The following is a 57047-nucleotide window of genomic DNA, read 5'->3' on the forward strand; positions in this document are numbered from 1 at the left end:
CAGCGCCGGCGTCGACAGGTATTTGTCGTAGACCGGCTTCATCGCGTCGATCAGCGGCTGCTTGTCGATCTCGCTGACCTTGACGCCTGCCTTTTCGACGATGTCGCGGGATTTCTTCTCCTGCGCGTCCCACAGTTCTCGCATCTTGACGACGCTGTCCTTGGCCGCCTGGCGCACGATCGCCTGGTCTTCCGGCGAGAGCTTGTCCCAGCTCGCCTTCGCCATCACCAGCACCTCCGGAACGATCTGGTGCTGGTCGAGCGTGTAGTGCTTGGCGACCTCATAGTGCTTGGCGGATTCGAAGCTCGGCCAGTTGTTTTCCGCGCCGTCGATGACGCCGGTCTCAAGTGCCGAATAGACTTCGCCATAAGCCATTGGCGTGGCGTTGGCGCCCAGTGCGTTGACCATGTCGACGAACACGTCCGACTGGATGACGCGGAATTTCATGCCCTTCAGATCGGCGATCGAGGCGATGTCCTTCTTGGTGTTGTAGAAGGAGCGCGCGCCGGAATCGTAGAAGGCCAGACCGACCAGGTCATGTGCCTCGAAGGCTTTCAGTATGTCGTCGCCGATCGGCCCGTCCATGACATGGCGCATATGTTCGACCGAGCGGAATATGTAGGGCAGCGACGGCACCGCGGTTTCCGGCACGATGCCGTTGAACGGCCCCATCGAGACACGGTTGAGGTCGATGACGCCGGTCTGGGTCTGCTCGATCGTGTCCTTCTCCTCGCCGAGCTGCGCCGAATGATAGACCTCGACCGAATAGCGGCCATCGGTGCGCTGCTTGATCAACTCGCCCATGTATTTCACCGCCTCGACCGTCGGATAGCCGTCGGGGTGCGTGTCGGCCGACCGCAGCACGGTTTGCGCGTTGGCGATGCCAATCAGCAGCGAGCCGAACGCGAATGTAGCCGCCGTCAATTTCGAAAAATGCAACATGACTTTCCTCCCTTTTTCAAAAATCAAGGCGCCGGCTCAGAGCCGGCGCATCACCAGCCCGTCATCCCTGCTCAATCTTGGCCATTTCGGTCAGCATCCGGTGCGGGCGAGCGAGCGTGGACGCGCGTCGGTGCTAAGCAGCAAATCCGCATCTGTCAGTGCCACGGTGATCCTCCCATGAGGCGTTATCGGTAGGGTCGCAAGGAAATAATGTCAACATACAAAAAATGGATTGTTGTATGATGACTTTGACCCGGGAACCGGCCATTGTGTGGGACGGCAGCGGATGTTACGCCGCTGCCGTTTTCCTTCGCCGACCCTACGGGGCGGCTCCCAAAGGCCAATCGGGGACTTCGCACAGCAATGAACAGGCGTCTTTCGAAGGATACGATCGCGACGTTGCCGGCCAGGATCGCCGTGCCGCGTTTTGATCGCGCATCGGTCACGCAAGGCATCGTGCATCTGGGGGTCGGCGCCTTTCATCGCGCCCACCAGGCAGCCTATGTCGACGATTGCCTGGCTGCCGGAGAAACGGATTGGGGCATCGTCGGCGTGTCGCTGCGCAGTGCCGAGACGCGCGATGCGCTTGCGCCGCAGGACGGGCTCTACACGCTGGCGATCCGCAGCGGGGGCGAGGAAAGTCTTCATGTCATCGGCTCCATCGGCGCGATGCTGGTGGCGCCGGAAGATCCCGCCGCCGTGCTGGCCGCGCTGACCGATCCGCGCACCCGCATCGTGACGCTGACCATCACCGAGAAAGCCTATCTGCGGGCCGCCGGCGGCGGGCTCGACGCAGCCCACCCTGATATCGCCCACGATCTGGCGAACCCGCATCTGCCGAAGACCGCGCACGGTTTTCTGGCCGAGGCGCTTGCACGCCGTCGCGCGGCCGGCGTGCAGCCCTTCACCGTGCTCTGCTGCGACAACCTGCCTGCCAACGGGGCGACCTTGCACAGGCTGCTGGTGGAATTCGCCACGCTGCGCGATGCCAGCCTCGGTGAGAAGGGCGCTACCAGGCTTGCCGGCCATATCGCCGACGAGGTCGCGTTTCCCTCGAGCATGGTCGATCGCATCGTGCCGGCCACGACCGATGCCGACCGGGCGCGGATCGCTCTCGAGCTCGGCGTCGACGACGCCTGGCCGGTCATGACCGAGCCGTTCCGCCAGTGGGTGGTCGAGGACAATTTTCCGGCAGGCCGCCCGGCCTGGGAAAAGTTCGGCGTCACCATGGTCGGGGATGTCAGGCCCTTCGAGGACATGAAGCTGAGACTGCTCAACGGTGCGCATTCGGCCATTGCCTATCTCGGCCTGCTCAGCGGACACGCCACCGTCGACCGCGCCTTCGCCGATCCGGCGATCAGGCGCTTTGTCGATGCGCTGTGGGCCGAGGCAATCCCGACGCTGCCCACCGATGCCGGGCTGGATACCGCGAGCTATACGGCAGAGCTTGCCCAGCGTTTCTCCAACACAGCACTTGCCCACCGCACCGCGCAGATCGCCAATGACGGCAGCCAGAAACTGCCGCAGCGCATCATGGCCTCCGCGATCGAGCGCCTCCATTCAGGCGCCGCGCCCGGACATCTCATGCTGGCGGTTGCCGCCTGGATCGCCGCCTGCGAAGCGCGCGGCAAATCCTTGCCCGACGGCCATTTTACCGATCCGCTCGACATGCCGATGACGGCGATCATTGACCGGAATCTGCCCGCTGCCGAAACCGTCGCGGCAGTGTTCGATCTCGCCGGCTTCGCGACCGGGGCGCCTGAGCGGCCAGGATTGATGGACCTTGCGGCCGTCCATCTCGAGCAGTTGCGCCGTGGCGGACCGGCTCAGGCCTTCGCGGCATTGGGCATTTAAAAACAAAAAAGCGAGGCAAGGCCCCGCTTTTCAGTCGACTACTGGTGCCAGCCTCAAGCCGGCAGGATGGCGCCTTCCAGCGTGGTGAGCTGGCTGAGGAATTGTTCGGCCTTCGTGCGCGACCGGTCGTCCTTGGCGTCGGCGGCGTCTTCCCTGGCTTCCTGGATGCGGCGCGCGAGATCGGCGCGGTCGACATCCTTCACCGCGACAGCCGATTCCGCCAGCAGCGTGCAGCCGGCCGGAACGATGTCGGCGAAACCGCCGAAGACGACGTAACGCTCTTCACCGCCCGATGCAGCCTTCACCGTGACGACGCCCGGCTTGATGGTTGTCATGACCGGTGCGTGATGCGCCATCACGGTCATCTCGCCTTCCGCACCCGGAATGACGACTGCCTCGACCTCTGCGGAAACCAGCAGGCGCTCCGGCGAGACCAGTTCGAACTTGAAAGCTTCTGCCATGTCGATTTAGCGAGTAGGGAATAGTGAGTAGGGAAGTAGGGGAAAGGGCAATTGCGCCCGGTCACCTGCCTGCCATTCACTACCGACTACTGACTACTCCCTATTCCCTTGATTAAGCCGCTTCAGCCGCGAGACGCTGTGCCTTCTCGACCGCTTCCTCGATGCCGCCGACCATGTAGAAGGCGGCTTCCGGCAGGTGGTCGTAGTCACCGTTGCAGAGGCCCTTGAAGCCCTTGATGGTGTCGGCGAGGTCGACCAGCTTGCCCGGCGCGCCGGTGAACACTTCGGCGACGAAGAAGGGCTGCGACAGGAAGCGCTCGATCTTGCGGGCGCGGGCCACCGTCTGCTTGTCCTCTTCCGACAGCTCGTCCATGCCCAGGATGGCGATGATGTCCTGCAGCGACTTGTAGCGTTGGAGGATCGACTGCACCTGGCGCGCGACGGCATAATGCTCTTCGCCGACCACCAGCGGGTCGAGCATGCGCGAGGTCGAGTCCAGCGGATCGACGGCCGGATAGATGCCCTTTTCGGCGATCGAGCGGTTGAGCGTCGTCGTCGCGTCGAGGTGGGCGAACGAGGTCGCCGGCGCCGGGTCGGTCAAGTCGTCGGCCGGCACGTAGATGGCCTGCACCGAGGTGATCGAGCCCTTGGTGGTGGTGGTGATGCGTTCCTGCAGGGCGCCCATGTCCGTGGCGAGCGTGGGCTGGTAGCCCACGGCCGACGGGATACGGCCGAGCAGCGCCGACACTTCCGAACCGGCCTGCGTGAAGCGGAAGATGTTGTCGACGAAGAACAGCACGTCCTGGCCCTGGTCGCGGAAATATTCGGCGACCGTCAGGCCGGTCAGGCCGACGCGGGCACGCGCGCCCGGCGGCTCGTTCATCTGGCCATAGACCAACGCCGCCTTGGAGCCTTCGCCGCCGCCCTTCTTGTTGACGCCGGATTCGATGAACTCGTGATAGAGGTCATTGCCCTCGCGGGTGCGCTCGCCGACGCCGGCGAACACCGAATAGCCGCCATGCGCCTTGGCGATGTTGTTGATCAGTTCCTGGATCAGCACCGTCTTGCCGACGCCGGCGCCGCCGAACAGGCCGATCTTGCCGCCCTTGGCGTAGGGCGCGAGCAGGTCGAGCACCTTGATGCCGGTGATTAGGATCTGTGCTTCCGTCGACTGTTCGATATAGGCCGGGGCCGGCTGGTGGATCGAGCGCAACTCGACCGCGTCGACCGGGCCTGCTTCGTCGACCGGCTCGCCGATGACGTTGATGATGCGGCCGAGCATGCCCGGACCGACCGGCACGGCGATCGGGCCGCCGGTGTCGCGTACTTCCTGGCCGCGCACCAGGCCTTCGGTGGAATCCATGGCGATGCAGCGCACGGTGTTTTCACCCAGATGCTGGGCAACTTCGAGAACCAGGCGGTTGCCGACATTGGTGGTCTCGAGCGCATTCAGGATCGGCGGCAGGTGATCGCCGAACTGCACGTCGACCACGGCGCCGATGACCTGCCGGACCTTGCCGACGATGCCGGTGGCCTTGCTGGCCACGGCCGGGGTTTTTACCGCGGCGGCCCTGGTCGGCGCTGCCGCTTTCTTGGCCGGAGCCGCCTTCGCTGCTGCGGCCGGAGCCTTTGCCGGTGCCGCCTTGGCCGGGGCTGCCGCCTTGGGAGCCGCCGTCTTGGGGGTCGCTGCTTTCGCCATCGTCTTTACCCTTTTCGTCCTTTGTTTCTCGCGCGGTCGGATCGAGGCCGTTGACCCCGGGAAACCGCGCCTAGAGCGCCTCGGCGCCCGAAATGATTTCGATCAGTTCCTTGGTGATCTGCGCCTGGCGCTGGCGGTTGTAGGTGATCGACAGCTTGTTGATCATCTCGCCGGCGTTGCGCGTGGCGTTGTCCATCGCACTCATCTTGGCGCCCATTTCGCCAGCCGCGTTTTCGAGCAGCGCGCGGAAAATCTGCACCGCGATGTTGCGCGGAATGAGCTCGGACAGGATTTCACCCGGCTCGGGTTCGTATTCGTAGACGGCGCTGGCGCCGTCAGCAGCCTCGGCCGGAGCTGACGAAGCAGCGGCCGGAATGATCTGCTGCGCGGTCGGAACCTGGCTGATCACCGACTTGAACTGCGAATAGAACAGCGTGCAGATGTCGAAGCCGCCCTCGTTGAACAGGTGGATGACCTTGCGGGCGATCGTGTCGGCATTGACGAAGCCGAGCGTCTTGACCTCGCGCAGGTCGATCCGGTCGAGGATCATCGAGGCATAGTCGCGGCGCAGGATATCGAAACCCTTCTTGCCGACGCAGATGATCTTGACCTGCTTGCCGTCGGCGAGGAGCCTGCGGATGTGGTCACGGGCAAGACGGGCGATCTGCGAATTGAAGCCGCCGCACAGGCCGCGCTCGGCCGTGCAGACAACGAGCAGGTGCACGTCGTCCTTGCCGGTGCCGGTCATCAGCGCCGGGGCATCGCCGCCGCCGCCGATCGCCTGGGTGATGTTGGCCAGCACGGAACCCATGCGCTCCGAATAGGGGCGCGCCGCTTCCGCGGCCTCCTGTGCACGGCGCAGCTTCGCCGCGGCGACCATCTGCATCGCTTTGGTGATCTTCTGCGTCGCCTTGACCGAGGCGATACGGTTACGAAGGTCTTTTAATGAAGGCATGCTTCAAACCTGATCCCGTCTTGTCTCATCCGGACTGGCGCTTCGCTCAGGCGAAGGTCTTGGCGAAAGCGTCGATCTCGGCCTTCAGCTTGCCGCGCAGATCGTCCGACAGCGCCTTTTCCTTGCGGATGGCGTCGAGGACGTCCTTGCCGGCCGAACGCATGTGGCTGAGCAGGCCATGCTCGAACTTGCCGACCTGGTTGACCGGCAGCTTGTCAAGATAGCCGTTGACGCCGGCGAAGATCACCGCGACCTGCTCTTCCGTCTTCAGCGGCGAGAACTGCGGCTGCTTCAGGAGCTCGGTCAGGCGCGAACCGCGGTTGAGCAGGCGCTGCGTGGCGGCATCGAGATCCGAGCCGAACTGCGCGAAGGCCGCCATTTCGCGGTACTGCGCGAGCTCGCCCTTGATCGAGCCGGCAACCTGCTTCATCGCCTTGATCTGCGCCGAGGAGCCGACGCGCGACACCGACAGGCCAACATTGACGGCCGGACGGATGCCCTGGAAGAACAGGTTGGTTTCGAGGAAGATCTGGCCGTCGGTGATCGAGATCACGTTGGTCGGGATATAGGCCGACACGTCGTTGGCTTGGGTTTCGATGACCGGCAACGCCGTCAGCGAACCGTTGCCCATGTCGTCATTGAGCTTGGCGGCGCGCTCGAGCAGGCGCGAGTGCAGGTAGAAGACGTCGCCCGGATAGGCTTCGCGGCCCGGCGGGCGGCGCAACAGCAGCGACATCTGGCGATAGGCGACGGCCTGCTTCGACAGATCGTCGTAGCTGATCAGCGCATGCATGCCGTTGTCGCGGAAATACTCGCCCATGGTGCAGCCGGCGAACGGCGCCAGGAACTGCATCGGCGCCGGATCGGAAGCGGTGGCGGCGACGATGATCGAATATTCGAGCGCGCCGCGCTCTTCCAGCACCTTGACGAACTGCGCCACGGTCGAGCGCTTCTGGCCGACGGCGACATAAACGCAGTAGAGCTTTTCCTTCTCGGGGCCGTTGTCGTGCACCGACTTCTGGTTGAGCATCGTGTCGAGGATGATGGCGGTCTTGCCGGTCTGGCGATCGCCGATGACCAGCTCGCGCTGGCCGCGGCCGACCGGGATCAGCGCGTCGATGGCCTTGAGGCCCGTCGACATCGGCTCATGCACCGACTTGCGCGGAATGATGCCGGGCGCCTTGACGTCGACGCGCTTGCGTTCGGTCGCCTTGATCGGGCCCTTGCCGTCGATCGGGTTGCCGAGCGCGTCGACGACGCGGCCGAGCAGGCCCGGACCGACCGGAACGTCGACGATCGCGCCGGTGCGCTTGACGGTGTCGCCTTCCTTGATGTCGCGGTCGGCGCCGAAGATGACGACGCCGACATTGTCGGCTTCGAGATTGAGCGCCATGCCGCGGATGCCGCCGGGGAATTCGACCATCTCGCCGGCCTGGACATTGTCGAGGCCGTAGACGCGGGCGATACCGTCACCGACGGACAGCACCTGTCCAACTTCGGAGACCTCGGCCTCCTTGCCGAAATTCTTGATCTGGTCTTTCAGAATTGCGGAAATTTCCGCGGCGCGGATGTCCATCAGCCGACCTCTTTCAGTGCAAGCTTGAGCGAATTGAGTTTGGTTTTGAGCGACGTATCGATCTGGCGCGAGCCCATCCTGACCACCAGCCCGCCGAGCAGCGACGGATCGACGGTGACGGAGATGGAAACGTCCTTGCCGGCAACGCTCTTCAGCGCCGCCTTGAGTTCAGTCTGCTGGGCAGCGCTCAATTGGTGAGCCGACGTTACCTCGGCGGTCGTCTCGCCACGATGTTCGGCGGCGATCTGGCGGAATGCCCTGATCATGCCGGGCACGGCGAACAGCCGGCGGTTCTTGGCGACGACGCGCAGGAAATTGCCGGTCAGGCCGGTGATCCCGGCCTTGTCGGCGATCGCCGCGATGGCCTTGGCCTGGTCCTCGCTGGAGAACACCGGGCTGTTGATCAGCCGGGTCAAGTCGGCGCTGCCCGCGAGCATCGCCTCGAAACTGTTGAGGTCGGCTTCGACCTTGGCGACGGAATTCGCCTGCGATGCCAGTTCGAACAGCGAACCCGCATAGCGTTCTGCGACACCTGAGATTGGCGATGACGATTGGGCCACGGACCGTCTTTTCTCTTGTCTGACAGGCCGCAGATTGTTGGCGCGAGCGAAAACTCTGGCTAAATCTTTGACCTTACTGCATTTTTTCAAGCACGGAGGCGCGGCTTCCGCTATCCCCGGCCGAAAGTCGATTGCCGTCTAGCACAGGCCTTTTAAGACCGCAATGCGTCGTTCCGCATGGTTTTCAGGCACTATTGTCGCATCCGGGGACGAAGTCCCTGGATTGCCTGCGGATTCAGGGCAGGAAGCCGAAGGCAAAGGCAAGCGGCAACGCCGCCAGCGCCAGTTCCACGACGATGGAAACCCAGTTGAAGGGCGTGTTGGCGCCATCCGACATCATCGACAGCAACCGGCCGAAGGCGGTGAACAGCCAGGAGAAGCCGAGCGCCATGTAGATCAGCGGCTGCGCCAGCAGGATGCAGCACAGGCCGACGCCGAGATAGAAGCCCGACATGCGGCCGCGCCCTTCGGCGATCGCCGCCGCCTTCTCCGGCTTGACCTGCAAGCGCAGAATGCGGAAGGCAAGCCCCGGCGCCAGGAAAAGCACCAGGCCGAGCAGCACCGTGACGACGGCGCTCGACCAGGCCAGCCATTCGCCCTGGCTCACCGGCCATGGAAACGCAAAATCCATAATGTCCCCTCGTAAATGCCGCTCTGAAATCGCGGGCATTCTAGCGGAGGAAAAGCCGCGCGCCAGATGGCGGCCGGCACTTTAGGCCAAACCCATCAGGAGAGCGCGAAGGCGACCGCCGCTTCAGCATGGATGCGCGTCGTGTCGAAGACCGGAATGTCGAAATCCTGCTGGCCGATCAACATCGTGATTTCGGTGCAGCCCATGATCACGCTGTCGGCATTTTCATCGCGCCGCAGGCGGTTGATCTCGGCGATATAGGCGGTTTTCGATGGCTCGGTGACGATGCCCTGGCAGAGCTCGTCATAGATGATGCGATGGACCATGTCGCGTCCTGCCTGGTCCGGCACGATCGGCTGCAATCCATATGTGTCGGCAAGCCGGCGCTTGTAGAAATCCTGCTCCATGGTGAACCGTGTTGCCAGCAGCGCCGGGCGCCGCATGCCGGCCGCTTTGACCGCGGCTGCGGTGGCGTCGGCGATGTGGGTCAGCGGGACCGATACCGAGGCCTGCACCTGGTCGGCGAGCTTGTGCATGGTGTTGGTACACAAAAGCAGGCCTTCCGCGCCAGCTGACTCGAGCTTGCGCGCGGCATCGACCAGAAGCGCGCCGGCGCCGTCCCAGTCCCCATTGTGCTGGCGCTCGGCGATCTCGGCGAAGTCGAAGGACCACAGCAGCAATTTCGCCGAATGCAGCCCGCCGAGACGCTGCCTCACGAGATCGTTGAGCAGGCGATAATAGATCGCCGTCGATTCCCAGCTCATGCCGCCCAGAAGGCCAAGGGTTTTCAAAACGGTTTCCTTTCCTTGCAGCGACTTATGATACAGTCCAAGGCGATGTTGAGGGCTACTCGATGAAAACAAAATCCAGCAGCAAAGCACGCAGCGAACTGTGCGCCGTGGTCGCTGAAGCCAGCAAAGGCAGCCCGACAACAATCACCAAGCGGGGACGCCCCGTGGCCATAGTGATATCGATCGAGGACGCCCGTCGACTCTATCCTGAAGAGTTTAGGCAACGTCCCGAACTGAAGGACACGACCAGCAATCCGCGCGAACGCTGAGCGACCTTACAAAAAGCTCTGCGGATCGATGTCGACCTGCACCCGGACCGAGCCGCGCTGCTTCGGCCCGTTGGCGAGCATGGTCCGGATAAACCTTTGCATGTCGGCGCGGCGCTCGCCTTGGATCAGCAGGCGGAAACGGTGACGGCCGCCGAGCAGCGACAGCGGCGCTTCGGCCGGCCCGAGCACGAACAGGTCGGATGCCTCGGGCGCGGCACGGCGCAGGCCGCGTGCATGGCCCTCGGCTTCCGCCCGCGTCACCGCGCTGACGATGACGCCGGCCAGCCGGCCGAAGGGTGGCAGAGCCGCCCGCTCGCGCTCGGAAATCTCGCGCTCGTAGAACGCGTCGGCATCGCCGGAGACGATCGCCCGCATCACCGGATGGTCGGGCTGGAAGGTCTGCAACAGGCCGAGGCTCTTCTTGCCGGTGCGCCCGGCGCGGCCGGTCACCTGGCTAAGCAGCTGGAAGGTGCGCTCGGCGGCGCGCGGATCGCCATTGGCAAGGCCGAGATCGGCATCGACGACACCAACCAAGGTCATGTTCGGGAAATTGTGGCCCTTGGCGACGAGTTGCGTGCCGATGACGATATCGGCCTCGCCATTGGCGATGGCTTCCAGCTCCAGCCGCAGCCGCCGCACGCCGCCCATCAGATCCGACGACAAAACGATGGTGCGCGCATCCGGGAAATGTGTGACGACTTCCTCGGCGATGCGCTCGACGCCCGGCCCGCAGGCGACCAGATGATCGAGCGTGCCGCATTCCGGACAGGCTTCCGGACGGCGCTCATTGTGCCCGCAATGGTGGCAGACCAGTTGGCCGCGAAAGCGGTGCTCGACGAGCCAGGCCGAGCAGACCGGGCAACCAAAGCGATGGCCGCAGACGCGGCACAGCGTCAGCGGCGCATAACCGCGCCGGTTGAGGAACAAAAGCGATTGTTCCTGCCTCTCAAGCGTCCGGCGCATGTGGTCGATCAGCACCGGCGACAGGAAGCCGCCGCGTGCCGGCGGCGCGCGCCGCATGTCGATCGCTTTCAGGTCGGGAAGTGCCGCCTCGGCGAAGCGGGCGGACAGCACCGCCCTGGCGTAGCGGCCCTGGCTGGCATTGACGCGGCTCTCGACCGATGGCGTTGCCGATGCCAGCACCACGGGGAAGCCGCCTATATGGCCGCGAACGACAGCCATGTCGCGGGCATTGTAGAAGACGCGGTCTTCCTGCTTGTAGGCGGGGTCGTGCTCCTCGTCGACGACGATCAGGCCAAGCTCCTTGAACGGCAGGAACAGCGCCGAGCGTGCGCCGGCCACGACCCGCACGCCGCCTTCCGCCACCTGCCGCCAGACGCGTTCGCGCATCCTCGGCGGCAGGTCGGAGTGCCATTCGGCGGGCTTGGCGCCAAAACGCTGCTGGAACCTTTCGAGGAAAGCATGGGTCAATGCGATTTCGGGCAGCAGGATCAGCACCTGCTTGCCCCGGTCCAGTGCCGCCGCCACCGCCTCGAAATAAACCTCCGTCTTGCCCGAACCGGTGACGCCGTCGAGCAGTGCGACGTTGAAGCCGCCGCCCGCGACATTGGCGCGCAGCAGCCTTGCGGCTTCGTTCTGGTCGGGCATCAATTCCGGCGCGGCGTAGGCTGGATCAGGCTCCGCCACCACGGGCCGCGGCGGGATCATCACCGTTTCGAACACGCCTTGCGCCTTCAGCCCCTCGATTACCGTCGACGACACGCCGGCCGCATGGGCAAGGCCGGATCGCGTCCAGGCCAGTCCGCCCTCGGCCGTCTCCAGCACGCGGGCCCGCGCATCCGTCATCCGGTCCGGAACGGCCGCGGTTCGCTGCAATCCCTCGATCCACGGTTCCGGATCGAAGGCCTCCGGCGCCCTCAGCAGCATGCGCGCCACCATGCCCGGCGCCGACAGCGTATACTGCGCCACCCAGTCGACGAAACGGCGCATCGCCCGATCGATCGGCGGGCAATCGAAGACCTGTTCGATCGGGCGCAGCTTTTTCGCGTCTACCGTCTCGACCGCGCCGTCCCAGACGATGCCGGCGACCTGGCGAGGCCCGAGCGGCACGCGCACGATCGAGCCCGGCACCACCCGCATGCCGGCGGGCACGGCATAGGTGTAGGGGCGTTCGGCCGGCATCGGCACCAGCACCGGTGCGGCTGCGACAAAGGGCGAATCTTCGATCATGAGGCGTGACCTTGCCCCGACTTTGCTCTAGATCAAAGGGCAACGCTGAACGTGCCTTCCCAAGCACGACGAAATCGTCAGGAGACCGCCATGAAATTTTTTGCCGACACAGCCGACATCAAGGAAATCCGCGAACTGATCGATCTGGGGCTGCTCGATGGCGTCACCACCAATCCTTCTCTGATTCTCAAATCGGGCGGCAAGATCTCCGAGGTTACCAAGCAGATCTGCGACATCGTCGAAGGCCCGGTCTCCGCGGAGGTCGTGGCGACCGAATACAAGCAGATGATGGCGGAGGCCGAGGTGCTGGCCAAGATCGCGCCGAATGTCGCCATCAAGGTGCCGTTGACGCTGGACGGACTGAAGGCCTGCAAGACGATCCGCACCGAGATGAACCGCATGGTCAATGTCACGCTGTGCTTCTCGGCCAACCAGGCGCTGCTCGCCGCCAAGGCAGGCGCCTCCTTCATCTCGCCCTTCGTCGGCCGCATCGACGATACCGGCTCCGACGGCATGGAAGTGATCCAGGAGATCCGTCAGATCTACGACAATTACGATTTCCAGACCGAGATCCTGACCGCTTCCGTGCGCACCGTGAACCACGTCAAGCAGGCGGCGCTCATCGGCGCCGATATCGTCACCGCGCCGCCCGCGACACTGAAGGCGCTGGTCAACCACCCGCTGACCGACAAGGGTCTTGCCGCCTTCCTCGCCGACTGGGCCAAGACCGGCCAGAAAATCGGCTGAGCGAGCTTTTATCCGACACGAAAAAAGGCCGGGCAACCGGCCTTTTTTCGTGCGCTGCGGATCAAGAGGCCGGTCAGTCCGTGCCGTCATCCTCAGCTGCGGTTACCGGCGGGCGCCGGCCCATGATGATCTCGCGCTTGCCGACATGGTTTGGTGCACCGACCAGACCCTCCTTCTCCATGCGCTCGACCAGGGACGCGGCGCGGTTATAGCCGATGCCGAGGCGGCGCTGAATGTAGGACGTCGAGCACTTCTTGTCGCGCAACACCACCTTGACCGCCTCGTCATAGCTGGTATCGCCGTCCTCCGCCGCAACGGCGCCCTTGTCGAAGACCGCGCCCTCATCGCCTTCGTCTTCTTCTTCATCCGCGTCGGCCGTCACGGTTTCCAGGTATTCGGGGCGACCCTGCGCCTTCAGATGCGCCACGACATGCTCGACCTCCACGTCGGAGACGAAGGGGCCGTGCACGCGGGCGATGCGCCCGCCGCCCATCATATGCAGCATGTCGCCCTGACCCAGCAGCTGCTCGGCGCCCTGCTCGCCAAGGATGGTGCGGCTGTCGATCTTGGAAGTGACCTGGAAGGAAATCCGGGTCGGAAAATTGGCCTTGATCGTGCCCGTGATGACATCGACCGAGGGGCGCTGCGTCGCCATGATCAGGTGAATGCCGGCCGCGCGCGCCATCTGCGCCAGGCGCTGGATGGCGCCTTCGATCTCCTTGCCGGCGACCATCATCAGGTCGGCCATCTCGTCGACGATGACGACGATGTAAGGCATTGGCGCGAGGTCGATTTCCTGCTGCTCGAAGAGCGGCTCGCCGGTGCCTTTTTCGAAGCCCGCCTGCACGGTCATGACGACCGTCTCGCCGCTTTCGCGGGCTTGGGCGGCGCGTTGATTGTAGCCGTCGATATTGCGCACGCCGAGCCTCGCCATCTTGCGATAGCGGTCCTCCATCTCCCGCACCGCCCATTTGAGCGCGGTAACGGCCTTTTTTGGATCGGTGACGACCGGGGTCAGAAGATGCGGGATGCCGTCATAGACGGAGAGTTCGAGCATCTTGGGATCGACCATGATCAGCCGGCATTCCTCCGGCTTCAGCCGGTAGAGCAGCGACAGGATCATCGTGTTGATGGCAACCGACTTGCCGGAACCGGTGGTGCCGGCAACGAGCAAGTGGGGCATCTTTGCCAGTTCGGCGATGACAGGCTCACCGCCGATCGTCTTGCCGAGGCAGAGCGCCAGCTTGCAGCCGGTCTTGCGGAAGCCCTCCGATTCGATCAGCTCGCGGAAATAGACGGTTTCGCGCGCCTCGTTCGGAAGCTCGATGCCGATGACGTTGCGGCCCGGCACGACGGCGACGCGCGCCGAGATCGCCGACATGGAGCGGGCGATGTCGTCGGCGAGACCGATGACGCGGGAGGATTTGACGCCCGGCGCCGGCTCGAATTCATAGAGAGTGACGACCGGACCGGGGCGAACATGGATGATCTCGCCGCGCACGCCGAAATCCTCGAGCACGCTTTCCAGAAGATCGGCATTCTGCTCGAGCCGCTCCTGCGACATGTAGAAGCCTTGTCCCTCCGGCGGCTGCTGCAACAATTCTTCTGAGGGGAGTTCGTACGTCTCGCCCGTCGCGGTCGGCACGATCCTGCCGACCAGTGGCGCTCGCGACGATGCGCGCGCAGCCGGAGCCGGTACGGCTTGCTCCAAACTTTGCGTGACCAGTGCCGGAACGGCATTGCTTGCGACGGCGGGAATTGCGGCCGGAGCCCGGGCTTGCTGCGGCACGCGGTTCGCCGCCGGCTGAACCGCGGCCTGGTTGGAGTTGGCCGGACGGACATCCGGCACGGCGGACGGAGCTGGCGACCCGGGAAGGCATTCGATGACACGGAACAACGCGGTCGGATCGGCCGTTGGCGCGGGGCGGTTGTCGATCCGCTCGGTGACCACAGGCGCGGTCGTGCGTGCAACCGAAACGGCCCGAGGCGCGGGTGACGGGCCTTCGACCAAATAGGGCGCCATGACCTCGAAAAAGACGTGATCCGACAGATAGGGCCAGCGCACATTTTCGCGCGCCGTCGTCTTGACCGGGGCTGTCGCTGCTTGGGCGGACGCTGCCGGTGCGGACGCCCGCGCCGCCGCAGTCATCCTGTGGCCCGCAGGCGTAGCGGCGGCCCGCGCCTTTTCGCCGGCATGCCCTGACGGAATGGGGGCCGGGGCCGGTTGCACCACCGCTCTGTTGCCGACGGGCGGCCTGGCGGCGCCCGAAGAAAGGTTTCGGCTTGGTATCGGCGCCGATGAAGACGTCCCAGCCGCGGTGGATTGGCCAGGTGCCTGCGGTGCTGGTGATTCGCTTTGCTCGACGGCAATCGCCTCGTCCCGCGGACGGCGCGTGCTGGCTTCATAGTCCGGCGTGCGCGTAAACCGCACATTGGGCGCCAGGAAGAAATAGTCTTGCCAGGCAGGGCTTTCGTTGCCGCCGAGATCGACAGGGGATGGGGAAGGGCCGGCTCCTGCTGCTCTTGCCCGCTGGCTGTCCGCCTTGTTGTCCACACCCGTGAAACGCTTCACCCCGGGGTCATCGGGCGACGCTGCCTTCAATGAACTGACCCGAGGAAAACGCTTGGATTCCATGCTCAAGACTCACGCTGAAATGTCTGCTGAGCAATAGAGAGCGAGTGGTTAACAGTTGCTTCCCGTCGGCCCCCCAAGAGCGGCGAAGCGTGACTTTCACAGCGGTGTCGGACGATCGGACCCGTGCGGCCGATCGTCATCCCACGATCGTCAACACACCCGCGTGCTTCGGCTAAAGGCGAACGGAGAACCGGCTCCGGAGCCGTGGCAAAGGCGGCCTTCAGGCACCAGATTGTTATGCCACCTGAAACGGAGAGCGGCGCTAACCGGCCGTCTTGCCGTGCCGTGCGAGATCCTGGGCGATGGACAGTTGCAGCGCGTTGGCAAGCTCGCGCGCGGCGCGGTTCTCGGCATCGATCTGTGCCCGGTACGCGGCGAATTCCTGGCGCGGCCTGTCGAAAGACGAAGTGATCGCCCGCCTGCCGGTCGCGATCACCGCCCCGGTTTTGGCATCGGTCAGCCTGTAGCCGGCGGTCAGCGTCACCGAACCGGCGGTCGGCTCGTCCTGGTCGGTTCCGACCTGCACGAGCGCCGAGGATTCAACGGCTTCGGTCACGCCGAGGTCGAGCGAGTAGGCCGGCGATGCCGGTTCGCCGGCGCCGCGCCCAAATCCGAAGATCAAATTGTTGCGCACCTGCTGGCCGTAACGCGTCCTGACCGGTTTGATGGCGATCGACGCCAGTTCGGCATTGGCGCTCGAGCCGGTCGACAGCGGCGCGCTCGAGTAGAGCGGCCGCACCTGGCAGGCCGAAACGAGCGCAAGCGAGCCGACAAGGCCGGCAAGCGCGGCACGGCGCAGCAAACGGCTCAGCTCTGTCTTTTCCCGATCAGGCAACGACATTGACGATCCTCTGCGGCACGATGATCACCTTGCGCGGAGCCTTGCCTTCGAGCGCCTTCTGCACGAAGTCGAGAGCGAGCACGGCTTTTTCGACCGCACCTTGGTCCGTGTCGCGGGCAATTGTCAAATCCCCGCGCTTCTTGCCGTTGACCTGGACCGGGTAGGTGACCTCATTGTCGACGACCAGCGCCGGGTCGAAGATCGGCCACGGCCGTTCTGCGACCAGATCGGCACCGCCGAGCGCCTCCCAGCATTCCTCGGCCAGATGCGGCATGATCGGCGCGATCAGGTGCACGAGCACCTCCACGGCCTCCCGGCAGGCGCCTTTGAGCGCGGCATCGGCCTTGCCTTCGGCCACCTCATTGAGCGGCGTGGTCAGCGCGTTGGCGAGTTCGTAGATGCGGGCGATGGCGCGGTTGAATGCGAGTTTCTCGATGTCCTCGCCGACCGCTTTCAGGATCTTGTGCGTGGCCTTGGAAACCGCCCCGGCTTCACCGCCACCGCCCGCTATGGGTGCGATGCCGGCCAGCGATTCGGCCGCGGTCGAGACCAGGCGCCAGATGCGCTGCATGAAGCGATGCGCGCCGGCGGCGCCATCGTCGGTCCATTCGACGTCGCGTTCGGGCGGCGAATCCGACAGCATGAACCAGCGCGCGGTGTCGGCGCCGTAGCCGTCGGTGATGTCTTCCGGGCTGACCGTGTTCTTCTTCGACTTCGACATCTTTTCCAGGGAGCCGATCTCCGCCGTCTCGCCCGTGGCGATCTCGACGGCGCGGCGCTTGCCGCCGACGTCCTCCAGCCGCACCTCGGTCGGCGCCAGCCAGCGCCCGTTCGATGCCGATCCCACGCGATAGGTCTCGTGCACCACCATGCCTTGCGTGAACAGGCCCTTGAACGGCTCGGCCAGGTCGAGATGGCCGGTCTCGCGCATGGCCCGGGTGAAGAAGCGCGAATAGAGCAGATGCAGGATCGCGTGCTCGATGCCGCCGATATACTGGTCGACGGCCAGCCACTCGTTCGCCGCCTTCGGGTCGGTCGGCTCGTTCGCCCAGGGCGCGGTGAAGCGGGCGAAATACCAGGACGAATCGACGAACGTGTCCATCGTGTCGGTTTCGCGCCGCGCATCCTTGCCGCATTGCGGGCATTTGACATGCCGCCAGGTCGGGTGGCGGTCCAGCGGGTTGCCTGGGCGGTCGAACTCGACATCGTCGGGCAGCTTCACCGGCAGGTCTGCCTTCGGCACCGGCACCACGCCGCAATCCTCGCAATGGATCATCGGGATCGGGCAGCCCCAGTAGCGCTGGCGCGAAATGCCCCAGTCGCGCAGGCGGAAGTTGACCTTGCGCTCGGCCATCGGCCGGTTGCCGATCGTCTTCTGCTCCAGCAGCTTCGCCACCTCGTCGAACGCCCGCTCTGGCTTCATGCCATCGAGGAAGCGCGAATTGATCATCACGCCGTCGTCGACATAGGCTTCGTCGATGACCTGGAAGGTCTTGGGATCAGCACCTTCCGGCATCACCACCGGGATCACCGGCAGGCCGTATTTGTTGGCGAAATCGAGGTCGCGCTGGTCGCCGGACGGGCAGCCGAAGATGGCGCCGGTGCCGTAGTCCATCAGCACGAAATTGGCGACATAGACCGGCAGCGTCCAGTTCTCGTCGAACGGATGCACGACGCGGATGCCGGTGTCGAAGCCCTTCTTCTCGGCCGTCTCCAGCGCCGCCACCGAAGTGCCCATATGGCGGACTTCGTCAATAAAGCTCGCCAGCGCCGGATTGGTCTCGGCGGCCTTCCGGGCCAGCGGATGGTCGGCGGCGACCGCCATGAAGGAGGCGCCGAAGATGGTGTCGGGCCTCGTCGTATAGACTTCCAGCTCTTGCTCGCCGGCGACGGGAGCCGCCAGCGGCCAGCGGATCAGCAGGCCTTCCGAACGGCCGATCCAATTGTGCTGCATCAGCTTGACCTTCTCGGGCCATTCGTCGAGGCGATCGAGCGAATCCAGGAGATCCTGCGCAAAGTCGGTTATCCTGAAGAACCATTGCGTCAGCTCGCGCTGTTCGACCAGCGCGCCCGAGCGCCAGCCGCGCCCGTCGATGACCTGCTCGTTGGCGAGCACCGTCATGTCCTCCGGATCCCAATTGACCTTCGAGGATTTGCGCGTCACCAGGCCCTTCTCGACAAAGTCGAGGAACAGCATCTGCTGGCGGTGGTAGTAGTCGACATCGCAAGTCGCGAATTCGCGCGCCCAGTCCAGCGACAGGCCCATGACCTTGAGCTGTTCGCGCATGGTGGCGATGTTCTGGTAGGTCCATTCCTTGGGATGGACCTTGTTCTGCATCGCCGCGTTCTCGGCCGGCATGCCGAAGGCGTCCCAGCCCATCGGATGCAGCACGTTGAAACCCTTGGCCCGCTTGTAGCGCGCCACCACATCGCCCATCGTATAGTTGCGCGTATGCCCGATATGGATGCGTCCCGATGGATAGGGGAACATCTCCAGCACGTAGTATTTCGGGCGCGGATCATCGTTGTGCGCCTCGAACAGCTTCCTGTCGGCCCAGGCCTTCTGCCATTTGGGCTCTGACGCGCGCGGATTGTATCGTTCGGTTGCCATGGGACGTTTTTCACTTAAAAAGCATGCGGACTGCGGGCGACAGCTCGGCAGTCCATTGGATGTGGTCCGGGTGTTCACCATGGTTTGGCAAACCCGTCAACCATATGGGTATCGCGTCTGGAAAAAACGCGGTCAAAACAGCGGGATTTGGACATGGGCGACGCCGTTCAGCAGGTTTTAGCGGTCAAGGCGAAGATCGCCGCCGCCGAGCGCGAAGCCCGGCGCGACGCTGGCGCAGTGACGCTGGTCGCGGTTTCCAAGACCTTTGACGCCGCCGACATCAGGCCCGTCATCGAGGCAGGCCAGCGCGTCTTCGGCGAGAACCGGGTGCAGGAAGCGCAGGGCAAGTGGCCGGCGCTGAAAGAGGCTTTCCCCGATGTCGAACTGCATCTGATCGGACCGCTGCAATCGAACAAGGCCAGGGAAGCCGTGGCGCTGTTCGACGTCATCGAGACGGTCGATCGCGAGAAGATCGCCGCCGAACTCGCCAAGGAGATCGCCCGGCAAGGCCGGGCGCCAAAGCTCTACGTCCAGGTCAACACCGGCTCCGAGCCGCAGAAGGCCGGCATCGAGCCGCGCGACGCCGTGACCTTCGTCGCCCGCTGCCGCGATGTCCACGGCCTCGCCATCGAAGGCCTGATGTGCATTCCGCCGGCGGACGAGAACCCCGGCCCGCATTTCGCCCTGCTGGAAAAATTGGCGCGGGAGGCAGGCGTCGCCAAACTGTCGATGGGCATGTCCGGCGATTACGAGACGGCCATCGCCTTCGGCGCCACCAGTGTCAGGGTCGGTTCGGCGATCTTCGGCAGTCGATAAAACCTTCCGCCCTGGGTTGGCCCTGTCGTCTGTGAGTTCTAAGCCTGTGATACACAGACGGACTGAACACATCTTGCGAGTTAAGCGAGGAGTAGTCTTCTTGAGCTGGCAGCTGCGGGACGCAAGAAACAACCTCTCGAAGCTGGTAAGACAGTCGCGCGAAAAAGGGCCGCAAACCATTACGGTGCGAGGGCAGCCATCTGCCGTGGTGCTAGCGGTTGAGGACTACGAACGGTGGGTTGGCGCAAAGCCCTCCCTTGCGCAATATCTTCTCTCCGTCCTCGTCTGGGATGACGAATTTGTCGAGGAGGTCAATCGCCGCCCGAACACAATGATCCGAGCGGTCCATCTCTGACAAGTTTCTGTCACCGGCAAGATGGTCCAGTTCTACCGGCTGATTACGCCAGCGCTGGAAACGAAACGTACCGTTCCTATTTGATCTGTGTCATCACAAATCTCTGGAGCTTTCGCCATGCATTACAACCAGCTTGGAAATACGGGGATGTTCGTCTCCGAACTCTGCCTCGGCACCATGACCTTCGGTGCAGCCGGCCAGAATGCCCAATGGGGCCTGATCGCCAGTCTCGACCAGAAAGGCGTCAACGAGATCGTCGGCCGCTCGCTCGCCGCCGGGGTCAATTTCTTCGACACGGCCGATGTCTATTCCTTCGGCGAATCCGAGCGCCTGCTCGGCCAGTCGCTCAGGGATCTCGGCGTTGACAGGTCGAGCGTCGTCGTCGCCACCAAGGTTCACGGCGCCATGGGCGAAGGCCCGAACCAGCGCGGCTCCTCGCGCGGCCACATCATGGACTCGGTCGATGCCAGCCTGGAACGGCTGCAGCTCGATCATATCGATCTCTATCAGTTGCACGGAACCGACGCGGTGACGCCGATCGATGAGACGCTCAGGGCACTGGACGATCTCGTCGCCAGCGGCAAGGTCCGCTATCTCGGCGTATCCAACTGGCAGGCCTGGCGCATCGCCAAGGCGCTTGGCATAGCCGACCGCAAGGGCTTTGCCCGCTTCGAGACCATCCAGTCCTATTACTCGATCGCCGGTCGTGATCTCGAGCGCGAGATCGTGCCGCTGATCAACGAGGAGAAGCTCGGTCTTATGGTCTGGTCGCCGATGGCCGGCGGACTGCTGTCCGGCAAATACGGCCCTGGTGCGCCCGGCAATGGCGAGGGCCGCCGCGCCTCCTTCAACTTCCCACCGGTCAACGAGGACCGCGCCTGGGCGGCGGTCGCGGTCATGCGCGAGATCGCCAAAAAGCATGACGTCAGCGTCGCTACCGTGGCACTAGGCTATGTCCTGGCCAAGCCCTTCGTGATGAGCGTGATCATCGGCGCCAGCCGCATGGATCAGCTCGAACAGAACCTTGCCGCCACGAACCTCAAACTTGATACCGATGATCTCGCCAGACTGGACGAGGTGAGCGCGCTGCCGGCCGAATATCCCGGCTGGATGCTGGAGCGGCAGGCGGCAGGCCGGCGGCCGGCGCCGTTCGTGCCGAAGGCCTGATCGCTTTTCGAGCTTGCTTCGAAGCCGCGTGCCTTAGGTACGCGGCTTCTCAGTTAGAGCAATTCCAAGAAAAGTGTGTGCGGTTTTCTGTCCAGAATTGCGTCAAAACAAAGAGTTAGAGCGGTTCGCCGTTTCCACGAAACGGTGAACTGCTCTAGAGGCGAACGGCCTCCGAGAGAAAATCGAGAAAAGCCCGCACCCGCGCAGGCAGATGCTTGCCCTGGCCGACATAGACGGCATGGGTGGCCTCCTCGTCGCCTGGGTTGAATTCCTCCAGCAACGGGACGAATGCCCCCGCGTCGATGTCCGGCTGGACATGCCAGCGCGCCAGCCGAGCGATTCCGCCTCCCGCCAGCGCGATCCGCCGCATCGCCTCGCCGTCGGTCAGCGTTGCGTTTCCGACAACCGGGACGATGACCGGCGCACCTGCCGCATCGACAAAAGGCCAGCCGTCTATATGCCGCGCAAAGCCGAAGGCCAGCATATTGTGACGCCCGAGATCGGCCAGCGTGCGCGGCGTCCCACGCGCTTCGACATAGGAGGGTGCCGCGACCAGCACCATCCGGCTCTGCCCCAGTTTGCGCGCTACCAGCCGTGACTCGCGCAAGGGCCCGGCGCGTATCGCCACATCGGCGCGCTCCTCCAGAAGGTCGATCACGCTGTCTGTCAGCACGGCGTCGACGGAAATCTCGGGATAACGCTCCAGAAACCGAGGCAGCAGCGACATCAGCCGGTGGTGGCCGAACGGCACGTAGCTGTTGACCCTCAACCGGCCGCGCGGCGCCGCCCCGGCGGCCGCCTCGCGCTCGGCCGCGTCCATGTCGGCGAGGATGCGCATGCCGCTGTCGTAGAAAGCAGTGCCTTCCGGCGTCAGTTGCAGCTTGCGCGTCGAGCGGGTGACCAGCCGCGCGCCGAGCCTGGCCTCCAGCCGCGCGATCAATTTGCTCACCGCGGACGGGGTCATGCGCAAGGCACGTGCCGCCGCCGAAAAGCTGCCCGCCTCGACGACGCGTACAAACACTTCGATCTCGCCGGAACGGTTGATGTCGGATCTCGCCATCTGTGAATCTATTTCACAGAAAGTATGCCTGAAGCAAGTCTGGTTCACATCGCATGGCCACACGATCTTCCCGTTCGGGGCGCGGCCTGGACAGGGCGCCCGTCACCGCCGAAGTGGAAACATCATGCCTCTCGCTCTCTATGCTCTCGCCGCCGGCGCCTTCGGCATCGGCGTCACCGAATTCGTCATCATGGGCCTGCTCATCGACGTCAGCAAAGATCTCGGCGTCTCGATCTCGGCCGCCGGCCAACTGATTTCCGGCTATGCGCTGGGCGTCGTCATCGGAGCACCTCTGCTGACGGTCGCCACCGGCAACTGGCCGCGCAAGACGGTGCTTCTGGCGCTGATGGCGATCTTCACCATTGGCAATCTGGCCTGTGCGCTGGCGCCTGATTATTGGACGTTGATGGGCGCGCGCGTCATCACCGCCTTTGCCCATGGCACCTTCTTCGGCGTCGGCTCGGTGGTCGCCACCGGATTGGTCGCGCCCAACAAGAAGGCGTCGGCGATCGCGCTCATGTTCACCGGCCTGACCATCGCCAACATTCTCGGCGTTCCCTTCGGCACCTGGCTGGGCCAGGCTTTTGGCTGGCGCGCCACCTTCTGGGCGGTGACCGCGGTCGGTCTCGCGGCCTTTGCCGTCATCCTGGCACTGGTGCCGCGCAATCGGACAGCTCCCGAGAAGAGCGACCTGCGCGCCGATCTCGCCGTGCTGCGCCGTACGCCCGTCCTGCTCGGCTTCGCCACCACCGTTCTCGGCTATGCCGGCGTCTTCGCCGTCTTCACCTATATCGCCCCGTTGCTGACCGAGATCAGCGGCTTCAAGGAAGCGGCCGTTTCGCCGATCCTGCTCGTCTTCGGCGGCGGCCTCATCGCCGGCAATATCGCCGGCGGCAAGATCGCCGACCGCTGGCTGGTGCCGGCGGTGCTCGGCAGCCTCGTGGTGCTCGCCCTGGTTCTGGCGACCATGAGCTTTGCTATCCACAGCCAGGTGTTGGCCGTGATCTATGTCGGCCTGCTGGGCGCCGCCGCCTTCGCCACCGTGGCGCCTTTGCAGATGTGGGTGCTGGAAAAGGCCCAAGGTGCTGGCCAGAGCCTCGCCTCGTCCTTCAACATCGCCGCCTTCAACCTCGGCAACGCCGCCGGCGCCTGGCTCGGCGGCGCGGTCATTGCCCAAGGTCTTGGCTTGGGTTCGCTCACCTGGATCGCCGCCCTGCTGCCGGTCGCGGCACTCGCCGTGGCGGGACTGGCCCTGCGTCTCGACCGCGGCACCGCGCTCGGCGCGCCCGTCTGCGTCCGGTCGTGAAGCTCGCCGGCAAAGCCGGATCGATTCGACTTCTTTCAAAATCACAAGGAGCAAGAAAATGGACTATCGAAATCTTGGCGCATCGGGCCTGAAGGTGCCGGTGCTCTCGTTCGGAGCGGGAACCTTCGGCGGTTCCGGCCCGCTGTTCGGCGCATGGGGCAACAGCGACGCCAGGGAAGCGCGGAGCCTGATCGACATCTGCCTCGAGGCCGGCGTCAATCTGTTCGACACCGCCGATGTCTATTCGAACGGCGCCTCGGAAGAGGTGCTCGGCGAGGCGATCAAGGGCCGGCGCGATGCCGTGCTGATCTCGACCAAGACCTCGCTGCCGATGGGCGACGGGCCGGCCGACTATGGTTCCTCGCGTTCGCGGCTGATCAAGGCCGTCGACGCCGCGCTGAAGCGGCTCGGCACCGATTACATCGACCTGTTGCAACTGCACGCCTTCGATGCCGGCACGCCGATCGAGGAAGTGCTATCGACGCTGGACGGCCTCGTGCGCGCCGGCAAATTGCGCTATGTCGGGGTCTCCAATTTCTCCGGCTGGCAGGTGATGAAATCGCTCGGGCTGGCCGACAGGCACGGCTATCCGCGCTATGTCGCGCATCAGGTCTACTATTCGCTGGTCGGCCGCGACTATGAATGGGAGCTGATGCCGCTCGGCCTCGACCAGGGCGTCGGCGCGCTGGTCTGGAGCCCGCTCGGCTGGGGCCGCCTGACCGGCAAGATCCGTCGCGGCCAGCCATTGCCCGACAAAAGCCGGCTGCACGACACCGCGAGCTTCGGACCGCCGGTCGAGGACGAGCATCTCTACCGGGTCATGGAGGCCCTCGATGCGGTGGCGCAGGAGACAGGCAGGACCGTGCCGCAGATCGCCATCAACTGGCTGTTGCAGCGCCCGACCGTGTCGTCCGTCATCATCGGCGCCCGCAACGAGGAGCAGTTGCGCCAGAACCTCGGCGCCGTCGGCTGGACGTTGACGCCGGAGCAGATCGGGAAGCTCGATGCGGCAAGCGAGGTCACCGCGCCCTACCCTTATTTTCCCTACCGCCGCCAGGAGGCCTTCGCCCGGCTGAGCCCGCCGGCGGTTTGAGCGTGTCCGACCGCTAGAGCCGAAGATTAGCGGGGCGGCGCCCGCCTCTGTCCTGCCGGACATCTCCCCCACGGGGGGAGATTGGATGTCACCTCGGCTTTCGCCAATTTCCAACGTGAAGGGATGGCGCTGTTAGCAAAGCTGCCGATCTCCCCCCACGTGGGGGAGATGTCCGGCAGGACAGAGGGGGCGCCGTAGAGTGCCGACCTTACGGCCTCGGACAGCGGCCCCTAATGCAGCACGAACTCGCCGTCGACCTTGCGCCACTCGTTGGGCGCGATGAGCTTCTGGTGCGTGTAGCTGACCGAATGCAGCGGCCCCTCGAGCTTGGTCTTCCAGAACTCGATGAAGCGGATCAGCACCGGAAACTTCGGCGCGATGTCGTAGTCCTGCCATATGAAGCTCTGCAACAGATGCGGATGGTCTGGGAAATGATAAAGGATATTGGCCGTAGTCAGGCCATAGCCCCGCAGCATCAGGTCCATTTCAATCTGGTCGCGCATTTTTGCTCCCCGGGTTGATTCTCCTTCCTCCCAACAATGGATTGTGCGCGCGGTTGCTTAACCGTCTATTGATTTTTTCTTGATCGAAACCGGCTTTAGCACGCGAAAACATGAAGTTAGCAGCGGTCCGGTGCAAGTGCTGACAGCAGCCGCGGACCCATGTGCGGCATCCCGCCGCGCAAACCCAACGTCTAATGTTGCCGTCATCGCGGAACTGTTAATAATGCGCGCGAATTCGCGGCCGCGTCGCCGCGATCCCGCTGGCGGTTCAAGCCGGCGTTAGTTTCGGGAGGAAAAGCAGGAAATGTCCGAGGTTCATGTCCACCGCGTTCAGCCGGCCTGGAAGAAGAATGCGCTGATCGACAACGACACCTATCTCAAATGGTACGCCGACAGCGTGAAGAATCCGGACAGGTTCTGGGGCAAGCACGGCAAGCGCATCGACTGGTTCAAACCCTTCTCCAAGGTCAGCAACGCCTCCTTCGACGGCAAGGTCTCCATCAAATGGTTCGAGGACGGCCAGACCAATGTTTCCTACAACTGCATCGACCGCCACCTGAAGAAGCGCGGCAACCAGACCGCCATCATCTGGGAAGGCGACAACCCCTACGACGACCGCAAGATCACCTACAATGAGCTCTATGCGCATGTCTGCCGCTTCGCCAACGTGCTGAAGAAGCACGGCGTCAAGAAGGGCGACCGCGTCACCCTCTATATGCCCATGATCCCGGAAGCGGCCTATGCGATGCTCGCCTGCACGCGTATCGGCGCCATCCACTCGGTCGTCTTCGGCGGCTTTTCGCCCGACGCGCTCGCCGGCCGCATCGACGATTGCAAGTCGACCATCGTCATCACCGCTGACGAGGGCCTGCGCGGCGGCAAGCCGATCCCGTTGAAGGAGAACACCGACAAGGCAATCGAGATCGCGGCAAAAGCCGGTACCAGGGTCGAAAAGGTGGTGGTGGTCCGCCGCACCGGCGGCAAGATCGGCTGGGCGCCGGGCCGCGACGTCTGGTACCACGAAGAGGCCGCGACCGTTAAGGCTGAGTGCAAGCCGGAGAAGATGAAGGCGGAGGATCCGCTGTTCATCCTCTATACATCGGGTTCGACCGGCAAGCCGAAAGGCGTGCTGCACACCACGGCGGGTTATCTCGTATACGTCTCGATGACGCACCAATATGTCTTCGACTATCATGATGGCGACATCTACTGGTGCACCGCCGATGTCGGCTGGGTCACCGGCCACAGCTACATCGTCTACGGGCCGCTCGCCAACGGCGCCACCACGCTGATGTTCGAGGGCGTACCCAACTACCCCTCGCAGTCGCGCTTCTGGGAAGTCATCGACAAGCACCAGGTCAACATCTTCTACACCGCGCCGACGGCGCTGCGCGCCCTGATGGGCGCCGGCGACAACCACGTGAAAAAGGCGTCGCGCAAATCGCTGCGCGTGCTGGGCTCGGTCGGCGAACCGATCAATCCGGAGGCATGGGAGTGGTATTTCAACGTCGTCGGCAACGCCAAGGTGCCGATCGTCGACACCTGGTGGCAGACCGAGACCGGCGGCATCATGATCACGCCGCTGCCGGGCGCCACCGACCTCAAGGCTGGCTCGGCCACGCGGCCCTTCTTCGGTGTCAAGCCGCAACTGGTCGACGGCGAGGGCAAGGTGCTTGAAGGAGCCGCCGACGGCAATCTGTGCATCACCGAGTCATGGCCCGGCCAGATGCGCACCGTCTATGGCGATCACGACCGCTTCGTGCAGACCTATTTTTCGACCTACAAGGGCAAGTACTTCACCGGCGACGGCTGCCGCCGCGATGCCGACGGCTATTACTGGATCACCGGCCGCGTCGACGACGTCATCAACGTCTCCGGCCACCGCATGGGCACGGCCGAGGTCGAATCCGCATTGGTCAGCCATGACAAGGTTTCGGAAGCCGCCGTCGTCGGTTATCCCCACGACATCAAGGGCCAGGGCATCTACTGCTACGTCACGCTGATGGCCGGCGAGACGCCGAGCGAGGACTTGCGCAAGGAGCTCCTCGCCCATGTCCGCAAGGAGATCGGCGCCATTGCCACGCCCGACAAGATCCAGTTCGCACCCGGCCTGCCCAAGACCCGCTCGGGCAAGATCATGCGGCGCATCCTGCGCAAGATTGCCGAGGACGATTTCGGCGCCCTTGGCGATACCTCGACGCTCGCCGATCCGGCCGTCGTCGACGACCTCGTCGCCAACCGCCAGAACAAGAAAGGCTGACACCGGCCATGGCAGCGATAGGCAGCGTTGCCGAACTCTGGCGCTATCCGGCGAGTTCGCTCGCCGGCGAACGCCTGGAGACGATCGCGGTCGGCACCGAGAGCATCGAGGGCGACCGCATGTTCGGCCTGGTCGATGCCTCCGACAATGAGATCGCCCGGCCCGATCGCGAGCCGAAGTGGCACAAGGTGCCGCGCATCCGCACCCGGCTGACGGGCGACCGCGAGCTCGAGATCGCGATTCCCGGCGCGGATTGGCTGGCAGCGCCCGGCGCCGAAAGCGATCGTGCCGTTTCCGACTATCTAGGCTTTCCGGCCTCGATCCGTCCGTTCGGCCTGGAGAACGCCCCGCCGGCCTATACCGGCCCGTTGACCGAGGCGCGCTACCGCAAGGCGCCGATCCATCTGTTGACCACCGCCTCCCTGGCGCGCCTGAAGGCGCTGCATCCGCAAGGCACTCCCGACCCACGCCGCTTCCGTCCCAACATCGTCATCGACATGGCGGCGATCGAAGGCTCTTTCCCCGAAACCGAATGGATCGGCAGGAAGCTCGCCGTCGGCGACCTGCTGTTGACCATCTCCGAGCCGTGCCGCCGCTGCGGCTTCACCATCATCGCCCAGGACGGTTTCGACGACGATCCGGCGATCCTGCGCAATCTGGTGCGTCATAACGCGCACAATCTCGGCGTCTACTGCACCGTCGACCGCGCCGCCAGCATCAAGGTCGGCGACGGGATGCGATTCGCCTGAATTACCGGTAGAGGTCCGCCCGCGTCGGCGGCAGGCCGCTCGGGCCCCGCGTCCGCTTGGTGGCGACCGTCTGGAAAATCTGCGCCGAGGCGCGATCGAAAGCGATCGAACAGCTGGCCAGGTAAAGCAGCCACAGCCGCGCCTTGGCTTCTCCCACTTCGGCGATGGCCTCGTCGAAGCGCGCATGCAGGCGCTCTGCCCACAGCCGGCAGGTGCGGGCGTAGTGCTCGCGTAGATTCTCGACGTCGTGGACGAGGAAGCCGTGTGCTTCCAGATTGCCGCACGTCATGCCGATCGTGTCGATCTCGCCACCCGGGAAGATGTATTTGATCAGCGCCTTGTATTCCGAGCCCTTGCGCAAGGTCTTCTTCATGCTGCCCTTACTGCGCCTGGTGATGGCATGATGCAGATAGATGCCGCCCGGCTTGAGCAGGCGATGGACGGTCGAGAAGTAGGCGGCGTGGTTGGCCAGCCCCAGATGCTCGAACATGCCGATCGAGGATATCTTGTCGAAACTTCCGGTGAGCTCGGCATAGGATTTTATCTCGATTGTGATCCGGTCCTCCAGCCCCTCGGCCCGAATGCGTTCGCGGGCGAGTCCGGTCTGGGCCTCCGACAACGAGACGCCATGGCCGACGACGCCATGATGCTTCGCCGCATGGATCAGCATCGCGCCCCAGCCGCAGCCGATATCGAGCAGGCGGTCGCCGGGCTTCAGCCGGAGCTTGCGGCAGATATGCTCGAGCTTGTCGGCCTGGGCCTGGTCGATGTCATTGGCGAAATCCTTGAAATACCCGCAGCTGTAGACCATGCGCTCGTCGAGGAAGAGCCGGTAGAAGACGTTCGATATGTCGTAATGATGCTGGATCGCCTGCTTGTTGGAGCCGCTGACAAAGGGATTTTGCCCGGCGAGGTCGGCGCGTTGCGTCATCTGCCTTCGCGAGAACAGCACGGCCGGCAGGTCGCGCATGATCGCGAGCTTCGGCAGCGCCTTGAACCGCAGCTTGCCTTGTGAAGGCAGCGCATAGAGGTCAAACAGCGACCCCTCCTCCACATCGACCGCCTTGGAAATCCACATCTCGACCAGCGTCGAGAAATTTGGCCGGCGGGCCAGTTGCCAGACGATGTCCTGGTCGTTGATGGCAAGCACCGGGCCGCCGGCCGGACCGATGCGCTCGCCGGTCCAAAGCCTGACGGCAAAGCCCGGCTTCAACGCCTGGACGACCGTGCGAACGATGCGTGCTGCTCTTTCGGTAGCGTCCATGCCGTCCCCCACTACATTCGGTAGGCCGATCTTGTCCGCTTGAACCCCTGGCCGCAACCCGATTGCACGAAAGGACGCGGCCAAGCCGGAAAAACGACTTTTTCCATCCGGCGTCTTGTCTTTTGCTGCAACGCACCCCATCATCAGTGCGTGTTCAACAAACTGAAAGGAGGTGATCCGATGTCGAGTGATTTCGTTTTCCAGAACGTGGCCTCAGCGGATTGCACTTTCGGGAAGCAGTCTTCCCGTTAAGGCGCGAGATGCGCGGCGGGCGACCCCTCGGGTTGCCGCCAGGAGCCGCGCCATGGACGGAAACACGGAAGGCCGCCGGCTTCGAAAGAAGCGGCGGCCTTTTCCTTGTGCGGCCTACTGCGTCAGCGCGACCTTTTCGGTGTTGCGGATGATTTCCTGAAAGGCGGCGTCGAGTTCCACCCCGGTCGACACCTCGAAATAATGTTTTTGAGCGGCGGAGGCATCTTTCGACGAACAGTCCTTCAGCACCGCCTTTGCCTGATCCCGCTCGGTTGCCGACATGTCCTTGTTGTTTAGGTCGAAGCCGATGGTGAAAATCTCGATGCCGTCATTTTTCATGTTGCCGCACAGCGTTTCGGCGTTGCCGCGCGCAAGATTGCCCTGGCTGTTGTAGCGGCCCCCGGCACCGGCGAAGGCGGTATTGAACTGGCCATCGGTCATCAGGATCGCGACCTTGGCGATCTTCTTCGCGTTGACGTCCGAGGCGCCGTTGCCGAGGCCGGCATTCTTGATCGCAGCGCGCCATTGCGGCGACAGCATATAGTAGGTCCACTGAATGGCGATCGCGCCGGCGGTATAACCGTCAGCCTGGAAGTCGTCGATCGAATCAAGCAATGCGCCGGAATCGGCGGTCAGCGGGATCACTTCCGCATCGGGGCACTTGTTCATTCCGCCGCCATCGAGATGATCATCCCGGTTGACCAGGGCGTAGTACTTCTTGCCGTTCTTGTCCGTGCGAACCGTATCTGGGCCGTCGGCAGTCAAATCCGCATCGCCGTTTTTGTCCTTGCGCTCCGTGGCGCAATTATCGGGGCGTGGCATCGCCGCGCCAACAATGGAAATGTAGTCGCTGAAGGACGGCAGAAGAGTTTTGCCCGTCTTGGCGACGAGAAGCGAACTGCCGGCCACGGGTGGCAGCTCAGAGCTCGCCGGCTTCTCGGCATAGACGTTTTCGGCCAGCTTGCCGGCGTTCACGCCGGAGGCGTAAGGCACAATCGCGACGCGGATGCGGGGGTTCTTCGGATCCTGGTTCTGAAGCATCGTCCGAACGGCGTTTTTCGCTGCTGCTTTCAGATCGCCGATCTTGTCGACCTTGCCCCGCTTCGCCATCGAGCCTGTTATGTCGAGCATCATGGCCACCTCGATCTGCTTGTCCGAATAGAGCGCTGTCGTCGAGGCGGGAACGCGCTGCATGTCGCGCGTGCCGAACAGCGGGAAATAGAAGGCGACGTCGACATGGGCCTCCGCCTGCACCGTCCTGGCGGTCCTGTCGACCGTCAGCCTGTCGAGCACGATCTGGTTGGCCTGCAGGATGCCGGCCGTACTGTTGGCGTCGAGGAAGGCCTGCACCGATTTGTTGGCGTCGGCCTCCTTGATCACGCCGGTCGTCAGATCCCGCGCCGTCGACGTCACCGCGGCGTCGACCACGCTCTGCAGGCTCGATTTGGCGTTGTAGAGCTGGGTGATGTTGACGGCGAAGCCGACGCCCAGCACCAAGACCGAGGCGGCGAATCCGAACAGGATGGCGAAATTCCCGCCGCGATGCCTGGCAAAGTCGCCGGCCGCGTCCACAAGACCCCCGAAAATCCGCATCGTTCTCTCTCCGCTCGCCCCGGCCTCGTCGCCGGGCGGATCGATGCAGGATTCCGGCCGGGCGCGGCCAGCGGCCGCGCACCAGGGACTAGACTCTTGTTTTTACTTCGCTTTCAAGGATGGAAAGGTGAATGGCCGGTAAACGCCAATGCTGCGTTCGCGCGGCATTTACGAAGCGCTTACCAAGATCCTGCATGTCGCGGCACAGGGCGCGCGGCCGTGTCCCGCCGCGGCACAGCGGCACCTGTGCCAGAGCGAGGCAGTATGGGGATGCATGGAAACCCGGCTCAGGCCAGCATCTGCGCGGTGACCGTCCTGTCGATGGCGTGGTAGGGCGGGTTGAACAGATTGTTCTCCTGTTCGTAGGTCCATACCTTGAACAGGCTGAGCCGGTGCGGGCCGAAACTGTGCAGCAACGGCACGTCGGTGGCATCGCGTCCGCGCGCGATGACGATGCGGCCGATCCTCGGAACATTGTGGCGGGGGTCGAACGTGTACCACTTGCCGTCGAGAAACACTTCCATCCAGGCCGAGAAATCCATCGGCGCCGGATCGGCCGGCACGCCGATGTCGCCGAGATAGCCATTCACATAGCGTGCCGGAATGTTCATGCAGCGGCAGAGCGTGATCGCCAGATGGGCGAAGTCTCGGCAGACGCCGACCTGCTCCTCATGCGCCTGCGCCGCGGTGCGGGTCGAGCGGGCATAGCCATAGCCGAAGGACAGCCGGTTGTGGACGTAATCGACGATCGCCTGCACCCTCGCCCAGCCGGACGGCAAACGGCCGAAAAGCTCCCAGGCGAGCTGGCTCAGGTGATCGGTCTCGCAATAGCGGCTGCCCAGCAGATAAAACAGCACCTCGTCGGGCAGCTCTGCCACCGGCACCTCGCGTGCCAGCGTGTTGACCTCGTCCGCCTCGCCGCTGTCCTCGACCACGGCATCGTAGAGGATGCGAAAGGTGCCGGCGGGTGCGGTAAAGCGGCGGCACGAATTGCCATGCAGATCGCTGTAGAGCCTGGTCGGAACCGCGGGCGACGTCAACATGCGCGTCTGCCGCTTGATGTCGGCCTGCCTGTCCCTGTGGATCTCGAGCAACGAAATCACCGGCGTGGCGCCAGCGCATTCAATGGCCAGTTCGTAGCCGAGCCGAATCAGCATCGCGTCCCCTTCGATGGTCGTGGAAAAGCAGCGAAGGTGAAACGCCGGAGGCGGACCGCGGTTCCCTGATCTGCCGAAAAGGAGGCCGCGCGGCTTCCAATGCCGGCGCCGGGACGTTACCATCGGCGCTCCCTCGAAAGACCTCCCCGAAATCAAGGAAAATCATGTACGCAGGCAGAAAATTCGCCGCCTTCCTCTTCGACATGGACGGCACGCTCATCAATTCCATTGCCTCGGCCGAACGGGTGTGGAGCGACTGGGCGCGGCGGCAAGGGCTCGACGTCGCCGCCTTCCTGCCGACGATCCATGGCGTGCGGGCGATCGAGACGATCGCCGGTCTGGCGCTCCCGGGCGTCGATCCGGCGCATGAGGCCGACCTCTTGCTCAAGGCCGAAGCCGCCGATCTGGAGGGCATTGTTCAGATCGCCAGCGCCGCCGCGTTTCTCAACGCGCTCCCGCCGGGGCGCTGGGCGATCGTAACCTCGGCACCGCGCGAACTGGCGCTCTTGCGCATGAAGGCCGCCGGCATCCCCGTCCCTGCCGTGCTGATCGCGGCGGAAGATGTTTCACGCGGCAAGCCGGCGCCCGACTGCTTTCAGCTCGGCGCGACGCGGCTCGGTGTCGATGCGCGCGATTGCCTCGTGTTCGAGGATGCCCCGGCGGGCATCACGGCGGCCGAGGCGGCGGGCGCAGCGGTCATGGTCATAAACGCCACCCACCGGCATCCCCTGGCGACGCGGCATGCCGCGATCGCTGGCTACGACGCCATCGGCGTCACCGTCGACGAGCGCGGCTGGATCGCGCTCCAGCCGCAGCCAGCGGCGGCAGCGGCCTTCTAGGCTCTGGCGACAATCAAACACCCGATTGCCAGCAAATTAGCTGTTTGCTGGGCCGGCATATTAGAAATCGCTGGTCAGGCCCTTGATCTCCCAGTCGCCGTAGCGGCCGGGCTCCTTGCCGCCGCGGCCGCCGACTTCCTTCGGCACCGCGGCTTCCTTGCGGCGGTAGTCCTCGCGCCGCGCCGCGGCCTCTTCAAGCGCGCGGTGGGCGGCGGGCGTCAGCGTCTTCAGCCGCGCTTCGTCATCAGTGGCAAGTGTTTTACTGGTCTCGTCGTTCATGCGATATTCCGGCGGATTGAAACAGGCCGATTGAAACGGGTACCGGCGTTTCCCATCATATAGCGATGAGCCCACGAGGATCGACCCCCTTACATCACGACCAGGACGGGAGCAGACGATGAACACACTTCGCACCGCCATGCTTCTTGCCGCGATGACCGCGCTGTTCATGGGCGTCGGCTTCCTGATCGGCGGCACGGGCGGCATGATGATCGCCTTCCTGATCGCCGCCGCCACCAATCTGTTCAGCTATTGGAACGCCGACAAGATGGTGCTGTCGATGAACCGCGCCGTCGAGGTCGACGAGAAGAACGCGCCCGAATATTACGCCATCGTGCAGGCACTGGCCGAGCAGGCAGGCCTGCCGATGCCCAGGACCTACCTGATCGACAATCCGCAGCCCAACGCCTTCGCCACCGGCCGCAACCCGCAGAACGCGGCTGTCGCCGCTTCCACCGGCCTTTTGCAACGGCTGACGCATGAGGAAGTGGCCGCGGTGATGGCGCACGAGCTCGCCCACGTCCAGCACCGCGACACCTTGACGATGACGATCGTCGCGACCTTCGCCGGCGCCATCTCGATGCTTGGCAATTTCGCCTTCTTCCTCGGAGGCAACCGCGACAACAACAGCCCGTTCGGTTTTGTCGGCGTGCTGGCGGCGATGATCGTGGCGCCCTTTGCCGCGATGATCGTGCAGATGGCGGTCAGCCGCACCCGCGAATACGAGGCCGACCGGCGCGGCGCCGAAATCTGTGGACACCCGCTATGGCTGGCCTCGGCGCTTGACAAGATCGCCCGCGGCGCCGAACGCATACCCAACCCGGACGCCGAGCGCAATCCGGCGATGGCTCATCTCTTCATCATCAACCCGCTGCACGGCGAGCGCATGGACAGTCTGTTCTCCACCCATCCGAGCACCGAGAACCGCATCGCCGCGCTGCAAGCGATGGCGCAGCGCATGGACGGGGGCGTATCGCGGTCCCCGCAGCGCCAGGCGCCAGTGCCGCCGCAGGCCGACGAGCCGCAATCGGCAGGACCGTGGGGCAAGCCGGCCGCGCCGGAACCCTCGGCAGAGCCCAAATCCAATCCATGGGGTCGCAATCCGACCGGGCCCAAGGGCCCGTGGTCGTGAGCGCGGCGGGCAGAGCACCTCGACGCACAGGTGGTCAGGAACACAAAAAGGACGGCGAGTTCGTTGCCGGCCTTGCCGCCCGCAAGGCGGCTGCGCGGCTGCTGGCCGCCGTCATCGATGCCAGGACGCCGCTCGACGGCCTGACCGACCATGAAAACGGCCATCCGCAGTACAAGGCGCTGGACCTGCGCGATCGCGGTCTCGTGCGCGCCATTCTGGTCACCGCGCTGCGCTATCGCATGACCATTGCCGGGCTGCTGGCGCGGCGTCTGGAAAAACCGCTGCCGGCCAATGCCACCGCGCTGTCGCATATTTTGCATGTGGCGGCCGCGCAGATCCTGTTCCTCGACATTCCCGACAGCGCCGCGGTCGACCTCGCCGTCACCCATGCCAAGTCCGATCCCCGCACATTGCGCTTTGCCGGCCTGGTCAACGGTGTGCTGCGCACGCTCGCGCGGATCAAGGAGGCTGAACTTCCAGAGGCCCTTGCTACCACCGACGAAGCGCCGAAATGGTTTTCCGACCGTTTGAAGGCCGCCTATGGCGTGGACGAGGCCGGACGGATACTCGCCGCCCACCGCCAGGAGGCCCCTGTCGATTTCTCGGTCAAGGCCGATCCGGAGCACTGGGCCGAAAGGCTCGGCGGCATTGCCCTGCCGACCGGCACGATTCGGGTGGAGAAGCTTGCCGGCCCGGTCACCGAACTGCCTGGCTTCGCCGAAGGCGCCTGGTGGGTCCAGGATGCCGCAGCCGGCCTGCCTGCCCGGTTGCTCGGTGATGTCGGCGGGCTTCGCGTCGCCGATCTCTGCGCCGCGCCCGGCGGCAAGACCGCCCAATTGATCGTGGCCGGCGCACGCGTCACCGCGATCGACACCTCGAAGAACCGGCTGGCGCGGCTGGCGCAGAATCTCGAACGCCTCCGCCTGTCGGCGGATATCGTGCAGGCCGACCTCCTCCAGTACGAGCCGGACGAGCTGTTCGACGCCGTCCTCCTCGACGCGCCCTGCTCCTCGACCGGCACGGTGCGGCGGCATCCCGACGTGCCATGGACCAAGACTGTGGCTGATGTCGAGAAGCTCGCCGATCTCCAGCGCCGGCTGCTCGCGCGCGCCGTCACCCTGGTTAAGCCGGGCGGAAGGATCGTCTTTTCGAACTGTTCGCTCGACCCACTCGAAGGCGAGGAGCTTTATCGTGGCTTCCTCGCCGCGACGCCTGGCGTCGTTGCCGACCCGCTTCGCGCCGGCGAGATCGTCGGCATCGATCCCTTCCTGACGCAGGAAGGCACGTTGCGCACCACACCTGCCGACCTCGATCTGGGCTCGCCGCAACGTTCCGGTCTCGACGGCTTTTTCGCCGCGCGCATGCGTCGCGCCGGCTAGGGCAATTCCACGAAAGCTGCGTGATGATTCTCCGTCCGGAATTGCGTGGAACAAGGATCTGGAGCGGAGTATGGATGCCCATAGGGCACTGAACCGCTCCAAGGTTTAAGCATAGGAAGCTGCTGACTTTTTTGGGGAGCCACCGCGGCCAAGCCAGGCGCAGCGTCACCGCTCGCGGGAATTCGCCTTCGCATGAATCGTTGAATCAGATAAGCTTGCCCTTGGGATAGAGGACGATCAGGAGGGGTTTTGGCACTTGCTGCCGGCAACACGACGCGTCTGTGGGCGCTTGTCGCGAAGGAGTTTTGGCGCAAAACGCGCCGGCGCCTGCGTGCCGGACCGGTCTATCGCTGGCGCTATTCCGGCCGCACGCCCGAACGGGTGCTGATCGCGCCGCCGGACCTGCGGCTGGCCGACCCGCAGATCGCGCTCGAGATCTACTATGGCCGCTATCCCCTGTCGGGACATATGGTCGAGACCGGCGGCAAGTCGCCCTTCCAGATCAGCGTTCCCAATTACGGCTGGCAGAAGACGCTGCATGGCTTTCGCTGGCTGCGTCACATGCGCGCCGCCGGCACCGAGCTTGCCGCCGCCAATGCGCGTGCGCTGGTGTCCGACTGGATCGCCACGCATGGAAACAACATTTCCGGCATCGCCTGGGAGCCCGGCACGGCCGCCAAGCGCATCATCGCCTGGCTGCAGCATTCCTCGATCGTGCTGCAAGGCGCTGAATTCCCGTTCTACCGCGCCTTCCTGAAATCGCTGGCCGTCCAGATCCGCTACCTCAGGTCGATGGCGCGCGAAATGCCTGACGGCAAGGACAGGCTGCGCGCCCGCATCGCCCTCGCCTTCGCCGCCCTGTCGCTGCCGGCGCCCGCATCGGCGCTGCGCGGCGCCACCCGCAACCTCGCCGAGGAACTGGACCGCCAGATCCTTCCTGATGGCGGCCACATCTCGCGCAACCCAATGGCGGTGCTGGAAATCCTCGCCGACCTTTTGCCGCTGCGGCAGACCTACGCCAACCAGGCGGAAGCGCCGCCACAGGCCCTGATCGGCGCCATCGACAGGATGCTGCCGGCGCTGCGCTTCTTCCGCCACCAGGACGGCAGCCTCGCCCGCTTCAACGGCATGGGCGCCACCATCCATGACCGCATCGCCAGCATCCTGCGCCACGACGACACCGCCGGCTCGCCGCTGCTGCATGCACCGCATTCGGGCTATGAGCGGCTGTCCATGGGTGGCGTCACCGTCATCGCCGACACCGGCCTGCCGCCGCCCGTCCACGTCTCCAATGCCGCCCATGCCAGCTGCCTTGCGTTCGAGCTGTCGTCGGGCCGCCAGCACTACATCGTCAATGCCGGCATCGACACCTATGGCGCCGCCGAATTCCGGCCCCTGGCCCGCGCCACCGCCGCGCATTCGACCGCCACCATCAACGACACCTCGTCGGCGCGGTTCAGCCATTCGCTGCGCATCAACGATCTTCTGGGGTCGCCTTTGATCGGCGGCCCGCAGCATGTGCAGTGCAAGCGTATCGACCAGAAGGGCGTTCAAGGCTTCATCGCCCGCCATGACGGCTATATCCAGCGCTTCGGTTTCCTGCACGAGCGCGAGCTGAAACTGTCCTCGAACGGCAATGTGCTGACTGGCAGGGACCGCTTCCAGCGTCCTGGAGGTGCGGTGATCCGCAACAATGGCCGCGATTTCGTCACCGTGCGCTTCCACGTCCATCCCGACATCAACCTTTTGCAGGACGAGCATGACCGCCTGGTGCTGACCGCCGAGCAGGCCGATAGCTGGGTGTTCACCTGCACCGAGATGGTGCCGGAGGTCGAGGAATCGATCTACTTCGCCGGTCTCGGCGGCCCGCGCCGCAGCCGGCAGATCGTGCTTGCCTTCAAGCCGTCCGACATCGCCGAAGTCCACTGGCAGCTCACCCGCACCTCAATCGCCGGCTATCCCGAAAACAACTGACCGCGCCTGCGCTGACCGAGCTTGCGCCTTGATTTCCTGATCTCATATGATACGGCGCGGGCCTGCCCCTCCAGCCGTGAAAGCACGCCCATGGCCGTCGCCGCCAAGAACATTCCCGCTCCCGACCTCGTTCCCGTGCGTCGCGCGCTGCTCTCCGTCTTCGACAAGACCGGCCTCATCGATCTCGCCAGGGCGCTCGCCGCTTCCGGCGTCGAGCTGGTGTCGACCGGCGGCACGGCAAAAGCGATCGCCGATGCGGGCCTAGCGGTCCGCGACGTCTCCGAGCTCACCGGCTTTCCCGAGATCATGGATGGCCGCGTCAAGACCCTGCACCCGTCGGTGCATGGCGCCCTGCTCGGCGTTCGCGATGATCCCGATCACGCCGCGGCGATGCACAAATATGGCATCGAGCCGATCGACCTGGTCGTCTGCAATCTCTATCCGTTCGAGGAAGTCCGCCGCTCCGGCGCCGACTACGCGGCGATCGTCGAGAACATCGACATTGGCGGCCCGGCGATGATCCGCGCCTCGGCCAAGAACCACGCCTATGTCGCCATCGTCACCGACCCCGGCGACTATGCCTCCGTGCTCAATGCGCTGGAGATGAATATCGGCTCGCTTTCGCTGGATTTCCGCAAGAAGCTCGCGGCCAAGGCTTTTGCCCGCACCGCCAGCTACGACGCGGCAATCTCGGGCTGGTTCGCCGAGGCGCTGGAGATCGAGCACCCGACCTGGCGCACCTTCGGCGGCAGGCTGGAGACCGTGATGCGCTATGGCGAGAACCCGCACCAGGGCGCCGGCTTCTATGTCAATGGCGACAAGCGGCCGGGCGTGGCCACCGCGCGCCAGCTCCAGGGCAAGCAGCTTTCCTACAACAACATCAACGATACCGACGCCGCCTTCGAGCTGGCCGGCGAGTTCGACCCGGCGCGCTCGGCCGCCGTCGCCATCATCAAGCATGCCAACCCGTGCGGCGTCGCCGAGGGTTCGACGCTGAAGGCGGCCTACGCCAGGGCGCTGGCCTGCGACCCGGTCTCGGCCTATGGCGGCATTGTCGCTGTCAATCGCATCCTTGACGCCGAGGCCGCCGAAGAGATCGTGAAGACCTTCACCGAGGTCATTATCGCGCCCGGCGCCACCGACGAGGCGGCAGCGATCGTGGCCGCGAAGAAGAACCTGCGCCTGCTGGTCGCGGGCGGCCTGCCGGATCCGCGCGCGATCGGCACAACCGTCAAATCCGTCGCCGGCGGCCTGCTGGTGCAGGGCAGGGACAACGCCGTCGTCGACGACCTCGAGCTGAAGGTGGTGACGAAACGGGCGCCGACGCCGGCCGAACTGGCCGACCTGAAATTCGCCTTCCGCGTCGCCAAGCACGTCAAGTCGAACGCCATCGTCTACGCAAGGGACAGCGCCACGGTAGGCATCGGCGCCGGGCAGATGAGCCGCGTCGATTCCTCGCGCATCGCTGCCCGCAAGGCACTCGACGCTGCGGAAGCGGCGGGCTGGGCCGAGCCGCTGACCAAAGGCTCTGTCGTCGCCTCCGACGCCTTCTTCCCCTTCGCCGACGGCCTGCTGTCGGCCATCGAGGCCGGCGCCACGGCGGTGATCCAGCCCGGCGGCTCGATGCGCGACGACGATGTGGTTGCCGTCGCCGACGAGCATGGCATCGCCATGGTGTTCACGGGCGTGAGACACTTCAGACATTGAGCGCCTCACCCTCCCCCTTGTGGGGAGGGTCGGCGAGCGATGTTTGCGAAGCAAAGCTCGTGAGACGGGGTGGGGCCAGCGCCGTCCCCCACCCCGCTCCGCTTCGCGGATCGACCCTCCCCACAAGGGGGAGGGTAAATCACTCCGCCGCCCGGTCCGCCGGATACGGCGTCCTGATCAGGATCGCCATGCCTATGGCCAGGAACAGGATGATAACCGCCATGCCGAGCCGCGCCGAATCGCTCACCGCCGTGATGGTCGCCACCAGGAACGGCGCCAGGAAACTGGTCGCGCGCCCGGCCAGCGCATAGATGCCGAAATAGCGGCCGGATTCCGACGCCGTAACGCTGCGCGCCATATAGGACCGCGATGACGCCTGCACCGGCCCGAAGGCGAGCCCGATCAGCAATCCATAGAGGATGTAGGCCTTTTCCGCGGCGGTGCCGAACAGGCCCCCGGAATCGGTGGTCGAGAGCTGGATAAGCCCGAGCAGCGTGAAGCCGGGGCCGGTCGAGACGACGCCGATGGTGGCGACCGAAAGCATGACCAGCGCGATCATCACCACCGCCTTGGAGCCGAGCGCGGTGTCGAGCCGCGCAGCGATCCAGCAGCCGAAGATGGCGACGACGTTGAGGATGATGCCGAACATGCCGATCTCGGTGATCGACCACTGGAACATGCCGGCCGCGAAGGTGCCGCCGAGCGCCAGCAGCGCATTGACGCCGTCCTGATAGATCATGCGGGCGACGAGGAAGCGGAAGATGCCGCCGCGCCTGCGCACCTCGACCAAGGTCGACTTCAGCTCCGACAGGCCTTCGCGCACCGCAGGCTTGATCGGGATGCCTTTGATGGCATCGGGAGTGAAGAGGAACATCGGCAGGATGAATAGGAAATACCAGCCGGCCGACAGCGGCCCGGTGGCGCGGGCATCCTCGCCGAGCTTCGGGTCCAGCCCGAACAGCGGGTCGAGGCCGATGATGGTCTTGCCGGTCTCCTGCGATCCGGCCAGGAACAGCACGACGAAGATCAGCGCGATCATACCGCCGAGATAGCCAAGCCCCCAGGCCATGTTGGAGATGCGGCCGATCTCGCTCTTCGGCACCAGGCGCGGCATCATGGAATCGTTGAAGACGGTGGAGAATTCAGCCGCCACCGAGGCCAGCGAGAACAATGCCACGATCAGGAACAGGTTCGAGCCGGGCGCGGCGAGCCACAGCAGCGCCAGGCTGGCGATCTTGATCGCCGCGAAGAAGGCGATCCACGGCTTGCGCGGCCCGGTCTGGTCGGCGATCGAACCGAGGATCGGCGATAGCACGGCGATGACCAGTCCGGCCGCGGCGATGCCGTAGCCCCAGACGGCCTGGCCGGTGGTCGGATCGCTGGCCATGCGCGAAACGAAATAGGGGCCGAAGATGAAGGTGGTGACGACCGTGAAGAAGGGCTGCGCCGCCCAGTCGAACAACATCCACCCCCAGATGCCGCGCCCGGACGCCCGCTGCACTGCTACTTCGGCCATGTCCCCTCCGGTCGCCTTCGTTTCGTTGGCGGTTCACCCATGTCTGCATGTTTTCCGCGGGTCATGCAAACGAACACGCGCCGCGCCGCCGTTCTTTGGCCTACCCGCCTTCATTCAGATCAACGGAGCAAGGGCGCCACCCCTATGCCCCTTGTGCGACGGTCGGACCGAAGGTCCGGGTGAGGGCCGGCGCCGCCTCCCCGCCTAGGCGAGGGTAAGTCAGGCGATGGCTCACATCCCCGTCAGATCGCTCATCAGGCCCGATGCCACCGACAGCCGCGACACGGTGATGTCGCCGCCCTCGGTCAGCGCCTGCAGCCGTTCGCGGGTGCGGCCGATCCTCTCCCCGCCGGCCTCCAGCCACGCCGCCACCGGGTCGGCTGCCCCGGCGTGGTTCACGAGTGCCGCCACCGCGATGCCGCGCCGCGCGGTCCCGATCGTGTCGGTGGCGCGCGACAGGGCGAGCTGGTCGTAATAGTCCGCCGGTGTGATGGAGCGGGCCGCCTCCTCGACGCGCGGAATACGGAAGGCGTCGCTGACCGCGAAGAAGGCCTTCGCCGCGGCGACGATGTCGGCGCCTGCCGTTCGCGCCGTCAGCGCGATGTCGGGGATCAGCTCCGCCACATCGGCCAGCGCCAGTTGCGCTGCCAGCCTGTCCGGCGCCCCGGCCTTGACCAGTCCATGCCGCTTCTCGTCGATCCGTTCGCGCGAATAATCGGGGAGCAGCGAAACGAGTTTCGGCTCCAGCGCCTTGCGAGCCTCCTGCAATTCGGCGATGCGCTGGGCAAGCGGCGCCGTGCCGGCGTCGTTCTTCAAGTACCAGCCGCTGGTCACGTAGATCAGCCGGCTGACCGCCTGGTAGAGATCGAGCTGCATCTGGCCGTCGATCTGATTGTCGAGTGCGTCGATCTCGCGGTAAAGCGCCGGCAAGGCAAAGCCGTCGCGCACCACGGCGAAGGTGCGCACCACGTCGGCGGCGGTGCGCCCCGTTGCTTCCCGCAACCGGTTGACGAAGGAGGGACCGCCGCGGTTGACCAGCTCATTGGCGACGACGCGGGCGATGATCTCGCGGCGCAGGCGATGGCCGTGGATCTCAGCGGCATATTTCTTCGCCATCCGGTCGGGGAAATAACCCATCAGGTCGCGGTCGAAATGCGGCTCGTCAGGCACGTCGCTTGCGACGATGTCGGAAAACAGCACGATCTTGGCATAGGCGAGCAGCACGCCGAGCTCGGCCCTGGTCAGCGGCTCGCCGCGCGCCTCGCGCTCGGCAAGGGCCGCCGGCGAAGGCAACGTCTCGACCGTGCGGTCGAGCAGGCCGCGCGCTTCCAGCGCCGACATGAAGCGGGCCTGGTGGGCGATGTCGGCGAGGCCGCGCTTGCGGGCGATGGAGAGCGCCAGCGTCTGCTGGTAGTTGTTGGACAGGACCAGCTCGCCGACCTCGCCGGTCATCTCGGCGAGAAGCTTGTCGCGCGCAGGCCGGGTCAACGACCCTTTGCGCATGGCGGACGCCAGCGCGATCTTGATATTGACCTCGACGTCGGAACAGTTGACCCCGCCCGAATTGTCGATGGCGTCGGAATTGCAACGCCCGCCATTCATGCCGAATTCGATGCGCGCGCGCTGCGTCACCCCGAGATTGGCGCCCTCGCCGATCACCTTGGCGCGCACGTCGAGCGCGGTGATGCGGACGGCGTCGTTGGCGCGATCACCGACCTCGGCGTTGGTCTCGGTCGAGGCCCGCAAATACGTGCCGATGCCGCCGAACCACAAGAGGTCGACGGGCGCCTTGAGGATGGCGCTCATGATCTCGACCGGCGTGGCGGTCGTCTTGTTGAGGCCGATCGCAGCAGCAGCAGCGGCCGGCAAGGTGATCGATTTCTGGCCGCGTGAGACGATGACGCCGCCCTCGGAGAGCTTGCTCTTGTCGTAGTCCTGCCAGCTCGAACGGGGAAGAGCGAACATGCGCTGGCGCTCGGCCATCGATGCCGCCATGTCGGGATCGGGATCGATGAAGATGTCGCGGTGGTCGAAGGCTGCGATCAGCCTTGTCTTCGGTGACAACAGCATGCCGTTGCCGAACACGTCGCCCGACATGTCACCCACCCCGACGACGGAGAAGGGCGTGGTCTGGATGTCGCGGTTCATCTCGCGGAAATGCCGCTTGACCGCCTCCCACGCGCCCTTGGCGGTGATGCCCATCTTCTTGTGGTCGTACCCGGCCGAACCGCCGCTGGCGAAGGCATCGTCAAGCCAGAAGCCATGGCTTTCACTGATGGCGTTGGCGGTGTCCGAGAAAGTTGCCGTGCCCTTGTCGGCGGCAACGACGAAATAGGGATCGTCCTGGTCGCGCCTGACAACGCCGGCCGGCGGGATGACGCCGTCGAGGCCGATATTGTCGGTGATCGACAAAAGGCTGGAAACGAAGTTCTTGTAGGCCGATGTGCCGGCTTCGAAGATGGCGTCGCGGCCGGCGCTCATCGGCAGCTTCTTCGGATAGAACCCGCCCTTGGCGCCGACCGGCACGATGACCGCGTTCTTGACCTGCTGTGCCTTGACCAGGCCGAGCACCTCGGTGCGGTAATCCTGGGCGCGGTCCGACCAGCGCAGGCCGCCGCGCGCCACCGGACCGAAGCGCAGATGCACGCCCTCGACCTCAGAGCCGTAGACGAAGATTTCCCGCCACGGTCGCGGCTCGGGCAATCCGTCGACCGAACGCGAATCGAGTTTGATCGCCAGCGACTGGCCCTTGGCTTTCGTATCGGCAACGAAATGATTGGTGCGCAGCGAGGCTTCGATGAGATTGAGGTAGCGGCGGATGATGGCGTCGTCGTCGATGTTGGGAACGTCTTCCAGCGCGTCCCTGATCTTGGCCTTGAGATGCTTTGCCGCCACCACGCCTTCCGTCTCGGCTGTCGGGCCGAGCCGGGCGATGAACAGCGCGTGCAGGCCGCGTGCGATCTCGGGATAGCGGTTGAGGGCCGCGGCGATGAAATCCTGGCTCTGCGGAATTCCGGCCTGCTGCAAATACCGCCCATAGGCGCGCAGGATGGTGATTTCGCCCGACCACAGGCCGGCGGTCTGGGCAAGGCCGTTGTAGCCGTCATTGTCGACGTCGCCGCGCCACACCGACAGGAACGCGTCCTCGAACAGCGCGCCGCCATTGCTGAGGTCGATCGGCTTTCCGTAGCTGTTCTCCAGCTCCATGTCGTGGATGAAGACGGTGCCGGGCTGATCACTATTGATCATGCCGGGCTGATCCCTATTGCCGGCCTTGTCGTCGCCGACCTCGAAGGTGCGCTCGCTGATGACGCGGAAGCCGATGTTTTCCAGCACCGGCACGCGCCGCGACAGCGCCACCGGGCTGCCATGGTGATAGATTTTCAGCGCCGCCTGGTGCGGCTTCTGCTCGGCATGGCGATAGTAATCGATGGCGATCGGATTGCTGGCGCTGATCCTGGCGATACGCCCGGCATCGATTAGCGCCACACCGGCGCTGAAGGAGTCCCGGTAGCTTTCCGGAAATCGTGCCGCGATCCTCTTCAGCGCCGGGTCGCTGCCGCTGGTTTCCGCCGCCTCGGAAAGGGCGTCCTCCCAGGTGCGCACGATGTCGCGGATCGCCGCCTCGATCGTTGCCTGTTCGACCTTCGGCGTCTTGCCGCCGGAGCGGCCGATGATGAAATGCACGCGCGCCAGCCCGCCTTCCGGGAAGGCCGGGTAGTAGGCCGACAGTCGGCCTTCGAACACCGTCTTGAGGTAGGTGCCGACCTTCTCGCGCACGACGCTGTCGTAACGGTCGCGCGGCACGAAGACGAGGATGGAGACGAAGCGGTCGAACTGGTCGGCACGCACCAGTGCCCGCACGCGCGGCCTCTCGACGAGGCCCAGAATGGCCGCGGCATGCCTCCTCAGGATCGGCACCGGCACCTGGAACAGCTCGTCGCGCGGATAGCTCTCCAGCACGTTGATCAGCGCCTTGCCGGAATGGTCGTGCCGGTCGAAACCGGATTTGGCTATGACGGTTTCGGCCTTCGACCTGAGATAGGGGATCTTCATCACCGAGCGCGTGTAGGCGGTCGACGTGAACAGGCCGACAATGCGCAATTCGCCCGCCAGCGCGCCCTTGGCGGTGTAGGTCTTGATGCCGATATAGTCGAGATAGATGCGCCGGTGCACGGAGGACTTTGCATTGGCCTTGGTGACGATCAGCGGCTCCGGCCCATGCAGGAAGGCTCGGATCTCCGGCGTTGTCGTCACCGCTTCGGTGCCGCGCCGCAGCACCAGCACGTCCAGATCGGACAATATGCCCAGGCCAGGCTTGTCGGCACGCTCCAGCGTGCCGCTTTCCTCGCCGCCGATATATGTGAATTCGCGCATGCCGAGGAAAGTGAAATTGTCGTCGCGCAGCCACTCCAGGAAGGCGATCGCCTCGGCCACGCTCTTCTTATCCAGCGGCACCGCCGAATAGCGGAATTCCGAGATCGCCTGGTCGAGACGGGCCAGCATCGGCTTCCAGTCGCTGACGGCGGAATGGACCTGGCCGAGGATCTTGCGCAGCCGCTCTGCCAAGCCGTTCGCCTGCTCCGGGGTCAGCCGGGGAATATGGACGTGAATGACGCTCAGCCGGTCGTGGCTGCCGTCGTCCCTGGCGAAATTGCCGTCGCCGAGAATTTCCTCGACGCCGTCCTTGCCATGGCGGACGGTGATGACGGGGTGGGTGACCAGGGTCGGCTCGCCGGCACTCTCGGTGATCTCGCCGAGTATGGAATCGAACAGGAAAGGCATATTGTCGTTGACGACGGTGACGATCGTGACGGGTCGGCCCTCGCGAACGACGCCGGAATCGGTATCGACGGCGACGGCGCACGCGCCCTTCTTGTGACCGGCGACCGCGCGGCCGGCGAGATCCGCGGCGCGTTCGAGGTCCGCCACCTCATAGGCGGCAATGTCTTCCGCCGGCGCGCGGGCGAGCAGGTAGTCGGCAAGCCTGGCCGGCCTTTCCTGCGTCTTCGGCATCGCCGTGGCTTTCTTCTTCGACCTGCTCGCCGATTTCACGCTGGCCATGACGCTTCTTTCCTCCCGTCGTATGCTTTTGCGGACTATGTAGCAGATGACCGCTATTTGGCGACAAAGGTTTGACGGCGTGCCAAGAATTATCGCAATTCGGCGGCAGCCGGCGACAAACGAGGAGGAATGCCCATGACCGACAAGATCACCGCGCTCGATCTCGCCGCTGCTGAGCTGAGCGATGCGACCAGGACCTATTTCACCAAATGCGAGGAGAAGCTCGGCCTGGTCCCCAACGTGTTGCGCGCCCATGCCTTCGACGACAAGAAGCTGCGTGCCTTCACCGACATGTACAATGATCTGATGCTGGGTGATTCAGGCCTGTCGAAGCTGGAGCGCGAGATGATCGCGGTCGCTGTCTCATCCATCAACCATTGCTACTACTGCCTGACGGCGCATGGCGCCGCCGTGCGGCAGCTGTCGGGCGACCCTTCGCTCGGCGAGATGATGGTAATGAATTTCCGCGCCGCCGATCTTTCATCGAAGCAGGTCGCGATGCTGGAATTCGCGGTCAAGCTGACAGAGGAGCCGGCCAAGATCGTCGAAGCCGACCGCGCGGCCCTGCGTATGGCCGGCTTCACCGATCGCGACATCTGGGACATCGCCTCCACGGCCGCCTTCTTCAACATGTCGAACCGGGTGGCGGCGGCAATCGATATGCGCCCGAACTCCGAGTACCACGCCATGGCAAGGTGACGAGCAGGCTACCTGCTCATATATTAGCCACCTCTCATTCTCATTGCTTGTTTGCCGGTTTGGTCCGATGATCGCCGGGCGGCATGACCGCATGCCGGTTCGATGCCGCCGACAAGGGAGGAGAACATGGCGAAATTTCTCTATGTCTATCACGGCTCCGGCAAGATGCCGACCGAGGAGGCCGAACGCAAAGCCGCGATGGATGCCTGGAACGGCTGGTACGGCAAGCTCGGCTCGGCCGTGGTCGACGGCGGCAATCCGGTCGGCATGTCGAAGACGGTGCTGCCCGACGGCAAGGTCGAGAACAATGGCGGCAGCAACCCGACCGCCGGCTACACGATCGTGGAAGCCAGGGACATCGACGATGCCGTCGCCAAGGCCAGGGATTGCCCGATCCTGATGAACCCGGCCTTCAGCGTCGAGATCGCGCCGATCATCGAAATGATGTGACGGTCACGAGCGCGCCGCGATCGCCGCGGCTGCACCGGCCATGGTGGTGGCGCTGACGCGGTTGGCGATTCTCATGGCGCGCTTGCTCTTCAGGAGCTTGCGCGCCTGGGCGGCGGCAAGCACCCAGGCAAGGTCGATGATAACAAGCACCACCGCCATGGTCGCCGTCAGCTCGATCCAGCCAACCACCGTCACCGAAGCAAGGTCGATGATGGTCGGCAGCAAGGCCAGGTAGAACATCATGATCTTGGGGTTGCCGAGCGTCACGGCCATGCCGGCGAAGAACAGTTTGCCGGGCGAGTCCTCGCGCGGCATCTCGCCTTCTTTCGCTTCGACAGGCGCGGTCCACATCTTCCAGGCCAGATAAGCGAGATAGGCGACGCCGACCCATTTGACGATGACGAAAGCGAAATGGAAAGTCTGCGCCACCACCGCCAGCCCGAACACCGCCAGCGACAGCCAGATGCCCTCGCCGATCCACATGGCGAGCAGGAACGGGAACACGTCGCGAAATCCCTTGGCGATGACGCGGGCGACGAGTGCCGCGATCGAAGGACCCGGCGAACCGGCTGCCACGAAGAGCGCGGCGGCGAAGATCAGGAGCGAGGTGAGGTGCATGGCGAGGATCTCGGCTTGAAAACCTTCAATGCCAGACATTAGCAATGCCAGACATTAGCGCAAGCGATCGAGCTTCGGTAGCATCAACATGCTTGCCGGCCCGGCATCTCGCGGCTAGATAGATCGCCGCGAAACAAATTCGAGCTTCACTTTGCCTACGTAACCGCCGGTCTCGTCAACTCCCCCGACACAATGCATGGCGCCGCCACAACGGTGCCTTTTTTCATTTCATGTGTTCCTCTGGGCGGCGGTTCGAGACCGGTTTGGCACTGCTGAACCACTGTCGCGCGCGCCGCGACGCCTGATTCCAAGAACCGCAGCCTACCGCCACGCCGTGCCCGCCTGGGCATCTCGACATTGCCGACCTGATGAACTTCCCGACGGGAAGGGCTTATCGGCATGTCTTCCGCCTTGCGCATCCGCTGGACGATCGCGCCTCAAACCGCACCACGTCCCCTGATCACCTGCAATCGCTGCGGCGGCGTCAAAGCCTATCGCAGCAGCGGAAAGTTCCGCGTCAACGCCAACGGCAAGCGCATTGACGTCTGGCTGATCTATCGTTGTATCAACTGCGACAATTCCTGGAATTTCGGCATTTTTGAGCGCCGCAACCGCCGCGAAATCGAGCCGGCGCTGCTGCGGGCGCTGGAGAGCAACGATGCAGCACTTGCCCGGCGCCATGCATTCGATGTGACCGCACTGCGCGGCCAGGTGGGGCGTGTCGAGGAGTTTCCCGACGTCGACGTGCACAAGACGGCGCTTGGCGGGACAAGCGAAGCTGCAAGCGTGCTGGAGCTCCGGCTCGGGCTCGAAATGCCGATATCGCTGCGGCTCGATCGTTTGCTCGCCAACGAACTCGGCATCTCACGGTCGCGACTTCAAGCCCTGGAGGAGAAAAGCCTGTTGGTTGTCGATTGCGACGGGGCCAAGGCTTTGCGCAAGCCGGCACGCGACGGGACGACGGTCCGCGTCGATCTGGCCGGCGAACCCGACCGGCAGGCCATCATATCTGCCGCCAGGGGATGAACGGCAGAGGGGCGAAGCACCTGGTGCTCCGCCCCTCCCGGATACGATCAGAAAGCAGAAATTACGCGGCGCCGACGGCCTTGGACGATTTCTCGAAGCGCTTGCGCTCGTTGGGATCCAGATAAAGCTTGCGCAGGCGGATGGTCTTCGGTGTCACCTCGACCAGCTCGTCGTCCTGGATCCAGGCCAGCGCGCGCTCCAACGTCATGCGGATCGGCGGTGTCAGCTTGACCGCCTCGTCCTTGCCGGCGGCGCGGATGTTGGTCAGCTTCTTGCCCTTCAGCACGTTCACTTCCAGGTCGTTGTCGCGGGAGTGGATGCCGATGATCATGCCCTGATAGACCTTGACGCCCGGATCGATGACCATCGGGCCACGATCCTCCAGGTTCCACATGGCGTAGGCGACGGACTCGCCCTGCTCGTTGGAGATCAGCACGCCGTTGGTGCGGCCGGGCAGTTCGCCCTTATAGGGCTCATAGGCATGGAACAGCCGGTTCATCACGGCGGTGCCGCGCGTGTCGGTCAAGAGTTCCGACTGGTAGCCGATCAGGCCGCGCGTCGGCGCGTGGAAGACGAGGCGCTGGCGGTTGCCGCCGGAGGGGCGCAATTCGACCATCTCGGCCTTGCGCTCGGACATTTTCTGCACGACGACGCCGGCATGCTCCTCGTCGACGTCGATGACGACTTCCTCGACCGGCTCCAGCAATTCGCCGTTCTCGCCCTTCTGCATGACCACGCGCGGCCGCGACACGGCGATTTCAAAGCCCTCGCGGCGCATGGTCTCGATCAGCACGGCAAGCTGCAATTCGCCACGGCCCGACACGAAGAAGGAATCCTTGTCAGGCGATTCCTCGATCTTGAGCGCGACATTGCCCTCGGCTTCGCGCAGCAGGCGGTCGCGGATGACGCGGCTGGTCACCTTGTCGCCTTCCGTGCCGGCCAGCGGCGAATCGTTGACGAGGAAAGACATGGTCACGGTCGGCGGATCGATCGGCTGCGCGTGCAGCGGCTCGCTCACGCTCAGGTCGCAGAACGTGTCGGCGACGGTGCCTTTGGACAGGCCGGCAATGGCGACGATGTCGCCCGCCTGCGCTTCCTCGATCGGCTGGCGCTCGAGGCCGCGGAAGGCCAGTATCTTGGAAATGCGGCCGGTTTCGATCTGGGTACCGTCATGATGCAGCACCTTGACCGCCTGGTTGGCCTTCAGCGTTCCGCTCTCGATGCGGCCGGTGATGATACGGCCGAGGAACGGATTGGCTTCCAGGATAGTGCCGATCATGCGGAACGGGCCGGGATGCACGGTCGGCGCGGGCACATGCTTGAGGACGAGGTCGAACAGCGGCGACAGGCCCTGGTCCTTGGGACCTTCCGGATTTTCCGAGACCCAGCCGTCGCGCCCCGAGCCGTAGAGGATCGGGAAGTCGAGCTGCTCGTCGGTGGCGTCGAGCGCGGCAAACAGGTCGAACACCTCGTTGACCACCTCGACATGGCGGGCGTCCGGCCGGTCGATCTTGTTGATGACGACGATGGGCTTCAAGCCGACCTTGAGCGCCTTGCCGACGACGAACTTGGTCTGCGGCATCGGGCCTTCGGCGGCGTCGACCAGCACGATCGCCGAATCCACCATCGACAGGATGCGCTCGACCTCACCGCCGAAATCGGCGTGGCCGGGGGTGTCGACGATGTTGACGCGGGTACCCTTCCAGTCGACCGAGGTCGCCTTGGCCAGGATGGTGATGCCACGTTCCTTTTCGAGGTCGTTGGAATCCATGGCGCGTTCGGCGACGCGCTGATTGTCGCGGAAGGCGCCGGATTGTTTCAGAAGCTGGTCGACAAGGGTGGTCTTTCCATGGTCGACGTGCGCGATGATCGCGATATTGCGGAGGTTCATGATCTGGTCTCGGGAGCGTTGCAGGCAGCAGGCCAAAAGGCGCCGCCTCTTTCGTGTTGCGCGGCTCATACAGGGTTTTTCGCATTTGCGAAAGAGGAAGCGCGACACCAAATAATCATCAAATCTTAAGCATCGCCATGTGAAATGGTTTTGTTAACCAAGGCGGGAACCTTTTGCGGGCCCGGGCAGTTCGAACACCATGACCAACGCAGTCGTCAAATTTCGGCCGATTCTCGCAACTGCGGCCCTCGCCGTGCTGCTGGCTGCCGGCGCCGCTCAATCGGCGGCGACGCTCAAGGAAGCGCGGCCCGCTCTGCCGAGCGATATTCCGAGCGCCGAACAGGTCTTTGCGGATGCGCCCGATGGCGTCGATCCGGTGGTGACGGGGCCGGTCAGCGCGGCCTTCAAGCAAAGGCAGCAAAGCGCCAACTGCGATAGCGCGGTTTGGCCCAACGTTCCGATAGTCTGCTATCCCGACTGATCGGCTGCGCCGTCGGCGAACTGCCAATCTCCCCCTTTATCGAAAGATCGCCAATCCAACCGACGGCACACTCGTTCGAAGGCGCACTATGCCGCTTGCGGCTCCGGGTCGAACGCCGGCCGGCTGGTGTTGATTAGGAGCGAGATACAGGCGGCGGCAATCGCGGTCATGCCGGCGATCAGGAAGGCCAGTTCGTAATTGCCCTGCAGTTCGCGCATGGTGCCGCCGAAGAAGGCGGCGGTTGCCGCGCCCACCTGATGGCCGGCGACGATCCAGCCGAACACGATCGGGCCGCTGCGGTCGCCGAAGGCTTCATTGGCGAGCCGCAGCGTCGGCGGCACGGTGGCGATCCAGTCGAGACCGTAAAGCACGGCGAAGATGATCAGACTGGTCGCCGAAAAGCCGGAATAGGGCAGATAGATCAGCGACAAGCCGCGGATCGCATAATAGACGCCGAGCAGCTTGCGCGGATCGAAACGGTCGGTGAGCCAGCCCGACAGCGTGGTGCCGATCAGGTCGAAAATGCCCATCATCGACAACAGGCCAGCCGCCTGCACCTCGTTGATGCCCATATCGCCGCAAAATGCGATGAGATGCGTGCCGACCAGCCCGTTGGTGGTGAAACCGCAGACGAAGAAGGTGGCGAACAGGTACCAGAAGACGCGCGTGCCGGCGGCGCGGCGCAGCGTGGTCAGCGTGTGGGTCAGGAAATTGCCTTGTGCCGCCGGCGGTACCGGCGGCACGTCGTCGGCTTCCGCGCCGTAGCGCACCATGCCGATCGATGCCGGGCGTTCCGGCACCAGCAGCAGCACCAGCGGCACCAGACAGGCCGTTGCGACGGAGATGGCGGTGACGACCGGCTTCCAGCCGCCTGACTGCGCCAGCGAGGCCAGCAGCGGCAGGAAGACCAGCAGACCGGTGGCGCTGGAGGCCGACATCAAGCCCATGACGAGACCGCGGTTGGTCTTGAACCAGCGGTTGACGATCGTGGCGCCGAGCACGGTGGCGACCGCGCCGGAGCCGACGCCGGAAAACACGCCCCAGGTGATCAGCAGATGCCATGGCTTGGTCATCAGCAGGCTGAGCGCGGTGGAGGCCGACATCACGACAAGCGCGGCAAGCAGCGTGCGCCGCAGCCCGATCCGCTCCATCAGCGCGGCGGCAAACGGCCCGGTCAGGCCGTAGAGGAAGATGCCGACCGCGGCAGCCAGCGACACCACGTCGCGCCGCCAGCCGAAACTTTCCTCCAGCGGCAGCATCATGACGGCTGGCGCGGAGCGCAAGCCGGCCGCGATCAGCAGGCAGAGAAAGATGACGGCGACCACGACGAAAGCGTAGCGCTGGCCAAACGGACGGGATTGAGCTAGCATGTTACTGACCGGTACGTTGCAGGGTGGAAACATGTATACGTACCGATCGGTAACAGTGTCAACCGAGACCGCGAATGCCACCAGACAATAAAATTGAACCGTCCATCAGCAGCGCTCACGCGTCGGCTCCGCCAAAGGCGGCGGAAAAGATACTCGGCGTGGCGCGCGATCTGTTTTACCGGCAAGGCATCAGGGCAATTGGCGTCGATGAGATCGTCAGGCGCGCAGGGGTCACCAAGCCCAGCCTCTATCGCAGCTTTCCCTCCAAGGACGAATTGGCCGCCTCTTATCTGCGCCGATACGACCTCGAATTCTGGGAACGCTTCGACGAGGCGGTGAACGCCCATCCCGGCGATCCGCGCGCGCAAATCCGAGCCTTCCTGACCCGCGTCGGCAAGCGCACGCAGAAGCCTGACTATCGCGGCTGCGGCATGACCAATGCGGCCGTAGAATATCCCGAGCGCGGCCATCCGGCGCGCGTGGTGAGCGAGGACAACAAGCAGGAACTGCGCCGCCGCCTGCGCGCCATGGCCGCCGCGATGAATGCCGCCGACGCCGACACGCTGGGCGACGGTCTGCTGCTTCTGATCGAAGGCGCCTATATCAGCGGCCAGTTGTTCGGCGCCGGTGGCCCGGCGGCGTCGGTGGCGATCAACGCCGATCTGCTGATCGAGGCGAGCTTGAAGAAATAGTGTTTGGCGATAGGCTGCTGCGACCTTCAACGGAGATGTCCGCGATGCGCAGCCTGGTTCTTCCGCTCGTTCTCGCCAGCGTCTGCCGGGCAGCCCATGCCGGCGAGATATCGAGCGCCTACACCGATCTCGACTGGAAGAACGACTGCGTCACCTATGCGCAGGCCGGGGACGGTGATGGCGACTGGGCCGACCTCGCCTATTCGGGCTATCGTGGCTATCCGGTGCTGATCGCCTATGACGATGCGCGCGAATCGCTGTTTTATGGTTTCCCGCCCGGCGGCGACATGACATCGGTCTGGGAAAGTTTCTCCGGCTTCAATTCCTCAGGCGCCAGGATCGAGTGGCGCATCGAGACCGACGGCGACAAGGCGGTGCCGTTCGCGGTCATTCACCGCCGCTCGATCAGCAATCCGGAAGACGAGAAGAAACCCACCGACGTGCTGCTCGTCTCCAAGGTCGCGCAAATGGATGCGCGCGACGGCTGCACGGTCGCACTGGTGCTGGCTACAGGAAATCCTGCCGCCAACGATCAGGCGCGCAAGCTTGCCGACGAGAAAGCACGGTCCTTCGCCTGCGGCAAGGACCGGCGCACCGTCATCGGCGAGGTGCCGGCTTTCGGGCGCGTCGACAATTGAAGGACAAGCGTTCGCCGCTCGCCGACGTGTCAAATGCTTCTGTTTTCACGCGCCCTCGTCATCACCGTTGAGGAACAGCAATGTCCCGGAGCGCGCGAATCTGCTTGTTGTGGGCTCAGCCGTAGATCTGCTTGTGGACCTGATAAAGCATTTCCGAGCGGTCGGCGCGCATGTCGGCCAGATCGCGGCTGGAGAAGCTGTCGATTTCAGCGACGAGGCGGTTGTAGTTCTTGCGCTTGGCGATGCTGCTGCGGGCGCGGGTCAAGAGGCTGTCGAGGATCATAGCGAGTTTCCTTCTGGGCCGCATTTGGCGGCCGGTTTCTTCCTCCCTTGATCGATACGGAGCATGACATAGGAATAGTGCATCGCAAAAAGAAGATGTTGCAATGCACCATTGCGCTATGTGCATAGCCGGTTAATGGCGCCTGAACGCCACCCCCGGCGCCGGCGCATTGCCCTTCCGTGATGGGAATGCCGGTTCCTGTCGTTTTGTCTTACAAATTGCGGAAATGTCATCGCCGCCGACCTTGCCATATCGATCTCCTGCTGGCTTGATCGCCGCCGGATTGCCAACGTTACCGGGAGGAAAGAATGGCCGCCGCCGACTACGAAATTCTCGATCCGCGTTTTGCGCGGCTGTTCAACGGCAATGCGCAAGTGGATAAGCTCTTCACCGGCTGCCGATGGGCGGAAGGGCCGGCCTGGTTCGCCGCCGGCCGCTATGTCGTCTGGTCCGACATCCCGAACAACCGCATGATGCGTTACGACGAGACCGACGGCAGCGTCAGCGTGTTTCGGCAGCCATGCGGCAATTCCAACGGCAACACCGTCGACCGGCAGGGCCGGCTGGTGACCTGCGAGCATTCGGGGCGCCGCGTGAGCCGCACCGAGTTCGACGGTTCGGTCACCACCATCGCCGCCAAATGGAAGGGCAAGCGGCTGAATTCGCCCAATGACGTGGTGGTCAAGTCGGACGGCTCGATCTGGTTCACCGATCCAACCTACGGCATCGACACCGATTACGAGGGCGACAGGGCCGAGAGCGAGATCGGCGCCTGCCATGTCTACCGGGTCGATCCCGGTACCGGCGATGTCGAGGCTGTCATCACCGACATGGTCAGGCCGAACGGGCTGGCTTTCTCGCTCGACGAGAGCAAGCTCTATGTCGTCGACACCGGCCGCACGCATGGCGCGCAGAACCCGGCGCATATGCGGGTATTCAATGTCGGCGAGGGCGGCAAGAAGGTCTCGGGTGAAAAAGTCTTCGCCGACTGCACCGCAGGCCTGTTCGACGGCTTCAGGCTCGATGATGCCGGGCGCATCTGGACCAGCGCCGCCGATGGCATCCATTGCTACGATCCGGACGGAACGCTGATCGGCAAGGTCAAGGTGCCCGAGGTGACGGCCAATTGCGTGTTCGGCGGCGCCAAGCTGAACTGTCTCTACATTGCCGGCACCACCTCGCTCTACATGGTCCGGCTGATGGTGAACGGCGCCAAGACCTACTGAGCTGAATTAAAGGGAGGATCGTCATGCCATTCGTCAACATCCGCATCGTCAAGGAAGTGATCGCCGCCGATCCGGCCGGCAAGAAAGCCGACATCGCCAAAAAAGTCACGGCGGCGATCATGGACGCCACCGGGCTCGGCAATGACGATGTCTGGGTGGTCTTCGAGGAGGTCAACGCCCGCGACTGGTACGTCGGCAAGACCGATGTCGAGACGCTGAGAAAAGGGTAGGCGCTAACGCGCGCGAATGAAATCCGCGAAAGCGGACAACGCATCGCGCGTTGCCAACGCGTTCGCCTGCTCCCCCAGGACGGCCTCCACCTCAGCTGGCTTCTTGCCGAGCAGCCCGATCTCCAGCCCGCCGTCATAAAGCGCGAAGGACATGGTGCGCATGATCTCCGCCAATGCGGCGCGGGCATAGAGCGAGCGCGGCGAGGCGTGCACCAGCATGGCCGGCTTGTCGACGGCGGCATCGCGCGACACCAGCCAGTCGAGCGCATTCTTCAGGCCGCCCGGCACGCCATGCGCATATTCCGGGCATGAGATGATGACGCCGTCGGCGGCGGTGACGGCATCGATCAGCCTGGACGCTTCGGACGGCGTCCGCTCACCCTCGTCGTCGGGGTTGAAGATCGGCAGCAGGCCGAGTCCTTCATGGATGGCGACGCGGCAGCCCTCTGGCGCGTTCCACGCCAGTGCCGCGACCAGGGCCGAATTGGTGGAGGCCGCCCGCAGGCTGCCGGAAATGGCAAGGAGGTTCAGCAAGGCGACGCTCTGACGAATCTTCCGCGCACGCTACCACATCGTCTGCTTGTATTCGTCGTCCAGCCAGCGGTCGGTCGCCTCGGCCGAATCGGCGAGCGCCAGTTGGTCGCGCAGGATCTGACCGAGCGTCGGCAGCGTGGCGCGATCGTGCCAGCTCTCCGGCTTCCAAAGCTCGGAGCGCATGAAGGCCTTGGCGCAATGCATGTAGGCGGCCTTGACGGCGACCACGACGACGCTCTGCGGCTCCTTGCCGTCGACGGCCAGCCGTTCGCGCAAAGCGGCGTCGACGGTGATGCGGGCGTCGCCATTGACGCGCAGCGTCTCGTTCATGCCGGGAATGAGGAACAGCAGCCCGACCGACGGATTGAGCAGGATGTTCTCCAGCGTATCCAGCCGGTTGTTGCCGGGCCGGTCGGGGATGGCGATGGTCCTGTCGTCAAGCACGGCGGCGAATCCTGGCTTGTCGCCTTTGGGCGTCACATCGGCATTGCCTTCGCCGTCGGAGGAGCCGATCAGCACGAAGGGGCTCTTGCCGATGAAGGAGCGGCAATGGCCGTCCAGCGCCTTCAATTCTTTGCGGATCGAACCATCCGTCGGACGCGGCGTCTTGTAGATCGTCCGCAGCTCTTCGCGCGTGGTGACGAATTCCATGGCACTCCCCCCAATTTGCAGGCCTTACTTG

Annotated in this window: 50 protein-coding genes (2 of these 50 cut by a window edge); 23 read left to right on the forward strand and 27 right to left on the reverse strand. The window is 64.4% G+C overall.

Translation table 11 applies throughout. The features are described 5' to 3' along the window. Window positions 1–942: the 5' portion of a TRAP transporter substrate-binding protein gene (locus FJ867_RS01450; protein ID WP_140492983.1), read on the reverse strand. 36 nt of this gene lie to the left of the window's left edge; only the first 942 of its 978 coding nucleotides appear in the window; it begins with the start codon at window positions 940–942; its stop codon lies off the left edge, out of view. Between the two features lie 363 nt (window positions 943–1305). Between FJ867_RS01450 and FJ867_RS01455 the strand changes: the two genes are divergently transcribed. Beyond that, on the forward strand, window positions 1306–2796 hold the full coding sequence (locus tag FJ867_RS01455; protein ID WP_140816316.1) for a mannitol dehydrogenase family protein: 1491 nt from the start codon (window positions 1306–1308) through the stop codon (window positions 2794–2796). A gap of 53 nt (window positions 2797–2849) precedes the next feature. Here the strand turns inward: FJ867_RS01455 and FJ867_RS01460 are convergent, their stop codons facing one another. The 7 genes from FJ867_RS01460 to FJ867_RS01490 all read right to left on the reverse strand — a co-directional run bounded on the left by FJ867_RS01460 (window position 2850) and on the right by FJ867_RS01490 (window position 9469). Beyond that, window positions 2850–3257, reverse strand: coding sequence for a F0F1 ATP synthase subunit epsilon (locus tag FJ867_RS01460; RefSeq protein ID WP_140492977.1), 408 nt, complete (start codon window positions 3255–3257; stop codon window positions 2850–2852). A 112-nt stretch (window positions 3258–3369) separates the two neighbouring features. Then, window positions 3370–4956: a F0F1 ATP synthase subunit beta gene (gene atpD, locus FJ867_RS01465; protein ID WP_181165201.1), complete on the reverse strand. Its 1587-nt coding sequence runs from the start codon at window positions 4954–4956 to the stop codon at window positions 3370–3372. Window positions 4957–5026: 70 nt separating this feature from the next. Further along, window positions 5027–5911, reverse strand: a complete 885-nt coding sequence (locus FJ867_RS01470) for a F0F1 ATP synthase subunit gamma (protein ID WP_140492974.1) — start codon at window positions 5909–5911, stop codon at window positions 5027–5029. A gap of 46 nt (window positions 5912–5957) precedes the next feature. Further along, window positions 5958–7487, reverse strand: a complete 1530-nt coding sequence (gene atpA, locus FJ867_RS01475; RefSeq protein ID WP_140492971.1) for a F0F1 ATP synthase subunit alpha — start codon at window positions 7485–7487, stop codon at window positions 5958–5960. After that, window positions 7487–8047: a F0F1 ATP synthase subunit delta gene (locus FJ867_RS01480; protein ID WP_140492968.1), complete on the reverse strand. Its 561-nt coding sequence runs from the start codon at window positions 8045–8047 to the stop codon at window positions 7487–7489. The genes atpA and FJ867_RS01480 overlap by 1 nt, the downstream gene beginning before the upstream one ends. Before the next feature lie 235 nt (window positions 8048–8282). Next, the gene (locus FJ867_RS01485; RefSeq protein ID WP_140518245.1) at window positions 8283–8678 is read right to left on the reverse strand and encodes a DUF4345 family protein; all 396 of its coding nucleotides are present in this window, start codon (window positions 8676–8678) and stop codon (window positions 8283–8285) included. A 95-nt stretch (window positions 8679–8773) separates the two neighbouring features. Continuing rightward, window positions 8774–9469 (reverse strand): aspartate/glutamate racemase family protein, encoded by a 696-nt coding sequence (locus FJ867_RS01490; RefSeq protein WP_140816318.1) that lies wholly within the window; start codon window positions 9467–9469, stop codon window positions 8774–8776. A gap of 62 nt (window positions 9470–9531) precedes the next feature. On the opposite strand from FJ867_RS01490, the gene FJ867_RS01495 reads away from it, so the two are divergent. Then, the gene (locus FJ867_RS01495) at window positions 9532–9738 is read left to right on the forward strand and encodes a type II toxin-antitoxin system prevent-host-death family antitoxin (protein WP_140492958.1); all 207 of its coding nucleotides are present in this window, start codon (window positions 9532–9534) and stop codon (window positions 9736–9738) included. Between the two features lie 6 nt (window positions 9739–9744). Here the strand turns inward: FJ867_RS01495 and FJ867_RS01500 are convergent, their stop codons facing one another. Continuing rightward, window positions 9745–11928, reverse strand: a complete 2184-nt coding sequence (locus FJ867_RS01500) for a primosomal protein N' (RefSeq protein ID WP_140492955.1) — start codon at window positions 11926–11928, stop codon at window positions 9745–9747. A gap of 90 nt (window positions 11929–12018) precedes the next feature. Here FJ867_RS01500 and fsa point away from each other — a divergent pair, with 90 nt between their 5' ends. Then, complete coding sequence (gene fsa / locus FJ867_RS01505) at window positions 12019–12675, forward strand: fructose-6-phosphate aldolase (protein WP_140492952.1); 657 nt, start codon at window positions 12019–12021, stop codon at window positions 12673–12675. A 73-nt stretch (window positions 12676–12748) separates the two neighbouring features. Here fsa and FJ867_RS01510 read toward each other — a convergent pair whose 3' ends face one another. The 3 genes from FJ867_RS01510 to leuS form a co-directional block, all read right to left on the reverse strand. Continuing rightward, window positions 12749–15310 (reverse strand): DNA translocase FtsK, encoded by a 2562-nt coding sequence (locus FJ867_RS01510; protein WP_140816320.1) that lies wholly within the window; start codon window positions 15308–15310, stop codon window positions 12749–12751. Window positions 15311–15572: 262 nt separating this feature from the next. Further along, complete coding sequence (lptE, locus tag FJ867_RS01515) at window positions 15573–16151, reverse strand: LPS assembly lipoprotein LptE (protein WP_140739071.1); 579 nt, start codon at window positions 16149–16151, stop codon at window positions 15573–15575. Beyond that, complete coding sequence (gene leuS / locus FJ867_RS01520; protein WP_140816322.1) at window positions 16138–18762, reverse strand: leucine--tRNA ligase; 2625 nt, start codon at window positions 18760–18762, stop codon at window positions 16138–16140. Before leuS ends, lptE begins: the two co-directional genes overlap by 14 nt. A 153-nt stretch (window positions 18763–18915) precedes the next feature. Here leuS and FJ867_RS01525 point away from each other — a divergent pair, with 153 nt between their 5' ends. The 3 genes from FJ867_RS01525 (at window position 18916) to FJ867_RS01535 (ending at window position 21100) form a co-directional block, all read left to right on the forward strand. After that, a complete protein-coding gene (locus tag FJ867_RS01525; RefSeq protein WP_140560738.1) occupies window positions 18916–19578 on the forward strand; it encodes a YggS family pyridoxal phosphate-dependent enzyme in 663 nt (220 codons plus the stop codon). A 100-nt stretch (window positions 19579–19678) separates the two neighbouring features. Next, entirely contained in the window at window positions 19679–19933 is a 255-nt protein-coding gene (locus FJ867_RS01530; protein ID WP_140492937.1) for a type II toxin-antitoxin system Phd/YefM family antitoxin, read from the forward strand. Window positions 19934–20050: 117 nt separating this feature from the next. Continuing rightward, on the forward strand, window positions 20051–21100 hold the full coding sequence (locus tag FJ867_RS01535) for an aldo/keto reductase (RefSeq protein ID WP_140816324.1): 1050 nt from the start codon (window positions 20051–20053) through the stop codon (window positions 21098–21100). 154 nt (window positions 21101–21254) lie between these two features. Here FJ867_RS01535 and FJ867_RS01540 read toward each other — a convergent pair whose 3' ends face one another. Further along, window positions 21255–22160 (reverse strand): LysR family transcriptional regulator, encoded by a 906-nt coding sequence (locus FJ867_RS01540; RefSeq protein WP_140492931.1) that lies wholly within the window; start codon window positions 22158–22160, stop codon window positions 21255–21257. A 124-nt stretch (window positions 22161–22284) separates the two neighbouring features. On the opposite strand from FJ867_RS01540, the gene FJ867_RS01545 reads away from it, so the two are divergent. Beyond that, window positions 22285–23466 (forward strand): MFS transporter, encoded by a 1182-nt coding sequence (locus tag FJ867_RS01545; RefSeq protein WP_140729422.1) that lies wholly within the window; start codon window positions 22285–22287, stop codon window positions 23464–23466. 58 nt (window positions 23467–23524) lie between these two features. Beyond that, complete coding sequence (locus FJ867_RS01550; protein WP_140816326.1) at window positions 23525–24559, forward strand: aldo/keto reductase; 1035 nt, start codon at window positions 23525–23527, stop codon at window positions 24557–24559. 230 nt (window positions 24560–24789) lie between these two features. Here FJ867_RS01550 and FJ867_RS01555 read toward each other — a convergent pair whose 3' ends face one another. Then, complete coding sequence (locus FJ867_RS01555) at window positions 24790–25062, reverse strand: usg protein (protein WP_140816328.1); 273 nt, start codon at window positions 25060–25062, stop codon at window positions 24790–24792. A gap of 304 nt (window positions 25063–25366) precedes the next feature. Between FJ867_RS01555 and acs the strand changes: the two genes are divergently transcribed. Together acs and FJ867_RS01565 are read left to right on the forward strand one after the other, a co-directional pair. Beyond that, window positions 25367–27322 carry an acetate--CoA ligase gene (gene acs, locus FJ867_RS01560; protein ID WP_140580149.1) on the forward strand — a complete coding sequence of 652 codons (1956 nt, stop codon included), beginning with the start codon at window positions 25367–25369 and terminating at the stop codon, window positions 27320–27322. A gap of 8 nt (window positions 27323–27330) precedes the next feature. Beyond that, window positions 27331–28071, forward strand: coding sequence for an MOSC domain-containing protein (locus FJ867_RS01565; protein ID WP_140816330.1), 741 nt, complete (start codon window positions 27331–27333; stop codon window positions 28069–28071). A 1-nt stretch (window position 28072) separates the two neighbouring features. On the opposite strand, the gene FJ867_RS01570 is transcribed toward FJ867_RS01565, so the two are convergent. From FJ867_RS01570 to FJ867_RS01580, 3 genes are all read right to left on the reverse strand, one after another. Further along, window positions 28073–29335: a cyclopropane-fatty-acyl-phospholipid synthase family protein gene (locus tag FJ867_RS01570; protein WP_140816332.1), complete on the reverse strand. Its 1263-nt coding sequence runs from the start codon at window positions 29333–29335 to the stop codon at window positions 28073–28075. 366 nt (window positions 29336–29701) lie between these two features. After that, the gene (locus FJ867_RS01575; protein ID WP_140816334.1) at window positions 29702–31180 is read right to left on the reverse strand and encodes a TadE/TadG family type IV pilus assembly protein; all 1479 of its coding nucleotides are present in this window, start codon (window positions 31178–31180) and stop codon (window positions 29702–29704) included. Between the two features lie 287 nt (window positions 31181–31467). After that, window positions 31468–32337 (reverse strand): transglutaminase family protein, encoded by an 870-nt coding sequence (locus tag FJ867_RS01580; RefSeq protein ID WP_140816336.1) that lies wholly within the window; start codon window positions 32335–32337, stop codon window positions 31468–31470. Window positions 32338–32501: 164 nt separating this feature from the next. Here FJ867_RS01580 and FJ867_RS01585 point away from each other — a divergent pair, with 164 nt between their 5' ends. Continuing rightward, window positions 32502–33176, forward strand: a complete 675-nt coding sequence (locus FJ867_RS01585) for an HAD-IA family hydrolase (protein WP_140662791.1) — start codon at window positions 32502–32504, stop codon at window positions 33174–33176. A gap of 60 nt (window positions 33177–33236) precedes the next feature. Here the strand turns inward: FJ867_RS01585 and FJ867_RS01590 are convergent, their stop codons facing one another. Then, a complete protein-coding gene (locus tag FJ867_RS01590) occupies window positions 33237–33455 on the reverse strand; it encodes a DUF1674 domain-containing protein (protein ID WP_140816338.1) in 219 nt (72 codons plus the stop codon). 118 nt (window positions 33456–33573) lie between these two features. Between FJ867_RS01590 and htpX the strand changes: the two genes are divergently transcribed. From htpX to purH, 4 genes are all read left to right on the forward strand, one after another. Continuing rightward, on the forward strand, window positions 33574–34587 hold the full coding sequence (htpX, locus tag FJ867_RS01595) for a zinc metalloprotease HtpX (protein WP_140524985.1): 1014 nt from the start codon (window positions 33574–33576) through the stop codon (window positions 34585–34587). Beyond that, on the forward strand, window positions 34584–35966 hold the full coding sequence (locus FJ867_RS01600) for an RsmB/NOP family class I SAM-dependent RNA methyltransferase (RefSeq protein WP_224681105.1): 1383 nt from the start codon (window positions 34584–34586) through the stop codon (window positions 35964–35966). Before htpX ends, FJ867_RS01600 begins: the two co-directional genes overlap by 4 nt. A gap of 249 nt (window positions 35967–36215) precedes the next feature. Further along, entirely contained in the window at window positions 36216–37940 is a 1725-nt protein-coding gene (locus FJ867_RS01605; RefSeq protein WP_140492891.1) for a heparinase II/III family protein, read from the forward strand. 90 nt (window positions 37941–38030) lie between these two features. Then, window positions 38031–39647, forward strand: a complete 1617-nt coding sequence (gene purH / locus FJ867_RS01610; RefSeq protein ID WP_140816340.1) for a bifunctional phosphoribosylaminoimidazolecarboxamide formyltransferase/IMP cyclohydrolase — start codon at window positions 38031–38033, stop codon at window positions 39645–39647. Window positions 39648–39786: 139 nt separating this feature from the next. On the opposite strand, the gene FJ867_RS01615 is transcribed toward purH, so the two are convergent. Both FJ867_RS01615 and FJ867_RS01620 read right to left on the reverse strand, forming a co-directional pair. Further along, complete coding sequence (locus tag FJ867_RS01615; RefSeq protein WP_140518061.1) at window positions 39787–41163, reverse strand: MFS transporter; 1377 nt, start codon at window positions 41161–41163, stop codon at window positions 39787–39789. A gap of 231 nt (window positions 41164–41394) precedes the next feature. Continuing rightward, a complete protein-coding gene (locus FJ867_RS01620) occupies window positions 41395–46227 on the reverse strand; it encodes an NAD-glutamate dehydrogenase (protein ID WP_140624939.1) in 4833 nt (1610 codons plus the stop codon). Between the two features lie 135 nt (window positions 46228–46362). Here FJ867_RS01620 and FJ867_RS01625 point away from each other — a divergent pair, with 135 nt between their 5' ends. Both FJ867_RS01625 and FJ867_RS01630 read left to right on the forward strand, forming a co-directional pair. Further along, window positions 46363–46926, forward strand: a complete 564-nt coding sequence (locus FJ867_RS01625; protein ID WP_140624938.1) for a peroxidase-related enzyme — start codon at window positions 46363–46365, stop codon at window positions 46924–46926. A gap of 126 nt (window positions 46927–47052) precedes the next feature. Continuing rightward, on the forward strand, window positions 47053–47376 hold the full coding sequence (locus tag FJ867_RS01630) for a YciI family protein (protein WP_140518064.1): 324 nt from the start codon (window positions 47053–47055) through the stop codon (window positions 47374–47376). Between the two features lie 3 nt (window positions 47377–47379). Here the strand turns inward: FJ867_RS01630 and FJ867_RS01635 are convergent, their stop codons facing one another. After that, the gene (locus tag FJ867_RS01635) at window positions 47380–47994 is read right to left on the reverse strand and encodes a LysE family translocator (RefSeq protein WP_140670611.1); all 615 of its coding nucleotides are present in this window, start codon (window positions 47992–47994) and stop codon (window positions 47380–47382) included. 399 nt (window positions 47995–48393) lie between these two features. Here FJ867_RS01635 and FJ867_RS01640 point away from each other — a divergent pair, with 399 nt between their 5' ends. Continuing rightward, window positions 48394–49020, forward strand: a complete 627-nt coding sequence (locus FJ867_RS01640) for a DUF1062 domain-containing protein (RefSeq protein ID WP_140816342.1) — start codon at window positions 48394–48396, stop codon at window positions 49018–49020. Window positions 49021–49081: 61 nt separating this feature from the next. Here the strand turns inward: FJ867_RS01640 and typA are convergent, their stop codons facing one another. Next, window positions 49082–50911, reverse strand: a complete 1830-nt coding sequence (gene typA / locus FJ867_RS01645; protein WP_140492867.1) for a translational GTPase TypA — start codon at window positions 50909–50911, stop codon at window positions 49082–49084. Between the two features lie 253 nt (window positions 50912–51164). On the opposite strand from typA, the gene FJ867_RS01650 reads away from it, so the two are divergent. Further along, window positions 51165–51392: a hypothetical protein gene (locus tag FJ867_RS01650; protein ID WP_224518939.1), complete on the forward strand. Its 228-nt coding sequence runs from the start codon at window positions 51165–51167 to the stop codon at window positions 51390–51392. Window positions 51393–51478: 86 nt separating this feature from the next. Here the strand turns inward: FJ867_RS01650 and FJ867_RS01655 are convergent, their stop codons facing one another. Continuing rightward, a complete protein-coding gene (locus FJ867_RS01655; RefSeq protein WP_140880322.1) occupies window positions 51479–52762 on the reverse strand; it encodes an MFS transporter in 1284 nt (427 codons plus the stop codon). Window positions 52763–52836: 74 nt separating this feature from the next. On the opposite strand from FJ867_RS01655, the gene FJ867_RS01660 reads away from it, so the two are divergent. Both FJ867_RS01660 and FJ867_RS01665 read left to right on the forward strand, forming a co-directional pair. Then, a complete protein-coding gene (locus FJ867_RS01660) occupies window positions 52837–53454 on the forward strand; it encodes a TetR/AcrR family transcriptional regulator (RefSeq protein ID WP_140524978.1) in 618 nt (205 codons plus the stop codon). 44 nt (window positions 53455–53498) lie between these two features. Next, the gene (locus tag FJ867_RS01665) at window positions 53499–54092 is read left to right on the forward strand and encodes a hypothetical protein (RefSeq protein WP_140816344.1); all 594 of its coding nucleotides are present in this window, start codon (window positions 53499–53501) and stop codon (window positions 54090–54092) included. A 115-nt stretch (window positions 54093–54207) separates the two neighbouring features. On the opposite strand, the gene FJ867_RS01670 is transcribed toward FJ867_RS01665, so the two are convergent. Beyond that, on the reverse strand, window positions 54208–54375 hold the full coding sequence (locus FJ867_RS01670; RefSeq protein ID WP_140492852.1) for a hypothetical protein: 168 nt from the start codon (window positions 54373–54375) through the stop codon (window positions 54208–54210). Window positions 54376–54683: 308 nt separating this feature from the next. Here FJ867_RS01670 and FJ867_RS01675 point away from each other — a divergent pair, with 308 nt between their 5' ends. Both FJ867_RS01675 and FJ867_RS01680 read left to right on the forward strand, forming a co-directional pair. Next, the gene (locus FJ867_RS01675; protein ID WP_140518068.1) at window positions 54684–55601 is read left to right on the forward strand and encodes an SMP-30/gluconolactonase/LRE family protein; all 918 of its coding nucleotides are present in this window, start codon (window positions 54684–54686) and stop codon (window positions 55599–55601) included. A gap of 23 nt (window positions 55602–55624) precedes the next feature. Then, window positions 55625–55831, forward strand: a complete 207-nt coding sequence (locus FJ867_RS01680) for a 4-oxalocrotonate tautomerase family protein (RefSeq protein ID WP_013892236.1) — start codon at window positions 55625–55627, stop codon at window positions 55829–55831. A 3-nt stretch (window positions 55832–55834) separates the two neighbouring features. On the opposite strand, the gene FJ867_RS01685 is transcribed toward FJ867_RS01680, so the two are convergent. The 3 genes in view from FJ867_RS01685 to FJ867_RS01695 are tightly spaced (at most 30 nt apart) and all read right to left on the reverse strand, a layout consistent with a single transcriptional unit that may run on beyond the window. Beyond that, on the reverse strand, window positions 55835–56365 hold the full coding sequence (locus tag FJ867_RS01685; protein ID WP_140524976.1) for an NADPH-dependent FMN reductase: 531 nt from the start codon (window positions 56363–56365) through the stop codon (window positions 55835–55837). Window positions 56366–56395: 30 nt separating this feature from the next. Further along, window positions 56396–57016 (reverse strand): pyridoxamine 5'-phosphate oxidase family protein, encoded by a 621-nt coding sequence (locus tag FJ867_RS01690; protein WP_140816346.1) that lies wholly within the window; start codon window positions 57014–57016, stop codon window positions 56396–56398. 24 nt (window positions 57017–57040) lie between these two features. Further along, on the reverse strand, window positions 57041–57047 hold the 3' end of the coding sequence (locus FJ867_RS01695) for a septation protein A (RefSeq protein ID WP_140559284.1). 668 nt of this gene lie beyond the right edge of the window; only the last 7 of its 675 coding nucleotides appear in the window; the start codon falls outside the window, past its right edge — the gene reads right to left on this strand; it ends in the stop codon at window positions 57041–57043.

It is taken from the genome of Mesorhizobium sp. B2-5-3 (assembly GCF_006441005.1).
Classification (GTDB): Bacteria; Pseudomonadota; Alphaproteobacteria; order Rhizobiales; family Rhizobiaceae; genus Mesorhizobium.

What these genes read in the sequence shown, in the direction of transcription:
- FJ867_RS01690 (WP_140816346.1), bottom strand. Translation starts at nt 57,016, where the DNA reads ATGGAATTCGTCACCACGCGCGAAGAGCTGCGGACGATCTACAAGACG.
- FJ867_RS01555 (WP_140816328.1), bottom strand. Translation starts at nt 25,062, where the DNA reads ATGCGCGACCAGATTGAAATGGACCTGATGCTGCGGGGCTATGGCCTG.
- FJ867_RS01625 (WP_140624938.1), top strand. Translation starts at nt 46,363, where the DNA reads ATGACCGACAAGATCACCGCGCTCGATCTCGCCGCTGCTGAGCTGAGC.
- atpA (WP_140492971.1), bottom strand. Translation starts at nt 7,487, where the DNA reads ATGGACATCCGCGCCGCGGAAATTTCCGCAATTCTGAAAGACCAGATC.
- FJ867_RS01550 (WP_140816326.1), top strand. Translation starts at nt 23,525, where the DNA reads ATGGACTATCGAAATCTTGGCGCATCGGGCCTGAAGGTGCCGGTGCTC.
- FJ867_RS01485 (WP_140518245.1), bottom strand. Translation starts at nt 8,678, where the DNA reads ATGGATTTTGCGTTTCCATGGCCGGTGAGCCAGGGCGAATGGCTGGCC.
- FJ867_RS01665 (WP_140816344.1), top strand. Translation starts at nt 53,499, where the DNA reads ATGCGCAGCCTGGTTCTTCCGCTCGTTCTCGCCAGCGTCTGCCGGGCA.
- FJ867_RS01680 (WP_013892236.1), top strand. Translation starts at nt 55,625, where the DNA reads ATGCCATTCGTCAACATCCGCATCGTCAAGGAAGTGATCGCCGCCGAT.
- FJ867_RS01575 (WP_140816334.1), bottom strand. Translation starts at nt 31,180, where the DNA reads ATGCGGATTTTCGGGGGTCTTGTGGACGCGGCCGGCGACTTTGCCAGG.
- FJ867_RS01545 (WP_140729422.1), top strand. Translation starts at nt 22,285, where the DNA reads ATGCCTCTCGCTCTCTATGCTCTCGCCGCCGGCGCCTTCGGCATCGGC.
- purH (WP_140816340.1), top strand. Translation starts at nt 38,031, where the DNA reads ATGGCCGTCGCCGCCAAGAACATTCCCGCTCCCGACCTCGTTCCCGTG.
- FJ867_RS01655 (WP_140880322.1), bottom strand. Translation starts at nt 52,762, where the DNA reads ATGCTAGCTCAATCCCGTCCGTTTGGCCAGCGCTACGCTTTCGTCGTG.
- htpX (WP_140524985.1), top strand. Translation starts at nt 33,574, where the DNA reads ATGAACACACTTCGCACCGCCATGCTTCTTGCCGCGATGACCGCGCTG.
- typA (WP_140492867.1), bottom strand. Translation starts at nt 50,911, where the DNA reads ATGAACCTCCGCAATATCGCGATCATCGCGCACGTCGACCATGGAAAG.
- leuS (WP_140816322.1), bottom strand. Translation starts at nt 18,762, where the DNA reads ATGGCAACCGAACGATACAATCCGCGCGCGTCAGAGCCCAAATGGCAG.
- FJ867_RS01585 (WP_140662791.1), top strand. Translation starts at nt 32,502, where the DNA reads ATGTACGCAGGCAGAAAATTCGCCGCCTTCCTCTTCGACATGGACGGC.
- FJ867_RS01675 (WP_140518068.1), top strand. Translation starts at nt 54,684, where the DNA reads ATGGCCGCCGCCGACTACGAAATTCTCGATCCGCGTTTTGCGCGGCTG.
- FJ867_RS01590 (WP_140816338.1), bottom strand. Translation starts at nt 33,455, where the DNA reads ATGAACGACGAGACCAGTAAAACACTTGCCACTGATGACGAAGCGCGG.
- FJ867_RS01630 (WP_140518064.1), top strand. Translation starts at nt 47,053, where the DNA reads ATGGCGAAATTTCTCTATGTCTATCACGGCTCCGGCAAGATGCCGACC.
- FJ867_RS01455 (WP_140816316.1), top strand. Translation starts at nt 1,306, where the DNA reads ATGAACAGGCGTCTTTCGAAGGATACGATCGCGACGTTGCCGGCCAGG.
- FJ867_RS01500 (WP_140492955.1), bottom strand. Translation starts at nt 11,928, where the DNA reads ATGATCGAAGATTCGCCCTTTGTCGCAGCCGCACCGGTGCTGGTGCCG.
- FJ867_RS01620 (WP_140624939.1), bottom strand. Translation starts at nt 46,227, where the DNA reads ATGGCCAGCGTGAAATCGGCGAGCAGGTCGAAGAAGAAAGCCACGGCG.
- FJ867_RS01580 (WP_140816336.1), bottom strand. Translation starts at nt 32,337, where the DNA reads ATGCTGATTCGGCTCGGCTACGAACTGGCCATTGAATGCGCTGGCGCC.
- atpD (WP_181165201.1), bottom strand. Translation starts at nt 4,956, where the DNA reads ATGGCGAAAGCAGCGACCCCCAAGACGGCGGCTCCCAAGGCGGCAGCC.
- FJ867_RS01470 (WP_140492974.1), bottom strand. Translation starts at nt 5,911, where the DNA reads ATGCCTTCATTAAAAGACCTTCGTAACCGTATCGCCTCGGTCAAGGCG.
- FJ867_RS01525 (WP_140560738.1), top strand. Translation starts at nt 18,916, where the DNA reads ATGGGCGACGCCGTTCAGCAGGTTTTAGCGGTCAAGGCGAAGATCGCC.
- FJ867_RS01495 (WP_140492958.1), top strand. Translation starts at nt 9,532, where the DNA reads ATGAAAACAAAATCCAGCAGCAAAGCACGCAGCGAACTGTGCGCCGTG.
- FJ867_RS01510 (WP_140816320.1), bottom strand. Translation starts at nt 15,310, where the DNA reads ATGGAATCCAAGCGTTTTCCTCGGGTCAGTTCATTGAAGGCAGCGTCG.
- FJ867_RS01540 (WP_140492931.1), bottom strand. Translation starts at nt 22,160, where the DNA reads ATGGCGAGATCCGACATCAACCGTTCCGGCGAGATCGAAGTGTTTGTA.
- fsa (WP_140492952.1), top strand. Translation starts at nt 12,019, where the DNA reads ATGAAATTTTTTGCCGACACAGCCGACATCAAGGAAATCCGCGAACTG.
- FJ867_RS01660 (WP_140524978.1), top strand. Translation starts at nt 52,837, where the DNA reads ATGCCACCAGACAATAAAATTGAACCGTCCATCAGCAGCGCTCACGCG.
- FJ867_RS01640 (WP_140816342.1), top strand. Translation starts at nt 48,394, where the DNA reads ATGTCTTCCGCCTTGCGCATCCGCTGGACGATCGCGCCTCAAACCGCA.
- FJ867_RS01570 (WP_140816332.1), bottom strand. Translation starts at nt 29,335, where the DNA reads ATGGACGCTACCGAAAGAGCAGCACGCATCGTTCGCACGGTCGTCCAG.
- FJ867_RS01460 (WP_140492977.1), bottom strand. Translation starts at nt 3,257, where the DNA reads ATGGCAGAAGCTTTCAAGTTCGAACTGGTCTCGCCGGAGCGCCTGCTG.
- FJ867_RS01565 (WP_140816330.1), top strand. Translation starts at nt 27,331, where the DNA reads ATGGCAGCGATAGGCAGCGTTGCCGAACTCTGGCGCTATCCGGCGAGT.
- FJ867_RS01635 (WP_140670611.1), bottom strand. Translation starts at nt 47,994, where the DNA reads ATGCACCTCACCTCGCTCCTGATCTTCGCCGCCGCGCTCTTCGTGGCA.
- lptE (WP_140739071.1), bottom strand. Translation starts at nt 16,151, where the DNA reads ATGTCGTTGCCTGATCGGGAAAAGACAGAGCTGAGCCGTTTGCTGCGC.
- FJ867_RS01670 (WP_140492852.1), bottom strand. Translation starts at nt 54,375, where the DNA reads ATGATCCTCGACAGCCTCTTGACCCGCGCCCGCAGCAGCATCGCCAAG.
- acs (WP_140580149.1), top strand. Translation starts at nt 25,367, where the DNA reads ATGTCCGAGGTTCATGTCCACCGCGTTCAGCCGGCCTGGAAGAAGAAT.
- FJ867_RS01535 (WP_140816324.1), top strand. Translation starts at nt 20,051, where the DNA reads ATGCATTACAACCAGCTTGGAAATACGGGGATGTTCGTCTCCGAACTC.
- FJ867_RS01615 (WP_140518061.1), bottom strand. Translation starts at nt 41,163, where the DNA reads ATGGCCGAAGTAGCAGTGCAGCGGGCGTCCGGGCGCGGCATCTGGGGG.